This is a genomic window from Lutibacter sp., assembly GCF_046055765.1.
Classification (GTDB): domain Bacteria; phylum Bacteroidota; class Bacteroidia; order Flavobacteriales; family Flavobacteriaceae; genus Lutibacter.
The window spans coordinates 1-57,671 of the sequence record NZ_JASFZF010000024.1; the positions used below are offsets into that span (position 1 = coordinate 1).

The following is a 57,671-nucleotide window of genomic DNA, read 5'->3' on the forward strand; positions in this document are numbered from 1 at the left end:
TTTAATGTTCTAAGAAAAAATCAAATGCTAACATTAAGAAAGAAATACAGTGCTAGAACCACGAACTCTTATCATCGATTTTATAAATATAAAAATAGTGACCCGTCCTGAAATATGTATACACAAAACCACAAGTATATGTATAAAAATGACAAATGAATTAAAATTACATAAAAACAAGTCATTTACAAATATTGACTACACAGAAAAAATTGAGGGAAATACTCTTAGTAAAAACAAATCACTGCCCTTTTATAAAATAAACGAGTAATTGGCCCAAAAAAGATATTAAAGAGGTTTTAAATGCAATTGATATTTATGAAAATTTAGATAGGTTCAATCTATTAAATGAAAAACTCTTTTTAAAAGCTCATCAGAATTTAATGAATAATCTGATTGAAAATGCTGGGGAATATAGAAATCAAGGAGTTGGAATTATAAAAGGTACAAAAGTTGAACATGTAGCTCCTCCGTATGAAAATGTTCCATACTTAATGAAAGACCTTTTTGAGTATTTGAAAAATTCGAATGAAATGGAATTTATTCATACTTTTCTAGATGGAAATGGTAGAGTGGGACGATTATGGCAAACTTTGATTTTAATGGAAAAATATCCAGTATTTGAATATTTACCATTTGAAACACTAATTAGTAAAGATCAAGAGAAATACTACAATGCTTTATCTCAAAGTGATAAATCTGGAAAGTCAACGGAATTTATTGAATATATGTTAGATATTATTGACATCTCAATAAGTGAATTATTAGACTTTAATAATCGAATTCTAAATGAAAAAGACAGACTAGAATATTTTAGTTTACTAAACAAAATAGAGTTTACTAGAAAAGATTATATGGATGTTTTTAAAGATGTTTCTCCTGCAACTGCTAGTAGAGACTTGAAAAAAGGTATAAAATTAAACTTGTTTGAAAAAATTGGTAAAATGAATAAAACGAAGTACAAATTAATAACTGTCAAACTGGAAGTTCCTCTATGAGTAGCTCGCCACCTGTAAACGCATTGAACTTGAACCCCTAACTCATTAGCTAAATCTTTAATATTATCGCACTTGTAACTTAAACGGACAGTCTCTAATTTAAATTCAGTACTGTAATGTCGTTTTTCCATAATTCTAAGATATTTATTTTTAGTTAAACAGTCTTAAAAGAATATCCTAGTAAATGTAGTAAATCCAGATAATTTCTCATTGCAAGATGAGACTAAAATAGGTTATAAACACAAAAAAGAGAAATGTAAAATTTATCTTTGATAACATTTTAATAAAAATAACTACTTATATTAGACACTTCAAAAAAATATCTTTAAAACAAGTCGATTTTTATGCTTAAAGAACCTATAATACGATTTGCCACGATAAAAGATTTACAATATATAGTTGACATTTATAACCAAGCTATTAAAACTAAATCTGCAACGGGTGACATTGAAGTATTTAAAATTGAAGACAGAGTTGAGTGGTTCAAAAAGTTTAATACTAATGAGTATCCTCTTTATATTGCTGAAATAAATAAAAAAGTTGTAGGTTTTTGCACAATATCTCCTTACAGACCAGGAAGAAAAGCAATGCAAAAAGTAGCTGAAATAAGCTATTATGTAGATTATTCTTACCATAAAAAAGGAATTGGCACCTCCTTATTAAAGTTTGCAGTTTTAGATTGTAATAGAATTAATAAGAAAAATTTACTTGCATTTGTTTTAGACATTAACTACTCCACTATAAGACTATTAGAAAAAAATAACTTTAAACAACTTGGCTACTTGCCTAACATTATTGAATTTGATAATAAAAAGTGTGGCCATTTAATTTATGGATTAAGAATATAAGATTCATAACTTATTCATTTAAAGATTAATAGACCTATTAAATAAAAAATAATTATAAAAATAAAAAATTTATGAATATCCAATATAAAACAGTACATTTGCAACTAATATAATTTTTAATATCAATATAATGAGTAAAGGAACAGTAAAATTCTTCAACGAAACAAAAGGATTTGGATTTATCAGCGAAGAAGGTTCAAACAAAGAGCATTTTGTACACATTTCAGGTTTAATCGATGAAATCCGTGAAGGTGATGAAGTTGAATTCGAATTAACAGAAGGTAAAAAAGGCTTAAACGCAGTAAATGTAAAAGTTATTTAATATATACTATTACCTTTTTACAATGTAGAAGCCTATCAATAATTTGATAGGCTTTTTTTTAGTTTAAAATCTACCCTTTTCTATTTATCAATAAAAATGAAAATTTTTAAAAGATATTACATATCATTTCTAATTGTAGCTTTAATTTCAAATTTTACTATTGCACAATCAACTAAAATTATTTCATATAATATTAGATACGCTAACAAAACTGACAAAGAAAATAATTGGGATAACAGAAAAGCTAAAATTATTACACTTCTAAAAAATAACAATCCAGCAATTTTTGGAATTCAAGAAGGATTAAAAACACAAGTTAACTATATTGATAGCTCTCTAGTTAACTATAAATACATTGGTATTGGAAGAGATGGCGAAGATAAAGGTGAATATTCAGCAATATTTTATGATACAACTAAATTTAATTTAAAAATAAGTAATACGTTTTGGCTATCTCAAACACCCGATTCTATTTCAATTGGTTGGGATGCAAACCTTAAACGAATTTGTACTTATGGTCTTTTTGAAAACATAAATACAAATAAAAATTTATGGATTTTTAATACTCATTTTGATCATATTGGAAACATTGCAAGAGAAAATTCAGCAAAATTAATTTTATCAAAAATAAACCAAATAAATACAAGAAACTTCCCTTTAATATTAATGGGTGATTTAAATCTTACTCCAGAAGAGGCTCCTATTCAATTATTCAAATCAAGTTTAGATGACCCTTTAAAAATATCAAAGACAAGTTTAGTTGGACCAAAAGGAACTCTTAATGGTTTTAGTTTGGGAAAAGTTTGGGAAAAAATTGATTATTTTTTCACAAAAAACATAACTATCTTATCATATACTCATATTGATGATTTAAAAAATTGTAACAAACATATTTCAGACCATTTACCAATAATGATTGAAGTAAAATAGCTTATAAATTATAATACCTTTAAACAATTAGTATATTTACTTTAAAATTAAATTGTTTAAATATTGAAACACATAATTAATATCATATATGTAATAAGTCTAATGCTAATTACAACACTAGTACTAACTTCCTGTGGAACTACTTATAAAATTAAAAAAGATTTCAAACTAAAAAATAAAGAGAATTCTCTTTTTAAAGGTTTTATTCTATACAATCCAATCACAAAAAAAGAAATTATAAACTATAACGGTCAAAAGTATTTTACACCTGCTTCAAATACAAAACTGTTTACATTTTATACTGCTTATAAAACACTTGAAGACAGTATCGCTAGTTTAGCTTATTATAAAACAAAAGATTCATTAATAATAAAAGGAACTGCAGATCCTTCATTTTTATATACGAATGAAAGTACTAAAATTATAAATTTTCTAAAAAATGAAAAAGAAAATATTTACTTAGTTGATGCAACTATTGATGATACAAATTATGGAAGTGGTTGGTCTTGGGATGATTATGAATATTACTATATGCCTGAGAAAAATTTATTCCCAATGTATGGAAATATTGTAAAGTTTACTTTTATTGATAGTTTAGTAAACGCAACTCCCTCTTATTTTAAACAAAAAATAAATGTGTTAGATTCTATAACCAATAGAAGAGAGTTTGCAAAAAATAAATTTTACATACAGAAATGGAGCATAAAAGAAAACGAAGTTCCATTTATTACATCTAATCTTCTTATTTCTAATTTATTAAGTAAAATTATTAAAAAAAATATTCCACTAATTCCCGATTCTAAAGCCTATAAATATAAAGTTATAAAAGGAGTGAATTCTGACACATTATACAAACAAATGCTTATTGTAAGTGATAATTTTATTGCTGAACAACTTTTGCTTCAAGTTGGGAAAAAAGTTTCCAACTCATATTCAGTAAAAAAAGCAATTAGTTATTCACTTAATAATTATTTAAAAGGTTTACCTCAAAAACCACGTTGGGTTGATGGTTCTGGTTTATCAAGATATAATTTATTTACTCCAAACGATTTTATATTTTTATTAGATAAAATGTACAATGAAATACCTTTAACTAAACTTTTAAATTACTTTCCTGCTGCAGGAGAATCCGGTACTTTGAAAAATTGGAATGAAATTAAAAAGCCATACATCTACGCTAAAACTGGTTCATTGTCTAACAATTATAATTTAAGTGGCTATCTAATAACTAAAAAAGGTACCATTTTAATTTTTAGCTATATGAATAATCACTTTCAAAAATCAACTTCAACCATTAAAAATGAAATTCGAAAAACTTTAAGTAAAATCTATAAAACTTATTAATTAATATGAATACAATTGGTTTAATTGGTAGAATGAGTTAATCTTCATTAATTTATAATAAATTAATGAAAAAGTACTAGAATTATTTGGTGGTTTCCATACTGGTAAAAGTAGTATGATTTTAGTAAATTTTGCCAAAATTAAAAAATATTAACACAAAAATAATTGGAAATATTAGATAATTTAATGGTAGATTCTGCAAAAAAAATAGAATTAGCTAGTGCAAATCTAATAGTACTTTGTACAAACACCGTGTATTTATGTAGCAACAAAATAATTAATAATATAATATCCCCACTTTTAATACAACTAAAATTCATGCAGAAAAAGCTGTTGAAATAGCATTAAAGAATAATTATCAAGCTTCAACAATCAACTCATCATAAGCTAAAAATACATTTTCTGGTAAGTTTTTTTCTACTTCAGCATGAAACCCTAAATATTGACTTATATGTGTTAAATATGCTTTTTTAGGTTTCAATTCATCTATTAAAGCAAGTGCTTCATCTAAATTTAGATGAGAATGATGTGGCTTAATTCTAACAGCATTTATAATCAGAATGTCTAAATTTTTAAGTTTTAATTTTTCAACTCCAGAAATAGTTTTAACATCCGTTAAATAAGCAATATTATTAAATCTAAACCCAAAAATAGACAATTTTCCGTGTTCAACTTTAACTGGAATTACCTCTAAGCCTCCAATAGTAAAAGGCTTATTTTTAATCTCAATTTGTTTAACACTTGGTGCTCCAGGATATTTATTGTTATCATTTAAAATATAATCAAATCGTTTTGATAAATAGTTTAATACTCTTTTGTGTGCATAAATTGGTACAGCTCCTAATTGAAAACTAAATGGACGTAAATCATCTAATCCTGCGGTATGATCGGCGTGTTCATGCGTAAATAAGGCACCATCAATTTTAGATACATTTGCACGTAACATTTGATATCTAAAATCTGGTCCACAATCAACCACATAACTAAAATTACCCCATTCAATTAATATAGAAACTCTCAAACGCTTATCTCTTTTATCCGTAGATAAACAAACTGGATGAGAGCTATTAATTACAGGAATACCTTGTGAAGTTCCAGTACCTAAAAAAGTAATTTTTATTTTCATATCACCTACAAAATAACAACTAATAATTTAAATACCTTTTAACAATAAATTTCGTTCAAAATTTGAATAAAATAGATGACTTTAGTAATATTTATTATATAATTTTCATTAAAATAGTGAATTTAGCGAAAAAAACATAAAATCTGACTTATATCAACTTTTTGATATGTATAATTTTGTACTTTTACAAACTATTAAAAAAGAATAGAAAATGATTTTAATATTAAAGAAATTTAACCCAAATATTAGATTCTGCAATATTAATCTAACTTTTCAAAATGAATGATAATAAAGTGACTAATTAGTCACTTTATTATCATATTAATTTAATTTGAACAAACTATATAATTATAACAAATATTAAAACCTAAACTATATGAAAATAGGCATATTAAATGAAACTCAAAAAGGCGAAAAGCGAGTTTCAATTTCTCCTACTATTTCTAAACAGCTTATTGATAAAGGATTTGAAGTTATTGTAGAAGAAGATGCAGGACATGCTTCTTCTTTTAAAAATTCTGACTATACTAAAATTGGTGCTGCTGTTGAAAAAAGAGGTGTTGTTTTTAAAGATGCAGATATTTTAGTGAAAATTAATCCTTTTAACGAAGAAGATTTGAAATTAGTGGATAAACACCATATTTTAATGAGTCAGTTATTCCATAAATCGCACCCAGAACTAATTAAAGCAATTGCTGAAATAGGTGCTACTGCTTTTTCAATGGATGCTATTCCTAGAATCTCAAGAGCACAGGATATGGATATTTTAAGTTCACAAAGTAACTTAGCTGGTTATAAAGCGGTTATTTTAGGCGCTTACGAAATGACTAAAATATTCCCTTTAATGATGACTGCTGCTGGAACTATTACTCCATCAAGAGTTTTAATTTATGGTGTTGGAGTAGCTGGTTTACAAGCTATTGCAACAGCAAAAAGATTAGGTGCAGTAGTTGAAGCAACTGATATTAGATTAGAAACCAAAGAACAAACAGAATCTTTAGGAGCTAAATTTATTAGTGTAGATAATACTGGTGAAAAATCTGAAGGAGGTTATGCAAAAGAAGCTTCTGAAGATTATGTAAAACGACAAAAAGAAGCGGTAAATAATTCTTTATTTAAAGCCGATTTAGTAATTACAACCGCAATGGTTCCAGGTAGAAGATCACCTATTTTAATTACTAAAGAACAAGTAGAACAAATGAAAAACGGAGCAGTTATTATTGATTTAGCGGCAGCTCAAGGTGGTAATTGTGAATTAAGTAAATTTAACAAAACTGTAATTGAATACGGTGTGAAAATTATTGGAACCTCCATTGCTCCAGAAAGTGTTTCTACCAATGCTAGTGATTTATACGCTAAAAACATGTTTAATTTTATCATGCATTTAACCGATGAAACTAAATTTAAATGGGAGTTAGATGAAGAAATAACCGATAAAACTCTTATTGTTAAAGAAGGATTAATAAGACAAAACGGAAATACTAAATAGTTATGACAGAATTTATAGATTTTTTAAGTAGCAACCTGCAAATGATATACATTGTTATATTGATGATTTTTGTAGGCGTTGAAATAATTGGCCATGTGCCAGCAGTGTTACACACCCCATTAATGTCTGGTGCAAATGCCATTCATGGAGTTATTATTATTGGGGCAATATTAGTAATGATCGATGCTGATCCAGATAATATCTTATCGATTTCATTAGGTTTTGTAGCTGTATTACTCGGAACTTTAAACGTGGTTGGTGGATTTGTTGTTACCGACCGCATGTTAGAAATGTTTAAAAAGAAAAAATAATGGAATATACATTTAGTCTAGAATTTATATACTTAATCGCATCAATAACTTATATTGTTGGATTAAAAATGTTAGGTCATCCTGAAACCGCACGAAGAGGAAATTTAATAGCAGCTGCAGGTATGTCCTTAGCCATTTTCGGAACTTTATTTTTATATCAAGGGGAAGAAGTACCTTCTAAAATTTATATACTTATAGCAATTGCAATTACAATAGGAACCATTGTTGGATGGCTTATTGCTAAAAAAGTAGATATGACAAAAATGCCTGAATTAGTTTCATTATTTAATGGAATGGGTGGTGCTAGTGCAGCCTTAATAGGTTTAATTGAATTTCATCATAATGTTGGTAATCAATTACACATTGCAACTATAATTGCTGGAATGGTAATTGGTAGCGTTTCTTTTTCTGGTAGTATGATTGCATTAGGAAAACTAAACGGAACTTTAAAAAAACCAATTCGTTTACCAAAATACAATTTGTTAAATAATTTAGTACTTCTTGCAATTATAGCTTTTGGTATTTTTATGGTAATTAGTGGAACTTCAAGCCAATTGCTTATTTATTCATTATTTTTCTCAGCTTTAGCTTATGGAATATTATTAGTAATTCCAATTGGTGGAGCTGATATGCCCGTAGTAATTTCATTATTAAACTCTTTTACAGGGTTAGCAGCAGCATTTGCAGGTTTCTTATATGGAAATATGGTATTATTAACTGGTGGTATTTTAGTGGGTTCAGCTGGAACCATTTTAACTTTCGCCATGTGTACTGCCATGAACAGATCTTTATCTAATGTTATTTTTGGTGCATTTGGAAGTAGTGGTGGTGAAGATGCTGAAGGCCATGAAATTACAGGAAGTATATCAAAAGCATCTGTAAGCGATGTTGCCATTTTAATGAACTATTCTCAAAGAGTAATTATAGTTCCTGGCTATGGTTTGGCAGTTGCACAAGCACAACATGTAATTCATGAATTAGAACAATTATTAGACAGTAAAGGAATTGATGTTAAATATGCCATTCACCCAGTAGCAGGCCGTATGCCTGGTCATATGAATGTTTTATTGGCAGAAACAAATGTTGAATACGATAAATTAGCAGAAATGGATGATGTAAATCCAGAGTTCGCTAGTACAGATGTTGTATTTGTAGTTGGAGCAAATGATGTTGTTAACCCAGCGGCTCATAATGATCCTTCAAGTCCAATTTATGGTATGCCAATTTTAGAAGTTGAAAATGCAAAACATATTATTGTTAATAAACGTAGTATGAAACCTGGCTATGCAGGTATAGAAAATGAATTATTTTACAATCAAAAAACTTCAATGCTATTTGGAGATGCAAAAGAAGTATTAAGTAAATTGGTTGCCGAATTAAAAAGTATGTAAATTTAAAATATATAGCTTTAAAAGAGGATAAATTTAAGTTTATCCTCTTTTTTTGGTTTTAAATTAAACCTTTAGTAACTTTCAAAGTCTAAGTATAAAATATTTCATGTGAAAGACGAAAAATTATTAGTGGCTCAGCTTAAAAACTCCGATACGCAAGAAAAAGCTTTTCGTAATTTAATGTCTATTTATAAAGAACGTTTATATTGGCATATTCGTAAAATTGTATTATCCCATGATGATGCTGATGATGTTCTTCAAAATACTTTTATAAAAATTTTTAAAAATATACATGCTTTCAAAGAAAACAGTAAACTATATTCTTGGATGTATCGAATTGCAACAAACGAAGCAATAACGTTTATTAACAAAAAAGCAGCCAAACAACATGTAGACATTAGTGAATTACAACATAAAATGGCCGCTGATTTATACGAAGATCAATACTATTCTGGTGATGAAATTCAACAGTTATTACAAAAAGCAATTTTCACATTACCTCAAAAACAGCAATTAGTGTTTAATATGAAGTATTTTGATGAAATGAAATATACTGAGATTTCTGAAATTTTAGAAACTTCAGTAGGAGCCTTAAAGGCATCTTATTTTCATGCAGTAAAAAAAATTGAAGAGTTTGTAAAATCACATTAAACCAATAGGCTAAAAAAGTGTCTAATAAATAGTGAAGAAAAAAGATTTACATAAAATAGCACCAAAATTAAGTGAAATTTCACTTAAGAAAACTGGTTTTGAAATTCCTAACAAGTATTTCGATACTATTGAAGATACTGTTTTTACTAAATTGAAAATTGAAAATCTTCAAAAATATTCAACTAAAAAAAGATTTAAAACTCCCGAAAATTACTTTAATTCTGTAGAAGATATTGTGATTGCAAAATTAAAAGCTGAAGCAATTCAGATTGAAAATAAAAGTACATTAGAAGTTCCAAAAGACTACTTTAATTCTATTGACGAAAATGTTTTTACTAAAATAAAATCCGAAGCAAAAATAATTTCATTAAAAAATACTTTAACTAAAATTATTTTCCCAATAACAATTGCAGCCTCACTCCTACTTATAATTACTTTAAATACAAATAAAGATTTAATTTCTTTTGGTTCTTTGGCAACAACAGATATTGAAAATTGGATTGAAAATGGAAACATAGATATTGATGACTTAACTATAGCCTCAATTTACTCAGATATTGAATTAAATAATGATAATTATGCATTATCTATTTCGGATGAAGAAGTAATTGATTATTTAAATAATGAAGACTTGGAATTAATTATTTATGAAAATTAAAATAGTACTAAAATGAAAACAAAACTAGCTGTATTATTCATTTTTATATTTGCCACAAGCATAACTTTTGCGCAGCAAATGAATAGACAAAAAATAAAAGCACTTAAAACTGCCTATTTAACTGAGGCTCTAGATCTTAAACCCAAAGAAGCAGAAAAATTTTGGCCTGTATATAATTTGTATATAGGTAATATACAACAAAACAAAATGCAATTGGAAGGTGGTTTACAACGTAAAATTAAATTTGCTGGTGGTGTTGAAAATCTTTCCGAAAAAGAAGCTCAAAAATTAATTGAAATTTCTATTCAACTTGAAAAGGAAATAACTGCTTCCAAAATAAAATTAATTAAAGAACTTTCAAAAGTTATTTCAGCTAAAAAAATTATTATGCTAAAAAAAGCAGAGAGAGATTTTAATAGGCGAATTCTTCAAGAATATGGAAAACGGAGAAGAATGGACAATTATAAAAAGAGAGCCAACTAGCTCCCTATTTTATTATAAATACATTTTAGTCCTTAATTCTTTTACTTTAGGATCTCCTAAATATTCATCAAATGTTGAATATCTATCTATAACACCTTTTGGAGTAATTTCAATAATTCTATTTGCTACTGTATGAGCAAATTCGTGGTCATGTGTTGTAAATAGCACTGTTCCTTTAAAATTACTTAATGAATTATTAAATGCTTGAATTGATTCTAAATCTAAATGGTTTGTAGGCTCATCTAACATTAAAACGTTTGCTCTCAACATCATCATTCTAGATAACATACAACGTACTTTTTCACCTCCTGAGAGCACATTACATTTTTTTAGTGCTTCTTCACCACTAAAAATCATTTTTCCTAAAAATCCTCTCAAATAAACTTCTTCTCGCTCTTCTTCTGTTTTAGCATATTGACGTAACCAATCTACTAAATTTAAACTTGAATCTATAAAAAACTCTGAATTATCTAAAGGTAAATAAGATTGATTTGTAGTTACTCCCCATTGAAACTTCCCTCCATCTGCTTTTGCGTGTCCATTTAATATTTCATAAAAAGCAGTTACAGCTCTCGAATTTTTAGAAATTAAAGCTACTTTATCTCCTTTATTTAAATTAAAATGAATATTGCTAAACAATACTTCTTCATCAGTTGCTTTAGACAAATGTTCTACATTTAAAATTTGATCACCTGCTTCTCTTTCACGTTCAAAAATAATGGCAGGATATCTACGGCTTGATGGCTTTATTTGATTTACATCTAATTTTTCAATCATTTTTTTACGACTAGTTGCTTGTTTAGATTTTGCAACATTGGCAGAAAAACGACGAATAAATTCTTCTAATTCTTTCTTTTTATCCTCTGCTTTTTTATTTTGTTGCGCACGTTGACGAGCAGCTAACTGACTAGATTCATACCAAAAAGTATAATTTCCTGAGAAATGATTAATCTTTCCAAAATCAATGTCTGAAATATGTGTACAAACAGCATCTAAAAAGTGACGGTCATGAGAAACAACAATTACCGTATTATCATAGTTTGCTAAAAAATTCTCCAACCATCCAATAGTTTCAAAATCAAGATCATTGGTAGGCTCATCCATAATTAGTAAATCTGGATTTCCAAATAAAGCTTGCGCTAACAATACACGTACCTTTGCTTTACCATCTAATTCACTCATTAAAGTATAGTGTATATCTTCTCTAATACCTAAGGATGATAACATCGTTGCAGCATCACTTTCAGCATTCCAACCTCCCATTTCTTCAAATTCTACACCTAATTCTCCAACTTTTATTCCATCATCCTCAGAAAAATCTTCTTTACTATAAATAGCATCCATCTCTTTCTTTATATCAAATAAATGCTTGTTTCCCAAAAGAACAGTATCTAAAACTTGATATTCATCAAAAGCATAGTGATCTTGTGATAAAACAGACATTCGTTTTCCGTGATCTAAATTCACACTCCCTGATGTTGCATCTATTTGACCAGAAATAATTTTTAAAAAAGTTGATTTTCCAGAACCATTGGCGCCAATAATTCCGTAACAATTTCCAATTGTAAATTTTGTATTAACTTCGTCAAACAAAACACGTTTCCCGAATTGAACAGATAAATTTGATACTGAAAGCATTCTTTATTTTATTTTAATTTTTTGCAAAAGTAGTAAATTAGATTTACTAAAAAATATTTAATTTAAAGTTAATTATCACCAATTTTATAATCGCATTTTTATATTTAACATCTCATTAACAAGCTAACAAATAAGTTGTACGTATTTTTGTTTTTATAAATCTCAATGAAATACTTTATTAGTATCATAGTAGCAATAGTAGCCTTTAGTTGTAAAACAGCTAATGAAGACACGGAGATAACGTCATTTGGCGGTGAAATAATTAATCCTAAAACAGATTTTGTACTATTTTTAAAAGAAGGTAGTGTTATCGATACATTATTTTTAGATAGCAATAACCGCTTTATAAATAATTACAAATCGTTAGTTGAAGGTTTATATACTTTTAAGCATGGTACTGAATTTCAATACGTTTACATTCAACCAAAGGATAGTATTTTAGTTAGACTTAATACTTGGGATTTTGACGAATCACTTGTATTTAGTGGAAAAGGAAGCGATAAAAATGAGTTTTTAATAAATTTATTTTTACAAAATGAAAAGGAAGAAAAAAATATGTACCAATATTTTAATTTGAATGAATATGAGTTTCAACATAAAATAGATTCTCTTTCGAATGAACGCATTGAAATTTTTAATAAGTTTTCTTCTGAAAGAATTCAAAAAACCACTGATGGATTTAAAAAATTAACTACTTCAGCAATAAATTTCCCACTCTACAGGCTAAAAGAAATGTATCCTTTTTTTTATAAAAAAGCACATAAACTAAATAAATTTCCTAAGATTTCTAAAGAGTTTTACAATTTTAGAAAAGATATAAGTTTAAATGAAGATAATTTAATTGCATTCTATCCTTATCAAAATTACGTAGTATATTACCTGTATAATTTAAGCTATCAACTCAAAGAAAAAGATTCTACAAAAAATAATTTAACCGTTAATATTTTAAATGCAACAGTAGATCATATTAAATCTGAAAAATTTAAAAACACTTTATTAAAAAGAATTCTAGTTAATGACTTTTTAAAAAGTGAATCAACTTGTAGTATAAATGAAGATGCATTAAATTTATTTATAAACAATTGTACAAATCAAGAATATATCACACAAGTAGAAAAATTAGTGAACGATAGCAAAACTATTAAAAATAAAGAACCTTTACACAATTTCAACATACTTTCTTATAATAACAAAATAGCAACCATAAATGATGTTATAAAACACAAAAATTCTGTAATTTACTTTTGGTCTACTAATTATATGTCTTCAGATTACCTAGTGAAGCGCATTAAGTATTTAGAAACAAATTTTCCTAATATATTATTTATTGGTATTAATATGCAAAATACTTCAGAAGATTTAACCTCTGAACCGAATTTAAAAAATCTAGATATTTCCAAACAATTTAAACTTACAAAAAATAGTGAAGCTCATAAATATTTTACTAGTAACTACCCACGCACAATTATTATTGATAAAAATGGTATTGTTAAAAATGGTTTTACCTATTTAGATTCTAGAAAACTTCACTCTGAATTAACCAAATTAAAATAAATTACTTTTTTTTATGCAGCGTTAAATTTAAGTGTACCTTTGCACGTTTTTAACCGGTTTATAGATGGGCGTCTGTAAATCAATAATTTATACAGAATGTCGACATTTAAAGATTTAGGGCTTAATGCTAATATCATTAAAGCCTTAACCGATTTGGGTTACGAAAACCCTACAGAAATACAAGAAAAAGCAATTCCACAAGTTATTTCTTCAAAAGTAGATTTAAAAGCTTTTGCACAAACAGGAACAGGGAAAACTGCAGCTTTTAGTTTACCTATTTTAGAACAAATTGATACTAATAGCACAAACACACAAGCAATTATTTTATCACCAACACGTGAATTAGCAATACAAATTGCTAAAAATATTGAAGAATTTTCAAAACACATTAAAGGCTTTAGAACTATTGCAGTATATGGCGGGGCTAGCATTGAAGATCAAATTAGAAAACTTAAAAAAGGTGTTCATATTGTTGTTGGTACTCCAGGAAGAACCGTTGATTTAATTAACAGAAAACAATTAAAACTTTCTAACGTTCAATGGCTTGTTTTAGACGAAGCTGATGAAATGTTAAATATGGGTTTTAAAGATGAATTAGATAAAATTCTTGCTGTTACCCCTAAAGAAAAACAAACCTTATTGTTTTCTGCAACATTCCCTAGAGAAGTTGAAAGTATTGCTAAAAACTATATGCACAAACCTGTTGAAATTACTTCAGGTGAAAAAAATAAAGGATCTGACCAGGTTTCACATCAATATTATGTAGTTTCAGAAAGAAATAGATATGCTGCACTCAAAAGAATTGCTGATGTAAATCCAGATATTTATAGCATTGTTTTTTGCAGAACAAGAAGAGAAACACAAGAAGTTGCAGATAAATTAATAAAAGATGGCTACAGTGCTGATGCACTTCATGGGGATTTATCACAAGCGCAACGTGATAGCGTTATGGGTAAATTTCGTAAAAAGCATTTACAACTTTTAGTTGCAACTGATGTTGCTGCACGTGGACTTGATGTTAACGATTTAACACACGTTATTAACCACAAATTACCAGATCAAATAGAATCTTATACTCACAGAAGTGGTAGAACTGGTAGGGCAGGTAAAGTAGGTATTTCAATAGCAATTGTTACAGGAAGAGAAAAAGGAAAATTAAGACCTATTGAAAGGTTAATAGGTAAAAAGTTTGTAAGTACACCTATTCCTACCGGAAAAGAAATTTGTCAAAATCAATTATTAAAATTAATTGATAAAGTTCATGATATTGAAATAAACGAAATTGAAATAAATGAATTTCTACCTTCAATTTATGAAAAATTAGAAGGTTTAGATCGTGAAGAATTAATTAAAAGATTTGTTTCATTAGAATTCAATACTTTTTTATCATACTATCAAAATGCGCCAGATTTAAATGATAGTGATCAAATGAGAGGTCGAGATTCAGACACTAGAGGAAAACGTAGAGATGATGAAAATATGACTCGATTCTTTATAAATATTGGTAGAAAAGATAAATTAAATCCTGCTAGATTAATTGGTTTGATTAATGAGCAAAAAATTGCTAAAAATATTGAAATTGGTCAAATTGAAATATTAGACACTTTTTCGTTTTTTGAATTAGATAAAAACTATAAAGACGAAACAATTACTACTTTCCAAGAAAATGATGTTGATTTTGAAGGAAGAAGCGTAAATGTAGAAATTACAGAAAAAAAGCGTGGAGGAAGAAGCGGCGGAGGAAGAAGTCGTGATAAGAACCGAAAAGATAGTGGAAGAATAGATCATGGAAGCCGAAGAAGAAGCTCCGGCGGAAAACCTGGAAGCGAATTTAGTGGTTTTGGAAGAAAACGTTCAGATAGTAAAAGTGCTTTTGGATCGTCAGATAAAAAAAGCTCTAAAAGAAGAAAGAGATAATAAAAAAGCGGCTTAAAGCCGCTTTTTTTTATAATTGAAATTCGGTAATTGTTTTTGTTATAATTGAAACACAATCTAACAATTGTTCTTTATTCATTACTAAAGGAGGAGCAAAACGGATAATATTTCCATGTGTTGGTTTAGCTAACAATCCATTATCTCTCAGCTTCAAACAAATATTCCAAGCTGTAGAACTATCTTCAGAATCATTAATAACAATTGCATTTAACAAACCTTTTCCTCGTACAAATTTAATTAAACTGTTTGTATCAATAAATTTTTGCAATTCACTTCTGAAGAGTTTTCCTAATATTTCTGAATTTTCAGCTAATTTTTCATCTTTAACAACATCGAGCGCAGCAATTGCAACAGCGCTAGCTAAAGGGTTTCCACCAAAAGTTGAACCATGTTGACCAGGTTTAATCACATTCATAATCTCATCACTAGCAAAAACTGCTGAAACTGGATAAACTCCACCACTTAATGCTTTCCCCAAAATTAAAATATCAGGTTTTACATTTTCGTGATCAACAGCAAGTAATTTTCCTGTTCTTGCAACTCCCGTTTGTACTTCATCTGCAATAAATAAAACATTATACTTTTCGCACAATGCTTTTGCCTTAGCCAAGTAACCTTCAGAAGGCACATAAACTCCAGCCTCGCCTTGAATAGGTTCTACTAAAAACCCTGCTATATTATTGCTAGATTTCAATGCGTTTTCTAAAGCTTCTAAATTATCATATTCAATTTTAATAAACCCCGCAGTAAAAGGACCAAAATTCTTACGTGCATCTTCATCATTTGAAAAACTAATAATTGTTGTAGTTCTACCGTGGAAATTATTTTTACAAACTATTATTTCCGCTTTATTTTCAGCAATACCTTTTTTCTCATAAGCATATTTTCTACACAATTTAATCGCAGTTTCTACAGCTTCAGCACCTGTGTTCATAGGTAATACCTTGTCAAAACCAAAATAACTAGTAACATATTTTTCATATGTGCCTAGCACATCATTATAAAATGCTCGTGATGTTAAAGTTAACGTACTTGCTTGCTCTTGTAAGGCTTTTATAATTTTTGGGTGACAATGCCCTTGATTAACTGCTGAATATGCTGATAAAAAATCGTAATATTTTTTACCTGCAATATCCCAAACATAAACACCTTTACCTTTATTTAAAACAACTGGTAATGGATGGTAATTATGTGCTCCATACTTATCTTCTAATTTAATTGCTTGTTCTGATGAAATTTTTTCTGAAACCATCATTATAAAAATTTTAAAATTGAAATTTAAAATTCCTTCTTTGGGAGAGAAATCATCCTAATATTAATCGCAAATTACAAAATATTTTAAACACATATATACTACTTAAAATAAATTTAAGTATCTAAATTAATTTCTTTATATCTATAATAATTATTTATTACAACTTTTGTTAAGAAAATCACAAAACATTAAAATTAATTGAATAAATTTGTAAATAATTTCAAATAAAATTTAGATAAAAATGAAAAAATCGGTATTAGTTTTAGGATTGGTTGCAATGTTTTTAACAAGTTGCGGCGAAAAGAAAAAAGAAGAAGTAAAAAAAGAAGTTGAAACAAAAGTTGAAACTGTTAAAGAAGAGGTAAAAGAAGTAGCTACCGAAGTTGTTGCTGATAATCTTGAGCTTGGTAAAAAATTATTTACAGAAAAAACTTGTGCTACTTGTCATAACCCTAATATGAAAGTTATTGGCCCTTCAATAAAAGATATCAATAAAGTATATACTGAACAAAATGGAAATATTATAAAATTCTTAAAAGGAGAATCTCCTGCAATTGTTGATACTGACCCTGGTCAAGTTGCTATTATGAAAGCTAACTTAGATGGTTTTGTTAAAGACATGACTGATGATGAATTAGCTGCAATAAATGCTTATATGAAAAGTATAAAATAATTTACATAAACTTATAATTTTGAAAGCATCCTTTTTAGGGTGCTTTTTTTATGCAAAATTGTACATTTGCAAAATGGGTAGAAGAAACAAACCAATTATTTTTGAAAACATCGAAGTAATAGACGCCGGTGCACGTGGGAAAACGGTAGCTAAAGCACCTGATGGACGTGTTATATTTTTAACAAATACCGTTCCTGGTGATATTGTTGATATAAGAACTGGGAAAAAAAGAAAAGCATATTTTGAAGGAACAGCAATAAAGTTTCATAAATATTCTGATAAAAGAGTTGAACCTGTTTGCGAGCATTTTGAACATTGTGGTGGTTGTAAATGGCAATCAATGGCCTATGAACATCAATTAGCTTATAAAGAAAATGAAGTTGTAAATAACTTGATACGCATTGGGCATCTAGAATTACCAAAGGTTACTCCTATTTTAGGTTGTAAAAACATTTATTTTTATAGAAATAAAATGGAGTTCTCATTTTCAAATAGTAGATGGCTTACTTTAGAAGAAATAAATTCTGAAGAAGAAATTGATAATAGAAATGCGTGCGGTTTTCATATTTCAGGAATGTGGGATAAAATTTTAGATATTGAAAAATGTCATTTACAAGAAGAACCTTCAAACCATATTAGAAATTTCATTAAAGATTATGGTATTAAAAATGGTTTAGATTTTTATAACCCAAGAGAGCAAGATGGGTTATTACGCACCATTATGCTTCGTATTTCTTCAACAGGAGAAATTATGGTAGTCATTCAATTTTTTAAAGAAGATAAAGAAAAACGTGAAGGTTTATTGAATGCTTTGGCAGAAAAATTTCCACAAATTACATCACTTCAATATGTAATTAATTGTAAAGGAAATGATACTTTATACGATCAAAATATCATCCTTTTTAAAGGGATAGATCATATTTTTGAAGAAATGGAAGGGTTAAAATTTAAAATTGGACCTAAATCATTTTATCAAACAAACTCAGCACAAGCCTATGAATTATATAAAATTACACGTAATTTTGCTAGTTTGACAGGCAATGAGATAGTTTATGATTTTTATACAGGTACTGGTACAATTGCACAATTTGTTGCTAAAAATGCCAAAAAAGTAATTGGTGTAGAATCTGTTCCTGAAGCAATTGAAGACGCTAAAATAAACGCACAATTAAACAACATTAAAAACGTTGAATTTTATGCAGGTGATATGAAAGATGTGTTTAACAATAATTTTATAAAAAAACACGGACAGCCAGATGTAATTATTACAGATCCACCACGAGATGGTATGCATAAAAATGTAGTTGCAAAACTATTGGAAATTCTGCCAAAAAAAATTGTATATGTAAGTTGTAATTCAGCAACTCAAGCACGTGATTTAGCATTAATGAAAGAACAATATAATATTATTAAAATTCAAGCTGTAGATATGTTTCCACAAACACATCACGTTGAAAATGTTGTTCTTTTAGAATTAAAATAAATAATAATGAAAAAGTATTTTACAATCATTACTATATCTTTATTTACAATTTTAAGTTGTGAAAAAGATGATATTTGTATTGAAGCCACTACACCAAACTTAATAATTCGTTTTTACAATGATGAAGTTCAAACCGATTCTAAAATTGTTGATGACCTAACTGTTTGGGCAGATGGAAAAGATAGCCTTTATGTTAATCAAGCATTAGATTCTATTATAATTCCATTAGATTTAACTCAAAATACAACAACGCTTATTCTAGCAAATAATTTAGTAAATGATACTATTGCATTTAGTTATGATAGAAAAGATATTTTTGTTTCTCGATCTTGTGGATACAAAACTATTTTTGAAAACCTACAAATAGCAAACAATTCCTCAAACTGGATAAAAAATATTGAAATTAACAATTCAACAATAGAAAATGACACAGCGGCACATATTACTATTTTTCATTAGTATTTTAGTTACATTAACTGTTAGTTCTCAAGAAAAGCAAGATACAATTAAAGCTAAAGAAAACTACGGTATTAGAATTGGTTTTGACTTAAGTAAACCTATAAACACTTACTTTGAAACCGAAAATAAAGGGTTTGAAATAATTGGAGATATTAGAGTAGCTCAAAATTATTATGTAGCAGTTGAACTTGGCTCTTTAGATAAAACTACAAACGAAGATTATATTAATTTCACAACAAAAGGTTCATTTATTAAAGCCGGTTTTAATTATAATGCCTATAAAAATTGGGCTGGAATGAATAATGAAATTTATATTGGGCTGCGCTATGGAATAAGCATTTTTGACCAAACTTTAAACAGTTATACTCCTAATGTACAGGGAACATATTTTATAGCCGAAACTTTAGAACCAAACACTGTTTTTAATGATTTAACAGCACAATGGATTGAATTTGTTTTTGGAATGAAGGTAGAAACTTTTAAAAACTTCTATTTAGGTGTAAGCATCAGTTTTAATAATATGATAAGCACAACCAATCCTGAAAATTTCAAAAATCTTCAAGTTCCAGGTTTTAATCGTGTATTTTTAAACAATACTGGTGTAGGTTTTAATTATACCCTAAGCTATCTAATACCAATTATTAAAAAGAATAAATAATTTTTATACTTTTAAAAATTTTCAAATTTATAGCGTATGAAAAATATTCCTAGTGTAGATTTATCAGATTTTTTATCAGAAAATCCATCAAAAAAACAAAAATTTATAAAAGAAATTGGTAAAGCTTATGAAGAAATAGGATTTGTCGCTTTAAAAGGTCATTTTTTAACTGATACCCTTTCTAAGAAATTATATTCCAAAATAAAACACTTTTTCGAATTACCAAATAATGTTAAAGAGTCCTATGAAATTGAAGGTATTGGTGGGCAAAGAGGATATACATCCTTTGGAAAAGAAAGTGCCAAGGGAAGATTAGAAGGTGATTTAAAAGAGTTTTGGCATTTTGGCCAAGAAGTTGTCGAAAATGAAAAATTAAAAGCTGAGTATCCACAGAATGTTAAAGTAAAAGAGGTCCCTAATTTTAATAAAATTGGAATAGAAACCTTTCAAATGCTAGAAAAAACAGCAATTTATGTATTACGAGCACTAGCACTTTATATTGGTTTAGAAGAATTTTACTTTGATAAGTTTGTAACCAATGGAAATAGTATTTTGCGACCAATCCATTACCCTCCAATTCATGGTGAGCCAAAAGGAGCTGTAAGAGCAGCTGCTCACGGTGATATAAATTTAATCACACTTTTAATGGGTGCATCTGCATCAGGATTGGAAGTGCAAAATAAAAAAGGAGATTGGATACCCGTTACTGCATTACCTGAACAATTAGTTATTAACGTTGGTGATATGTTGGAGCGATTAACAAATAATAAATTACGTTCAACAATTCATCGTGTAGTAAACCCGCCAAGAGAAGATTGGAAAAAGCCACGTTATTCTATTCCTTTTTTTACACACCCAATTAGTGAAATGTCACTAAATTGCTTATCTGAATGCATTAGCGATTCACAACCTAAAATGTATGATGATATAACCGCAGGAGAGTTTTTAAATGAACGATTAAGAGAATTAGGTCTTATAAAATGATTACAAATAAAATAGTTTCAATATTTACATTTGGTATTTTTTTAATTATAGTAGGCGTAATAGCTAAAGTTATAAATTGGCCGCAAGCAAATTTATTATTTGCAATTGGACTTGTTTTTGAATTGTTAGCTGCTTTACTTTTTATTTGGAAAAAGATTAAAAATTAACATATTATTCCCTATTTTTGTAGTTCCTTTTTAATTTCAAATGAGTAAAAAAAAATTAAATAGTTTAGAAAATTTGGGTGGTTTTGTTTTTTCAACAAATAATAGTTTTGAATACAATACTGAAGAAAATCAGGAAACTCTATTACCAAATAAGCAATTTTTAGAAGCTTTATTTTCAAATAAAGGAAGAGGTGGAAAAACAGTAACTGTAATTACAGGTTTTGTAGGAAATGAAGCTGATTTAAAAATTCTCGGAAAATTATTGAAAACCAAATGTGGAGTTGGAGGAAGTGTAAAAGACAACGAAATTATAATTCAAGGAAAATATAGAGATAAAATAATGGAAATCCTTAAAAAAGAAGGATATAACGTAAAACGCGTAGGCGGATAAAATTATGACAAAAATAGCAGCATCAGAATTAATTCTGAATCCCGATGGTAGTATCTACCACTTAAATTTAAAACCCGAACATATAGCAACGGATATCATTTTTGTAGGAGATCAAAATAGAGTCCCTAAAATTACTAAACACTTTGATTCAATAGAATTTGATATTCAAAAAAGAGAATTTAGGACTATTACAGGTACATTTAAAGGTAAACGTATTACAATAATATCAACAGGAATTGGACCTGACAATATTGATATTGTAATGAATGAAATTGATGCGCTTGTAAATATCGATTTTGAAACCAGAACAGCAAAAAAAGAATTTACACAGTTAAATATTGTTAGAATTGGTACTTCTGGATCTTTACAAGATTATATTCCTGTGAATAGCTTTGTTTTAGCAAAATATGGAATTGGATTTGACGGCGTTTTACATTCGTACGATTGTAAGGATATTTTAAATCCCGAATTTGAAGATGCTTTTATAAAACATACCAATTGGAGTCCAAGAAAAGCTAGACCTTATGTAGTTCAAAACAGTAGTGAACTTGAAAATAAATTAAAAAGTGACAGCATATTTTTAGGTGTAACTGCAACTGCTGTTGGGTTTTATGGCCCTCAAGGCCGTATACTTAGACTTGCTATTCAAGATCCTGAATTAAATCATAAAATTGATAATTTTGTTTATAATGATGTGAAAATCACTAATTTAGAAATGGAAACTTCTGCCATTTATGGATTGTCAAAATTATTAGGACACAATGCTTGTTCAATGAATTGTATTATTGCAAACAGAGCCACTGGAGATTTTAGTGAAAATCCTGGAAAAGCGGTTGAAGAATTAATAGTTTATACATTAGATAAATTGACTTCATAAAATAAATGTTATATTTACTACGTTATAAATTTAAATAAACCCCAAACTATAATGAAAAAATTAACTTTAAATATCTTATTAATAGCTATAACTTTAATTTTATTTAGCTCTTGTGTATCAACAAAAAAAGGTTGTGGTCTAACAAGTGATGCTCATAAAATTGAACAATCAACTACTACTGAAGCTATTATTTTAGCAGAAGTATAGTTTAGAAAAACTAACATATAATTATTAAAATCCGCCTTTTAGCGGATTTTTTTTAACAAAAAAATAAGAAGTTTACTATTTTAATTAACTTAAATTTAAAGTTTAATAATTAATTCAAACTTTATTTTTATGAAACTTCTTAAAATACTTTTTAGTGTTTTCTTTTTATTTATTACTTTTTCAGGTACGTCACAAAATAATAGTCCTTATTTCACATTAAACCCAACTTTAACACCTAATGCACAATACATAATTTTTAGTTATGGTGGTGATTTATGGAAAGTTGCAACAAATGGGGGGAATGCCTATAGAATTACTGCTATGCAAGGAACCGAAACAAATCCTAGTGTTTCTCCTAATGGAAAGTGGCTCGCATTTTCAAGCAATCAATTTGGAAATAATGATGTATATGTTACACCCATAAATGGTGGTGAAATTAAGCAACTCACTTTTAATGAAAGCTCAGATAATGTTTCTTCATGGAGTTGGGATAATACAAAAATTTATTTTGAATCTTCAAGAGATAATAATATCACAACATATAGTATTAATTTAAATGGAGGGACACCAAAACGCCTATTTAATCATTTTTTTAATACCATACACAATGTAGTTGAAAACCCCATAAATAATGAAATTTATTTTAATGAATCTTGGGAAAGCAGCATTTTTGCACATCGAAAAAGATATAAAGGAGATTATAATCCAGATATTAAATCTTACAACTTAAAAACAAAAGAATATAAAGAACATACGGATTACATTGGAAAAGATTTTGGGGTAACATTTGATAAAAAGGGAATACTTTATTTTATATCTGATGAGGGAAATGATGAGTATAATCTGTACACGCTTAAAAATGGAAAAAAAATACAGTTAACTAATTTTTCAACTTCAATTATGTGGCCAAAAGTTAGTGCCAATGGGGAGAAAATTGTTTTTAGAAAAAATTATCAAGTTCATGTGTATGATGTTAAAAGTGGAAAAACTACAACTCCAACCATTCATATTTTTACTAATAACACTTTAAATAAAGAACAATCATATTCTTCAAAAGGTGAAATTACATTTTTTGATGTTTCGCCAGATGAGAAGAAATTAGCTTTTGTATCAAGAGGTAAATTATTTGTTTCAGATAGTAAAGGAAAATTTGTTCAAGAAATTGAAACGAATAATAATGAGGCGGTTCAAGAAGTTAAATGGTTAAAAAATAATAAAACAGTTATTTATTCACAATCTATTAATGGTTATTACAATTGGTTTATTATTAATGCTGATGGTTCTTCAAAAGAGAAGCAATTAACAAAAAACACCATGAACAATCGTCAACTAACATTAAATAGCGATCGATCAAAAGGGGTATATTTAAGTGGTAGAAATAATATTTGCTTCATTGATTTATCAACCTTTAAAAGCGCAATTATTGTAAAAGATGAACTTTGGGGATTTTATAATTCCAATCCTTATTTCTCTCCAGATGATAATTATATAGTTTACAATGCATATCGCGATTTTGAAACAGATATTTTTGTGTATAATATCACTTCAAAAGAAATTAAAAACTTAACAAATACTAAAGTTTCAGAGTCCTCTCCTATTTGGTCTCCAAATGGTAAGTACATCTATTTTGCTTCAGACAAAATAAACCCTAGCTACCCGTTTGGTACTAGTAATAGCAAAATATATCAAATGGGGTTGGATAAATATAATGCGCCATTTAAAATAAATAAATACACAAATTTGTTTAAAAATGAAGAAAATATTGATACGGTTAATAAAGATGAAGAAAAAGAAACTTCTAGAGAAAAACCTACTGTGAAAATCAATTCAACAAATATTATGGAACGTTTAACAGCTATAAGTCCTAGATTTGGTGAGCAAGAAAACCCTTCAATTATTCAAAAAGATAAAAAAACGTATATCTTATACATTTCAAATCATCATGAAGGAAAATCTCAATTATGGAAAACAACCATGGAACCTTTTGAAAAAAATAAAAATGAAAGTGTAACTGACAAAACTATTAGAGATTATCAAATAATAACATCTAAAAAAGGAAATTATATCTTAATAGACGGAACAATAAATACTTTAGATATTAGCGATAACAAATTAAAAGAAATTACTATAAATCATTCATTTAATAAATCTCTTTCAAAAGAATTTAAACAGATGTATTATGAAGCATGGGCTGGAATGGAAGAAAATTATTATGATGAAAATTTCCATGGACAAAACTGGCAAAAACTTAGAGATAGGTATGCTAAATATTTACCTTTTGTAAATAGCAGAGCTAATTTAAGATTAATATTTAACGATATGTTAGGCGAACTAAACACCTCTCATTTTGGGTTTAATTCAAACGGAGATGAAGAAGCTATTTATTATGGAACCAAAACCTTAGCAACAGGTATTTTATTTGATAATGATAATTCATATACCGTTAACAGAATTATAAAACAAAGTCCGGTTGATTATTTTGACATTAATCTTAGAAAAGGTGATAAATTAATTGCTGTTAACGGAAACAAAATTGATCCAAAAATTAACCGAGAAAAATATTTTTCATTTCCAAAATTTAAAGATGAATTAACGCTAACTTTTGAAAGAAATGGAAGTGAATTTAGTGTTAACATTCACCCTTCTTCAAAAAATGAAGTAAGAGATTTAAGATATGATGAATGGCAAGATAAAAATCAGAATTATATAGATTCAAAATCTAACAATCGAATTGCCTATGTTCACATGAAAAATATGAGTAGTGGAGAACTAACAAAATTTAAAGAAGATTTAGTAAGTAATGAAGCCAATAAAGAAGGTTTAATTTTAGATTTGCGCTATAATCGTGGAGGAAATGTTCATGACGAAGTATTAAAATTTTTAAGTCAAAAAACATATTTAAACTGGAAATATAGAGAAGGAAAATTAACTGGGCAATCTAATTTTAACTATGGAAATAAACCAATTGTATTGCTAATTAATGAACAAACACTTTCAGATGCTGAAGTGACTGCTGCAGGATTTAAAGAACTTAGTTTAGGAACAATTATTGGAACAGAAACATACCGATGGATTATTTTCACTTCAGGAAAAAGTTTAGTTGATGGTTCATTTTACAGATTACCCTCTTGGGGTTGTTACACCTTAAATGGAAAAGATTTGGAAGCTGAAGGTGTTAGCCCAGATGTGTATGTTCGTAAAAATTTTAAAGACCGGCTTGATGGTAAACAGCCTCAATTAAACAAGGCTATTGAATTAATTATGAAAGAATTGAATAAGTAATATTTATACTTTTATATCAAATGAAAGCATGTATATTTGCAACGTTTAAAAAATAAGAAAATGGATAACGGATTATACGCAAAATTTAACACCACAAAAGGTGCAATAGTAATAAACTTAGAGTTTAAAAAAACTCCGGGAACAGTTGGTAACTTTGTTGCCTTAGCTGAGGGAAATTTAGAAAACAATTCTAAACCACAAGGAACGCCTTATTATGATGGGTTAAAATTTCATAGAGTAATTGCTGATTTTATGGTTCAAGGTGGTTGCCCATTAGGAACTGGAACTGGTTCTCCTGGTTATAGTTTTGATGATGAATTTCACCCAGAATTAAAGCATAATACTCCTGGAATTTTATCAATGGCAAACTCAGGACCAGCTTCAAACGGTAGTCAGTTCTTTATTACACATGTTGCAACTCCTTGGTTAGACAATAAACATACTGTTTTTGGAAATGTTGTAGAAGGGCTAGATATTGTAAATGCTATTGCTCAAAATGACATTCTTGAAACTCTTGAAATTATTAGAGTTGGAGAACAAGCTGAAAAATTTAATGCTGTAGAAGCATTTAGAGTTTTTGAAGGTTCTAGAGAAAAAAGAGAAACAGAAGCAAAAGCTGCACAAAAAGAACAACTAGATAAAGTTGCTGCAGGATATGAAGAAACTCCAAGTGGTTTACGTTATAAAATTTTACAAGAAGGTACTGGTGCAAAAGCTGAGAAAGGAAAAACCGTTTCTGTACATTATAAAGGTCAGTTATTAGATGGTACTGTTTTTGATTCTTCATACGAACGCAAACAACCTATTGATTTTAAATTAGGTATTGGACAAGTAATCTCTGGTTGGGATGAAGGAATTCAATTATTAAAAATTGGTGATAAAGCTCGTTTTGTAATACCTTCTAATTTAGCATACGGAAGTCAAGGTGCTGGTGGGGTTATTCCTTCAGATGCAACATTAATTTTTGATGTTGAGTTGATGGGTATAAAATAAATTTACTTTATATATAGTTTTAAAAAAGCATTGATTTTAAAATCAATGCTTTTCTTTTTTTGTACTTTTGATTTTATAGAAACATTAAAAACTATTAAACCAATCCATCTGACTATGAAATTAAAGTATTTTATACTCACATTACTAACAATAATAATCTATAGTTGCTCAAATAATACACACTCACCCGAATTTATTAAAAAGGCTTCAGGAAAATATTTATACAATTCTGATGAAATAATTAAAGCTTATTTTAAAGAAAATGAATTGTATTTAGAGTGGCGTGGTGCTAAAAGTATTAAACCATTAAAAATTGATAAAACTACTTTTTTTGTAAAAGAAATGAATGAAAAAATTCAATTTTTAACAAACCCTTCAAATAATCAAGAATATATAGTTTTAGTACCTAAAAAAGAAAGTAAAGAAACCGTTTTCAACTATAAAAAGCTTACTAATAATGAATATATTCCTAGTGAGTATTTAAAAAACAATGAATTTAAGAAAGCTTTAGAAGGTTATTTAGCAATACAACAGAAAGATTCTTTAGATCAAGCAATTAACGAAGTTAATTTTAATAGGTTTGGATATCAAGAATTAAGAAAAAAAAATTATGAAAAGGCAATTCAATATTTTGAAATAAATGTTGCATTGTATCCAAACAGTTCAAATGTATATGACAGCTATGCTGATGCTTTTATGAGAAGTGGAGACACTGCAAAAGCAATTTTAAATTATAAAAAATCATTAGCTTTAGATTCCGGTAATAAAAGAGCCAAAAAAAATATAGAAAAATTAGCAAAATCTACTAGTAAAAATTAAAACATATTTTATATGAAAACATTACAACAATGGTTTGATGAATATGCAGAAAGTCATCAACATAAAACAAATCAATCTATTCATTATATTTGTGTCCCAACTATTTTTTTTAGTATCGTTGGTATGTTAATGAGTATTCCTTCAAATTTAATAACACAAAATATAAGTATTAATAATCCCTTTTTAGAAAACTGGGCAACTCCCGTTTTAATTTTACTATTATTATTTTATTTACGCTTATCATTTTCAACATTTGTAAGGATGTTGACATTTTCAATAATTTGCTTAGTTGGAAATTACTATTTATCTAATTTAGTTCCTCTATTTTATACATCATTAGTACTATTTATTTTAGCATGGATAGGTCAGTTTTATGGACATAAATTAGAAGGGAAAAAACCTTCATTTTTTAAAGATTTACAATTTTTATTAATAGGTCCTGCATGGGTTTTTGAAAAGCTTTCAAAAAAGTAATTTTCAATATTTTTTAAATGAAACATATTACAGAATTAATTCTACTCTTATTTTTTAATACACTATTTTCTCAACAAGTAGAATATGAAGTACATACAACTTCAATAAATTCTAAGGATGCTGAGTTTGGTATTACTTATTTAAACGGAAATACTGTACTATTTGCATCTTCAAAAAAAAATAATAATGATAAAAATTTTAAAAAAGATCGGCGAAAAAATAATCGTCAACTTTATTTAGAGATTTATAAAGCAATAATTAATAATGATGGAGATTTAATTCAAGCTAACCAATTCTCAAGTGAAAATAATAATAAATTTTTTGAATCTGATATTTCATTTACTCCAGACAGAAAAATAATTTATTTTACTTGGAATAATTTTTACAATACACTTACAAGAAAAGATTCAGCTAAATGGAGAACTTTACAACTAATGAGAGCTTCGATTGATGATAATTTTGAATTATCAAATATTACACACTTACCTTTTAATAGTAAAGAATATTCCGTACGAAGCCCAGAAATTAGCAAAGATGGTAGTCAATTATTTTTTGTGTCAGATATGCCTAATGGTTATGGAAAGAACGATATATATGTTGTTGATATTAAAAATGACACGTTATACAGTACTCCAAAAAATTTAGGGAAAAACATCAATACAAATCAGGATGAATTATACCCTTTTGCAGATAGAAATAACGTATTATATTTCTCTTCTTACGGTCATAAAGGAAAAGGTCGTTTAGATATTTTTAAAAGTACTTTTGAAAAAGGAATATATAATAAAGTTGAAAATTTACAAAGCCCATTTAACAGTTCTTATGATGATTTTGCTTTTGTAATTAATGATTTAAAAAATACAGGTTATTTCACCTCTAATCGTAAAGGTGGAAAAGGCGGTGTAGATATTTATGCTTTCAAACTAAAGAATAAAGAGTGCTTTCAAAAAATTAAAGGTTTTATAATTGATAAAAATACAGGACAACCTTTAAATAATGCAAAAGTCTCTTTATTAAGCAATAATGCATTATTGGAATCGAAAATTATTAGTAATGGAAATAGCTACTCATTTAGTCTGAAATGTGAAGAAAATTATACAATTTTAGCTGAAAAAGAAAACTTCACACCCACCAAAGTCGAATTTACAACTACAAAAAAAATAAATGATTCACTTACAAAAAACATACAGTTACTTCCAATTGAATGCAATCAAATAGTAGCTGGGTTACTTTCTAATAAAAATACAGGACAACCTTTAAATAATGTAAAAGTCTCTTTATTAAGCAATAATACATTATTGGAATCAAAAATTATTAGTAATGGAAATAGCTACTCATTTAGTCTGAAATGTAAAGAAAATTATACAATTTTAGCTGAAAAAGAAAATTTTGAAACTTCTAACATAGAAATTGCAACTAACTCTATTAATAATCATAAAATCGATAAATTAATTTTATTAATTCCAATAAAATGTCTGCAAAAAATAAGTGGAACTATTTTAGACAATAAAACAAAAAATCCAATTCCAAATTCAATAGTTACAATTTTTAAAGATGATTTAATAATTAATACATTAAAAACGGCAGTTAACGCAAATTATAGTTTTGCAATAGACTGCAACAACTATTATAAAATTGTTGCATCTGCAGTAAACTACGAAAATACTACTGTTTTTATTAAAACCTCAAACATACCTAATGAATCTACGAATAAACTACTCCATTTAAAATCAAATGTTAAGTTTGTAACTTCTAGAGGTAAAAAAATGATTAAAACCAACATTATTTATTTTGATTTAGATGATGATGCCATTCGAAAAGATGCAGCTATAGAATTAAATAAAGTTATAAATTTATTAAAAAATAACCCCTCTATAAAAATTGAAATTGCTTCACATACCGATAGTAGAGCTCCAGATAATTATAATTTAAATTTATCCGAAAAAAGAGCTAACTCAGTCTTAAACTATATAATTTTAAAAGGAATAAACTCAAACAGGTTAACTAGTAAAGGCTATGGAGAAACCCAATTAATAAATAAATGCTCAAATGGTGTTAAATGTACAGAAGTTCAACACCAAATGAACAGAAGAACTGAATTTGTAATCATTGATGAATAAAACTATAAAACCAGAAGTTACTTTTGAAGACTTTTCTAAAATAGATGTTCGAATAGGAACTATTATTGAAGTAAATGATTTTCCAAAAGCTCGTAAACCATCATACCAACTCACCATAGATTTTGGCATGCTTGGTATAAAAAAATCGAGTGCTCAAATTACTGAGTTATACACTAAATCTGAATTATTAAATAAACAAATTACTGCCATTGTGAACTTTAAAAAAAAGCAAATTGCTAATTTTTTTAGTGAATGTTTAATACTTGGTATCGAAAACAAGCAAGGAAAAATTGTTTTATTGCAAAGTTCAACAGTAAATTTAAAAAACGGTAAGCAAATAAGTTAATTACATTGTTTTAGCAAAAAACACTGCATTCATTAATAATTTGTTTGTCCCATACCAAAAACCTCTGAAGTTTGTATTATCCGTAAAAACCACTACTCTACCTCTTCCAAAACGTTTTACCTGAAATGGAACCGTATTTTTTAAAACGGCTAAATTTGGTTTTGAAATATAACCACTTAAAAGTGGATTATTTGTGTATTTAATTGGGTTGTTATAACTACTACTATCTTCTTTAATAAATATATTGGTTCTTCTAAACATTGACAGCTTATCATACTGATATCCAAAATTTATTGGATGAGATCTATCTAATTTTGCTTCAAAAATAGCACCACCAATTGTTTGGGCTCCAGAAAAATCTTTTTTCTGTTCAAAAGAAATATTTTTAGCTAGTATTTTTTTAGGTTTTTTAAATGTTAACTTAATAAATTCATTACTTGACAACCATTTAACAGCATTTTTATAACCTATTATTGTTCCACCACTTTGTACCCAGCTTTTCAATTTTTCAAGTGTTGCAGTACTCAATTTTAAGTTAGAACTTGGTAAAATAATAGTGGTATATTTTGAAATATTTACTCTGCTAAAATTTTCTACATCTAACTTTGTGATATTCATCTCATAACGTTGATCGAACAAATGCCAAATTTCACCCGCATCATACGAAGAAACTCCTCGTCCAACAATCATTGCAACTTTAGGATTGGCTATAATTTTAAATTCACGACTTCCTAAATCAATTCCTTCAGTTAAACCAGTAGTAACACCTGTAATTGTCACATTAGAATTTTTGGAAACATTGGTTAAAAAAGTATACAATTCATCAATATTTAAATTTTGATTTTGCACAGAAATTAAAATAGTTCCATAATCATAATTTTTTCCATTAAGTGAAAATTGCTTCAATCCAACTTTGGCTCTAATACCTTTTTGAATAATTTTTTTTAAAGCCTTTGGTGTATAATATTCATGCCATTCCATTAAATAAGCATAGGTACTTTTGGTCACTTCCGGTACTTTTGGCACTTGTAAATTTTTAACTAATTCACCAACTGCTGCTGTTGCTTTTAATTTTGCATAATTTAAATCGAATGCTAAAGGAAATGTCCATGCTGAAATATCATAAAATAAGCTGTCTGTAAAAGATGTTCGCTTATCGAACATTGCTTTAATCAGTTTGTAGTTTTTTTGATGTATTGGAATTATATAACTATTATTTTTATTAAATCTCTTTCCTTTTGATGTTACAGTTGTCTTTAAATCATAAAATTTAATTTTATGTCTTTTTAAAATTTCTGCTAAATGATAGGTTTTCATTTTATCTTTTTCATCACCAAAAACAATTGCTTTTATTGGGTCTTTTTGTGATTCTTTGGAAACATTCTTATAAAAATTACGTTGATAACTCAACAATTTTACGCGCATTGCATTTGCAGCTTCTAATGTTGAAAGTGTAGCTGTAAATTGATTTTTAATGGTATAAGGAAATGTCAAAACACCATTAATTGTTTCTTGCGCATGTCCTCTTGAACTTGCTTGTTCAAACAAAATTCCAACGGCACCATTGATGTCTGGATAGGTAGATCCTTTTCCATAATAAAAATCATCATACGCTTCTTCCGTAAAGTATAATGAGCCTATTTTATTGAATGCTTTTGCATGATATGTAGCAATTTCCTTTGTTAATTCTTGATTTTTTAATGGTGTTAAAGGATTTACTCTTGATTGTATTCCTGGTTGAAAAAAGAAAGTTGAGTTCCTTCCCATTTCATGATGATCAGTTAAAATATTTGGCATCCAATTCCTATAAGTCTCAATTCTAGCACGTGATTCAGGCAATTGAACCGGCAACCAATCTCTATTCATATCAAACCAATAATGATTTGTTCTTCCTCCTGGCCAAACTTCATGAAATTCTCTATCGTTTGGATCCGTATTGTTATGAGCACTTTTATTTGTATTTGCCCAATAAGAAAAACGCTGCAAACCATCAGGATTTAAAGTTGGATCTAATAAAATAACTGTATTTTTTAATACCAACTCAATTTCTGAACCTTCAGCAGCAGCTAAATAATAGGCATAAACTATTGCTGAGTTTGCTGCACTTGGTTCATTTCCATGCACAGAATATCCTTGATACAAAACAATTGGCATTTCATTTACATTTAACTGTGAACTCTCATTAGTTTCTGTTAATTTTAAGTGATTTAATCTAATATTTTCTATATTTCTATGATTTTCAGGGGCGGTTATTGTAAGCAAAATTAAAGGTCTGTTTTCAAAAGTTCTTCCACGATTTTCCAGTGTAATTCTATCGGAATTTTTGGCTAAAACTTCCATATATTCTACTAATTTATCGTGAGAGACATGCCATTCTCCAATAGTATAACCCAAAATACTTTCTGGAGTAGGTATATTTTTGTTATAAGTTATATTTTGAGGTAGATAATAGGAAAAATCTAATTTATTTTGTGCCTGAAATGTAATTGATGTAATTAATAAAATTACTATAGAAAGATTTTTCATTGAATGGTTGTTTTCACAAATATATTAATTTACTTTAATTTAATATGTAATAATTATGCAACAAAAAAAAGGTGCTTTAAACAACTTTCTACTTTCAAAATATTAGTCTAAAGCTTTAAAAATTCTTTATCTTCAACATCTAAATATCTTCTACTACCTAAATAATTCTCACTACACCAAGTATCAAAAATATCCAATTCTGAATTCATTGAGTTTATACGAACTCTTTTTGAAGAATGAATAAATTCTTGTCTATCATTTCCAAGCCAAATACCAACATGAGTAACGCGTTGTTTTTTATCTTTAGTAGCTTTTGATCCAAAGAACATTAAATCTCCTTTTTTTAAGCCTTCTAGTTTTAGATTTTCATCCACTATTTTTCCAGCTAAAATTTGTTGTGATGCATCTCTTGGAGTTACAAAACCGTTCATTAAATAAACTGTTTTTACAAAACCGCTACAATCCATTCCTTTTGTAGAAGTTCCTCCCCACAAGTAAGGAGAACCTAATAAACTTTTTGCATAACTCTCTATTAATTCTTTTGAAGGTTTTAAATGAATCAACCATTTTGAATAACGTTCTGCCTCCTCTTTTTTAACAAAACCATTTCTTCCATCAGGAAACTCCACTTTAAAGCTGCTTTCTAATTCCTCAATTATTTTCACTTTCCCTCCTAAAACCATATCGGTTAATACCATACTAAAACCTTCATCTTGATATGAATTTCCTATATTTTTTATGTAAATTAAACGTTCAGAATCTTTCCAATTTTTAAATTTATTCTCATTTAAAAAAGTAATCCCTCCATTATCTACCCAAGCAATATATTTTTCAGGAGTTTGAACCAAAGTGAAAGATCCATGCTTTTTCAAAACTTTTAATTCAGTTCCTAAAATAACTTGGGTAACTAATTCTGCAGAATGCTTTCCCTTACTTCTTAAATTAGAAACAGAGTTATTAGCCAAAGCATATACAAATTCTCCAACAGAACTATCTGGTAAAACTACTACCCGATCTTCAAAATTTATGTTGTTATCTGCTAAATTTTCTTTTAATTCTTCCAAAGCAACAGCATTATCGGTTTCTCCTTCTAAAACTAAAATATTTTCTTCACTTTTAAATGAAATATCATAAATAGCAACTCTTTTATCGGGTGCATATTTAAATTGAATACTATCATTTAAGCGTTGAAATAATTCTATTGAACTTTTATCAATAGTACAAGAATAAAAAAGTATAATTACTAAAACATATTTTATAATTCTCATTTTTTTATTTTTTTACTTCACTTTAAATACTTATTGCAATATATTCAATTTTTACGAAATTCTAATTAGTACTTAATTTTAAAATGCACACCTCTTTCCTAAAACTATTGTAAAAGCAAAAAGGGATTTTAATAAATTAAAATCCCTTTTCTAAATAGTAGTACCAGCCATAGTACTACTGCTATTTTATAAACTTGCCAAACTTGCTTTTAAAGTTTCAACCTTTGATAAAGCATCTGCTTCCTTCTGTCGCTCAATATTAATTACCTGTTCTGGTGCATTATTCACAAAACGTTCATTACTTAATTTTTTTTGAACAGACTTTAAAAAACCTTCAGTATATTTTAATTCTTCTTCTAATTTCAATTTTTCAGCCTCAACGTCAATAGCATCTCCCATTGGAATAAAATACTCATTAGATTTTACCCTAAAACTCAATGCTCCATCAACTTTATTAGAAACATAATTTATAGATGATAAGTTTCCTAGTTTTTCAACAACAGCATCAAAATCTTTATTCACCTTATCATTATTCAATACTGAAAATTCAATTTTATTTTTAAATGCTATATTTTTTTCTTTTCTAATATTTCTAATTCCTGAAATTACTTCAGAAGCAAATTTAAAATCGTTTATCAACGAATTATTTACTTCTTTAATTTTTGGATATTCTGATATTATTAGAGCTTCTTCAGGGGTTCTTTCAGCTATTTCTTGCCAAATTTCTTCAGAAATAAATGGCATATACGGATGTAATACTTTTAAATTATTTTCTAAGAAACTAATTACAGCGTTATACGTTTTTACATCAATTGGTTGTTGATAAGCTGGTTTTACCATTTCTAAAAACCACGAAGAAAAATCATCCCAAACTAACTTATAAATACTCATTAAAGCCTCACTTATACGGTATTGCTCAAAAGATTTTTCAAGTTCTTGAAGCGTTTGCTGAAATTTAGCTTCATACCAAGCAATCGCAATTTTAGCAGATTGTGGTTGTTCAATTTCTTCTGAAACCTCCCAACCTTTGATTAAACGAAAAGCATTCCAAATTTTATTTGAAAAATTTCGCCCTTGAGCACATAAATCTTCATCAAATAATAAATCGTTTCCAGCGGCTGAACATAATAACATTCCAACACGAACACCATCTGCACCATATTTTTCCATTAACTCAATTGGATCTGGTGAATTTCCTAATGATTTTGACATTTTTCTACCTTTACTATCACGTACAATTCCTGTAAAATATACATTTGTAAAAGGTTTTTCTTGTCTAAATTCATAACCTGCAAAAATCATACGAGCAACCCAAAAGAAAATAATATCTGGTCCAGTTACCAAATCGTTGGTTGGATAATAATATTCAATTTCTTTATTATCTGGGTTTCTAATTCCGTCAAAAACTGAAATTGGCCATAACCAAGATGAAAACCAAGTATCTAACGCATCAGGATCTTGAGTTAAATCCTTTGTTGTTAATTGTTGATTATTGGTTTTAATTCTAGCTTTCTGAAGAGCTTGCTCAATGGTTGAAGCAATTACAAAATCGTTTACACCATTTCCATAAAAATAAGCTGGTATTTGATGTCCCCACCACAATTGACGAGAAATATTCCAATCTCTAATGTTTTCTAACCAATGACGATATGTACTATTATAATGTTTTGGAAAAAAATGAATTTCTTCATCTTCTAACACTGCTTTTAAAGCTGGTTTTACAATGGTATCCATTTTTAAAAACCACTGTGCTGAAATTTTTGGTTCAATAACTTCTTTTGTTCTTTCAGAAGTTCCAACCTTATGCATATATTGTTCAACCTTTACTAAACAACCTAAACTATCAAGTTCTTTTGTAATTTCTTTACGAACCACAAATCTATCTTTTCCTTCATAATGTAAACCAAAAGAATTTAATGTAGCATCATCATTAAAAATATCAATAACTTCAAGATTATGTTTTTCTCCTAAAGTTTTATCATTTTGATCGTGAGCTGGTGTTACTTTTAAACATCCTGTACCGAACTCAATATCAACATATTCATCTTCAATAATTGGAATTATTCTATTTGCAATTGGCACAATTGCTCTTTTTCCTTTTAAATGTGTAAAACGCTCATCATTTGGATTGATACAAATTGCTGAATCTCCTAAAATTGTTTCAGGTCGTGTAGTTGCAATAGTTAGCATATCTTCACTTCCTTCAATTTTATAATTTACATAATATAAATTCCCTTGTTTTTCTTCAAATATTACTTCTTCATCAGACAACGTAGTTTTAGCTGCTGGATCCCAATTTACCATTCTATAACCACGGTAAATTAATCCTTTATTATATAAATCAATAAAAACTTTACTAACTGCTTCACTTAAATCAGCATCCATCGTAAACTTTGTACGTTCCCAATCACAAGATGCACCCAATTTTTTTAATTGCTCTAAAATAATTCCACCATGCTCATCTGTCCAATCCCACGCATGTTTTAAAAACTCATCACGAGTTAAATCGGATTTTTCAATTCCTTGTTCTTTTAATTTTGCAACAACTTTTGCTTCGGTGGCAATAGATGCGTGATCAGTTCCAGGAACCCAACATGCATTGAAACCCTTTAGCCTTGCTCTTCTAATTAATACATCCTGAATAGTATTGTTTAACATATGCCCCATATGTAAAACACCTGTTACATTTGGTGGTGGAATTACAATTGTATATGGCTCCTTTTCATTTGGAATTGAATGAAAATAGTTATTTTTCATCCAGTAATCATACCATTTATTCTCAATATCTTGAGGATTGTATTTTGTTGCTAAACTCATCTTGGTCTAATATTTGTAATACAGTTGGCAAATGTACAATTATAAGAGATAACATAAAATATTTTGAAAGCAAAAATAAATAACTAACTTTACACCTTAAATACCCAAATTATGAAAAAAATAATGACATTACTATTTATTGGTTTTTTAACATTCACAATAAATGCACAAGAAAAAAAAGTTGTTCAAAAAGTACAAGACCCCAATGCTCCTGTATTTAAATTTGATACTGAACTAATTGACTATGGTAAAATTGATTGGAATTCTAACGGAGTTAGAGTTTTTAAATTTACAAATACTGGAAAATCACCTCTAGTAATTAGTTCTATTAAATCAAGCTGTGGATGTACTGTTCCAAAAAAGCCAACAGAACCAATTATGCCAGGAGAAGAAGGTAAAATTGAGGTTAAATATGCAACAAATAGACAAGGTGGATTTTCTAAAATGATTACTGTAAATTCTAATGCTTCTGAACCAGTAAAAAGGTTACGAATTAAAGGTATTGTAATTAAACCTGAATCTGCTATTAAAAAAAATAAACCAACAATGTCAGCTAATTAGACATTAACTAAATAAAAAAAAAGACTTTCAAATTTGAAAGTCTTTTTTTTTATTAGAACATATTTTTTAAGTTAAATTGATATTGATAATCTTTACCATTTCTTTCAATCACTAAACTTATTTTTTTATTCTCTTTCTGATAAAATTTTTCTACAATCTCTTCAAGTTTTAAATTATAAGTATATTGTCCGTTTATCTTTATTACAATATCATTTACCATTAAACCAGATTTAAAAGCAGGAGAATCCTCCCTTAGTTTAAATATTTTATAGGTAGGCTTAAAACTATATTTATAATTATAACTTAAAATAACTCTATTTTGCTGAGTAGTTTCATCATTACTAGACAAAGCAAGGTTTGTAAAATTATGTTCTCTAACCAATAATTTACCATTATAAACCAATTCTATTCCACTCATATTATATCTAAAAGGTTCTTTAAATGAACTTCCTTTTTTCAACGTAATTTTATTTTTTTTATAATCAAATATCACAGTAAATCTTTTAAGAATATTAGCTCCAATACTTCCATTTCTTCCTTTAAATTGAAGTGCATAAACAATAGAAATTGAATCTGGATACGATACTGTTGGTTTATTCAATTTGAACTTACCTAATATCAACCCATCTATAAAAGCTCTTTCACCATAAATTTCACCACTTAAACCTTCTCCTAAATAATCTCTAAAAAACTTTTTAGGTGCTATTATATCTGGATGCGTATTGTTAAACAACCACATTGCATCACTTCCTCCGGAATCAATTAATAATTTAACTGGAGTAATTTTATTTGAGAAAGTAGTTAGCTTAACACCTACATTTATATAAGGCTTTAATTTATGAAACTCCAAATTAAAAATTTCACACTTTTTACATTTTTTATATTGGTAAGTATCAGAATTATAAAATATTATCTTTTTTAATCCATAATTAATTTTTACAACAAAATCCTTTAATAATTTATAACCTATAATCCCATGAATAGTAATTCCAAGTTTAGATGACAAATCAAAACTATCATCAAAAACAACATACAAATTTTGATTTGTACTCATTATATGATCTAAACTAAAAATATTACCTTTAGATAAAATAGCATCTATAGCGTCCTCACTACCCAATCCTTTTAATTTAATTTTTTGAACATTTCTAAGTTCTAAAGAATCTTTGTTATTTATATTAAATAAAATTGTTGTTCCTACACCAGAATCAAGGATAAAATTCAATTTCTTTCCATTTACTTTAATTGGAAATACAACTAAATTATTTATTAATTTAAATGAAATTGACTGCTTGTTAGCATTACTAAGTAATCTAAAATTGTTCTGAGAAAAACTAACGTTAGTACAAGTTAAAACAATTATAAAAAATATTATATTTTTAAATATTTTATTCAATTTACCAATATATTTTAAGTGTAAACTACAAAAAAGGTTAATCAACGCACAACTTTTATGAAAACTTTAACCAATAACATTTATAGAAAAAACATCAAATTTTAAATTTAATTTCGCAATTTTGTAGTATTATTTATAAAACATAATATAATGCCTAAGATATCCATTAAAGGTAAAAGTATGCCTGAATCACCAATTAGAAAACTGGTTCCTTTTGCTGAAAACGCAAAAAAGAAAGGAATTAAAGTATTTCATTTAAATATTGGACAACCAGATATAAAAACACCCAGTGTAGCCCTTGAAGCTATTAAAAATAATACTGTTGAAGTATTAGCTTATAGCAGATCTGAAGGGTCTGACGAATACCGTCAGAAACTTGCAAACTACTATAATAAACACAATATAAATGTTACTTCAGATGAAATTATTATAACAACCGGAGGTTCTGAAGCTTTATTATTTGCAATGGGAAGCGTTTGTGATCCTGGTGATGAAATTATTATCCCTGAACCTTTTTATGCAAATTATAATGGTTTCTCAACGGCTTCTGGTGTAAAAATTATTCCAGTAATTTCTAAAATTGAAGAAAATTTTGCACTACCACCAATCGATGAATTTGAAAAATTAATTACTCCAAAAACCAAAGCAATACTAATTTGTAATCCTGGAAATCCAACAGGTTATTTATATTCAAAAGAAGAAATTGAAAAACTAGCTGCAATTGTAAAAAAACACGATTTATTTTTAATTGCTGATGAAGTGTACAGAGAATTTGTTTATGATAATATTCAACATCAATCTGTTTTAAATAACTTTGGATTAGAAGAGTATGCTATTATAATTGATTCAGTATCAAAAAGATATAGTATGTGTGGTGCACGTATTGGTTGTTTAGTTTCAAAAAATAAAAATGTAATAAGTACCGCTTTAAAATTTGCACAAGCACGTTTAAGTCCACCAACATTTGCACAAATAGCAAGTGAAGCAGCTTTAGAAACTCCGCAATCTTATTTTGATGAAGTAATAATTGAATATAAAGAAAGAAGAGATATTTTAATGACCGAATTAAACAAAATTGAAGGAGTTAAAGTTGCTTCTCCAAAAGGTGCTTTTTATTGTGTTGTTGAACTTCCTATTGATAATGCTGATAAATTTGCACAATGGTTATTAGAAGACTTTAATTTAAACAATGAAACAGTTATGGTTGCTCCTGCTGCTGGATTTTATTCATCAAAAGGTTTTGGAACAAAGCAAATTAGAATTGCGTACGTTCTAAAAAAAGAAGATTTAATTACTTCTGTTCATATTTTAAAAAGAGCAATTAAAAAATATAATTCAATATAATTTGAATATTCAACAAAACATATCTTTAAAACAATACAACACGTTTGGTATTCATGTAAATGCCAAACGTTTTGTTTCTGTAAATTCTTTGCAAGAGTTAAAAAAATTAGTTAAAGAAGAAAAAGATATTTTTTTATTAGGTGGAGGAAGTAATATGTTACTAACTTCTGATATTAAAAAACTAGTAATTCATTTAAATTTAAAAGGAATTATTGTTTCTGAATCTAATGATAATGATAAAACAGTTTTTGTAACTGCTGAAGCAGGTGAAAACTGGCACGAATTTGTACTTTGGTGCATCTCACAAAATTATGGAGGTTTAGAAAATTTATCACTAATTCCTGGTAATGTTGGAACTTCACCAATTCAAAATATTGGTGCTTATGGTGTTGAAATTAAAGATACTTTTCATCAATTAGAAGCATTGGAAATTGAAACAGGAAACCTAAAAATATTTAATAGTGAAGATTGTAATTTTGGGTATCGAAATTCTATTTTTAAAAATGAACTAAAAGGAAAATATATTATTAGTAATGTAACTTTTAAACTTACAAAAGATAATCACAAAATAAATACTTCTTACGGAGCGATTAAAGAATTGCTTCAAACTAATAAAACACCTACAATTAAAGATATTTCTGATGCTATAATTGCAATTAGACAACGTAAATTACCTGATCCTAAGAAGATTGGAAATAGTGGTAGTTTTTTTAAAAACCCAATAATTACAACTAATTCCTTTAAATTATTACAAGAAAAATATCCTGAAATTCCACATTATATTGTCTCTAAAAGTGAAATTAAAATACCTGCTGGCTGGCTAATTGAACAATGTGGCTTTAAAGGAAAACGATTTGGTGATGCTGGTGTACACACAAAACAAGCGCTAGTTTTAGTAAATTATAACAATGCAAGTGGTGAAGAAGTTTATAGTTTAGCAAAGCAAATTCAGCAAAAAGTAAAAGAAATTTTTAATATTGATTTAGATATTGAAGTGAATATAATTTAAACTGTTACTTCGAGCAATTTACAATTATTAGCTTCTATAATTACTTCTGTAGCAATAGCGGGTACTAATATGGTTTCCCCAAACTCAATTAATTCTGTATTATTAAAAATAGTAACTGTTGCATTTCCTTCAATACACATAAAAACCACAAACGAATCAGTTTGAGAATAATCAAGTGTAATTTTACCTAAAACTGGAATAAAATTGGTATTAAAATAATTACAATTAACTATTGTATTTAAAGTGTTTTTATTGGTTTTGTAATTCCTAACCAAATCTATTTTCTCACTAAAGTTTAGTGCATCAATAGCTAATTCAGTATGTAATTCTCTTGTATTACCATTTTCGTCAACTCTATCAAAATCGTAAATTCTATAGGTAATATCAGATGTTTGCTGAATTTCAGCTAAAACAATACCTGCTCCAATTGCGTGTACAGTTCCAGTTTCAATAAAAAAAGCGTCACCTTTTTTAACATAAACATCATTTAAAACAGAAAGTATATTTTTATCCTCTAAAAGTTGCACATATTCTTCCGTAGAAATAGTTTTATTAAACCCTACTATTAGCCTTGAATTTTCTTCAGCTTGCAAAACAAACCACATTTCAGTTTTTCCAAAAGAATTATGGCGTTTTTTTGAAAGAACGTTATTTGGATGTACTTGAACTGATAAGTCTTGTTTTGCATCAATAAACTTAATTAATAATGGGAAATTATTTCCAAAATTAGCATAGTTATTCCTTCCTATTAAATCCCATTTATAACTCTCAACTAATTTTCTTAAAGAAGTACCTTTTAAAAATCTGTTAGAAACTATAGAAACTGACTCATTAACGTCTGATATTTCCCAACTTTCACCAATATTTTTTAACGAAGATTTTTTATTGAATTGAGTTACTAATTTAGTTCCTCCCCAAATTCTTTCTTTTAATATTGGTTTAAATTTTAAAGGGTAATTAAGCATTAATCTATAAATTCTTTAAGTGACGTAATCACATAATCAATTTCAGCAAGTGTATTAAATTTACTAAATGAAAATCGTATTGATGTTTTAGAAGCATCATTTTCTGTTAAAATTTCATTTAAAACATGAGAACCTTTATTACTACCACTTTGACAAGCACTTCCTCCTGATACCGCAATACCTTTAATATCTAGATTAAAAAGTAACATTGGATATTCCTTTGGAAACCTAACATTTAAAATAATAAAACTACTCTTTGTTTCACTTTCTGAAAAACCATTAAATTGAATTCCTTCAAAGTTATTCTTCAACTCTTGAATAAAATAATTTTTAATTTTTTGAATATTAGCTGATTCTTCTTTTAAATTAGCGCAAGCAATTTCTAATGCTTTTTCCATTCCCAAAATACTATGAATATTTTCTGTTCCAGCTCTTGCACCACGTTCCTGTTCTCCGCCATGCAATATTGGTTGAATACCAAAACCTTTTTTAATATAAGCAAAGCCAACACCTTTTGGCCCATGATATTTATGAGCGCTAGACACAAAGAAGTCTATTGGAATTTGCTTAATATCGATGTTAAAATGTCCAATTCCTTGCACTGCATCTGAATGAAATAATGCAGCATTCTCAATACATAAATCGGAAACTTTTTTAATATCTAACAAATTCCCAATTTCATTATTCACATACATTAAACTTACTAATTTCTTTTCATTTGAATTTTGTACTAGGTGCTCCAAATGGTTATAATCTACAGCTCCATTTTCATCTAAATCTACCCAATTTACAGTGATACCAAATTCTTTAACAAGGCTATCAATAGTATGTAAAATTGCATGATGTTCAATTTTTGAAGAAATAATTGTAGTAACGTCTAAATTTGTTACCGCATTTCTCAAAATTAAATTATCAGCTTCACTTGCTCCTGCAGTGAAAATTATTTCATTTGAAGCAGCATTAAATTGCTTTGCTATATTTTTTCTAGCTGTTTCAACCAAAGATTTTGATTTTCTTCCAATTTTATGTGATGAAGAAGGATTCCCATAAAAATTAGTCATTGTATGGGTTACAACATCAATTACTTCTGGTAAAATTGGTGTTGTTGCGGCGTTATCTAAATATATATTTTCCATTAATAACAAAAGTAATTAAAATAGTTGGTTTCATTTAACGTTGAATTACTTAAAACTCTTATTTTTGCCTTGTAAATTTTATATAAATGAAAAAAATAATTACACTTTTTATAGCTATTACACTTTTATCTTGCAACGATGGTAACTTTGATGTGCCTGCATTTGAATTTACCGATACAGTAAATAGTTGTGGAGAATATGTATTGTACATTGCAAATAGTAATAGTACTGAAGTTTTAGCTTTAAATTTAACTACTACCCAAATTAACAGCACTGCTGGAGAAAAATCTTATGCAATAACGCCATCTATGGTTAATTACAGAATTTTTGAAGAAGGTATTGGAAGCAATTATTTTTGTGAAGACATACCACCTTCAAGTCCAAAAGTAGTTAAGGAATTAATTGCTGAAAGTGGAAACATTAATATCACTACGGTTGAAATTGAATCAAATGGAAGTGTAATAGGTTATGAATACACAATAACAATTTCGGATTTATTATTTAATGATAATGATGAACGGATTTTATTTGAAAGTTTAAATTTTGGAGTTTTTATAGTTAACCTTTAGCATTTTGGTAAATATAAACTTCTGTTGCTCCTAAACCATATTTTTTAAAAGAAGCCTCATACCATTTAACATTATAATTTTTAAACAAATATTCTAATTCTAATTTTAAAACGCCTTCACCTTTACCGTGAATAAAAACCACTTTAGGAATTCTATTTTTAATAGCGAATTCTAATTTATACTTTGCTTCACTAATTTGCAAATTTAACATATCATAATTATCCATTCCTTTTGAAGAGCTTGTTAATTGACCAATGTGTAAATCAACTTCCATAGGAGGAAGTTTATCGTTCTTATGTGCTGTTTTAAATTTGGGAACATTCTTTTTGGGAGTTGTATGATTTATTTTTTCTAATAAATTTTCATTGGAAATATCGCTAAATTTAGAAAGCTCTTTTTGATTTTCTCTAATAACTACCAGCTCTTTTGGTGAAAAATCAAAAGAAAAACCATCCGTTGTTTCAATTACAATTTTATTCGTGTATACTTCAATTACTTTACCTTTTAAAACATCATCAAGTACGGCAACATTATCTCCTATCTTAAAGTTCATTTTATTAACTTTTAATTAATTTTACAGTAATACTAAGGCAAAGTTAAAACAATATATTTGTTGAAAAGAAAATAGATGATACAAACTGTCTCAATAAATACAAAACATTTTTTAATGATGCATTTAAAGATTTGAAAGTTGATAAAGACCGAATAAAATTACTTCAATCTATTACTTTATATATTTCAATTGAATTAAAGAAAATAGAACAATAAATCTAAATTATATTGCTGGAGAAATTCATTTTATTTTTGATTTGATTAAAAAAATAATATAATATTTTTGTACATTCGCTTTTATCAATTTTAACCAAAACTATAAAATCAAAAAAATGGATCAAAATCAACCAAAAAACTATCTAGTTGGATCAATTTTAGCAACTATTTTTTGTTGTCAACCATTTGGTATTGTTAGTATCGTTTATGCATCTCAAGTAAATTCTAAATTTGCAGCTGGAGATTATGAAGGAGCGCAAAAAGCTTCAAAAAAAGCTAAAAGTTGGCTGATGTGGGCAGTAATTTCAGGCTTAGTTGTTGGAGTTGTTTTTTTACTTATTTACGGTTCAATATTCGCTGCTTTAATATCTGAAGGTAAATTTTAATGAAATTAAAATATATAGGAATACTACTTCTTGGAACGGGATTAGCATTCCTATATTTTTTTGTAAATCCAAGTAATGTTAATTTTTTTCCTAAATGTCCATTATACGTTACAACGGGAATTTATTGTCCTGGCTGCGGAAGTCAAAGAGCAACACACCAACTCCTTCAATTAAATATTTTAGGTATTTTACAACAAAATATTTTATACTTTTTAGGATTACTATTTTTAACATATCACGGAATTGTAACGCTCTTAAATTACACACTTAAAAAAAATATTTATAATTATATTTATCATCCTAAAACACCTATTATAATTTTAATAATAGTAATTATATTTTGGATACTTAGAAATATTCCTTACTATCCTTTTAATATGCTGGCGCCCAATTAATTTTCACTAATATGACTTTACTAATTACTGCAATTGCACCCGTATTTATAGTAATAATTTATATTTATGTTAAAGATAAATGGGAAAAAGAATCTAAACGCATTCTTTTTTATAATTTCTTATTTGGCGCAATAGGAAGTATCTTAATAAGTACCATATTATACGTAGTTTACGATTTGTATTTTCCTGAAGCTAATAAATTTAGTGTTTTAGATCAATTTATTAAAGCCTTTTTTGTAGTTGCTTTAATTGAAGAATTTAGTAAATATGTAATTGTACGCTATTATGCACAACCAAAAAAGGATTTTAATGAACCCTTTGATGGTATTATGTATGCCGTAATGGTATCTATGGGTTTTGCCATGGTTGAAAATATTTCCTATGTTTTTAAAGGTGGTTTAGAAGTAGCTTTTTTAAGAGCAATAACTACTATACCAGCTCATGCAACATTTGGTATTATTATGGGTTATTTTATGGGAATTTCAAAATTCTCTAAACATAAAGTAACATGGAATTTAATTGGATTGCTTCTAGCCATTTTATTTCATGGAACTTATGATTTTTTCTTATTTATCAACTTTATTCCGGGTATTTCAATTGGTGCATTTATTTCGTTAATAATTGGAATTATATTATCTAAAAAAGCAATAAAAATCCACCAAGAAAATTCTAATTTTAAATTGTGACCTGCACATTTCAAAATACTATTTAGAGTATGGTATTATTTTTATTCACAAAATTTTTAATAACAAATAATTGAATAATAACCAGTACCGAAAAGAATACAAAACTAAAAGTAAAAGTATTTGAAAAATGAATACTCTCAAAAACATTTATTGATAGAATATTTTCAAATAGATTAAATGAGGATAGTTTATCTAGAAAAGAAAAATCTAGCTTAAATAACATCCTATTATCCATCGGTTTTACTGTTAAAATATAACTACTTATAGCTATAAATACAATCGTAATTAATATCCAAGTTGTTTTGGAAATTAAAGGCTTATAAACTTTTACCAAAGAAAGTTCATGTTCTAACTTAACAGAAGTCATTACGTTATTTAGAAAATCATCAGATGGCGTTTCAATCTGCGTTTCCTTAATAATATATCTTGTAAAATCATCTAACTTTTTATCATCCTTCATATCAAATCAATTGTATTTGGTTCAATAACATGTTTTAAAATAGTTGCTAACTTTTTTCGAGATCTAAATAATTTGATTTTAATATTATCTATCGATAAATTTACAACTTTTGAAATTTCTTTTACTGGTAACTCTTCAAAATAGTACAATGTTAAAATAATGCGTTCATCTTCATTTAATTCAAAAAGTGCATCATTAATTATCTTTTTTCGTTCTTTATCATGTAAATGATCTAATGCATCTTTAACATTTCCAAAATCGCCTTCTTTAAAATTATCAATATTTTCTGAATTAGCAAACCGCTTATTTCTCTTTACTATATCTAAACTCGTATAATACGCAATCTTATAAACCCAAGTAGAAAATTTTGACTCACCTTTAAATTTTTCTAAATTTTTAAACGCCTTTACAAAAGTATCTTGTGCAACCTCTTCAGCTTCTTCTTTATTTTTAACAATTCTAATAGCTATTGTGTACACCATCTGTTTATACTTTTCAACTAAAAAAGCATAAGCATTTATATTTCCATTTAAGGTTTGTTTAATATAGTACTCGTCTGGTTTGGTGCTCATTTTTATATATGACGACAGTTCAACTAATGTGGTTACAATTTAATATATTTAAATTAATTTTATTTTTTTGTAACCGAATGAAACTATTTTTCGTCATACCAAATGAAACACATTAAAAACTTAAAATTTAGATTATGGAAGTAGCATTTGTATTTGTATCATTATTTATCATCATTTTTGGAATCTTTTATTTACACTATTCAACAAGAAATAGAGAACGATTAGCATTAATTGAAAAAGGAGCTGATGCAAGTATTTTCTTTAGTACAAAAACTCAAAAAAAATCTTCCGTTCCTATCTGGAAAATTTTAATTCTGAACCTTTCAGTTTTATTAATGGGTATTGGTTTAGGTATATTTTTAGCTATATTTTTACAAGGTTATTTGTCATTTCAAAATCAACAAATTGCTTATCCCGCTTCAATATTTTTAATGGCCGGAGTTGGATTATTTGTAGGGTTTACACTCTCAAAAAAATTAGTAGAGAAAGAATAATACACTCATTCTATCCTATAAAAAAAGCACCCAAAAGGGTGCTTTTTTTATACTTCTAGCAAATTTATTTTATTTCATTAAAATTTGTTTCCATTTTTATATAATCTAAAAATTCTCTTCTAGTTTCTTGAATTTTAAATGCACCACCAAATTCAGAAGTTACCGTACTACTAACAATATCACGTACTCCTCTAGAATTTACACATAAATGCTTCGCATCTATAACGCAAGCAACATCATCTGTTCCTAATGCTTCCTGCAAAGCCTGAACTACTTGCATAGTCAATCGTTCTTGTACCTGTGGACGCTTAGCATAATAATCTACAATTCTATTCATTTTTGATAATCCAATAACATTACCCTTTGAAATATATGCCACATGAGCTCTTCCAACAATTGGTAATAAATGATGCTCACAAGTTGAATAAACAGTGATATTTTTTTCAACCAACATTTCTCCATATTTATAATTATTATCAAAAGTTGATAATTTGGGTCTATTCTTAGGGTTTAAACCACTAAAAATTTCATTAACATACGCTTTAGCAACTCTTCTTGGTGTTCCCTTTATACTATCATCTTCTAAATCCATTCCTAATGTATCTAGAATATCTCGAACGCTATTTTCTATTCTATCCAATTTTTCTTGGTCAGAAATTTCAAAAGCATCAGCTCTTAATGGTGTTTTAGCAGAAGTACCTATATGGTCATCTCCTATATCATCTGTATTGTTTACCATTCCTTTTTTACCTTCAAACATTATCAATTATTTAGTGTGCAAATTTACGACTTAGTTTTTAAAATAAAGTGCTGATTTTAAGTAATTCTTCTAAATTACACACTTTTTGTTCACCAGAATTCATATTTTTTACTGTAAAATTGTTATTTTTAATTTCATCTGAACCAACAATTACTACGTACGATATTTCTCTCCTATTTGCATAATTAAATTGCTTTTTCATTTTAGTATTATCTGGATATAATTCCGATTTAATATTATTTTTTCTTAATGTAATTAAAGCATTCATACAATAAGCAGCCTCATTTTCTCCCAAATTAACAAACATTACTTTTGGTGTTGGTAATTCAACTGTATCAAATAAATTTAACTCTTCTAATACTAAATAAATACGATCTAAACCAAAAGAAATACCTACTCCACTTACATTTTTCAAACCAAATATACCTGTTAAATCATCGTATCTTCCACCACCACCAATAGAACCCATTTTTACACCTTTTGGTGCTGAAACTTCATAAATTGCACCAGTATAATAGTTTAATCCACGGGCTAAAGTTACATCTAACTCTAAATTAGCCGATTGTAAACCTAGTTTTTCAATATTATTTACAACAAACCTTAAATCTTCAACGCCTTGCGTTCCTTCTTCAGATTTAGTTAACATACTTTGTAACTGATTTAACTTTTCCTGATTACTTCCATTAAAACTAAATAATGGTTGTACTTTTTTAATTGCCTCTTCTGAAATCCCTTTGGCTAACATTTCTTTAGTGACACCTTCTTCTCCTATCTTGTCTAGTTTATCTAATGCAACTGTAAAATCTATTAACTTATCTTTCTCTCCAATAATTTCAGAAATACCCGCCAATATTTTACGATTATTCAATTTGATAGTCGTTCCTATTAATTTTAACTTACTAAAAACAGCATCGTACAATTGTACAAACTCCACTTCTTGCCACAACCCTTTGCTTCCAACAACATCAGCATCACATTGATAAAATTCTCTAAAACGTCCTTTTTGTGGTCTATCTGCACGCCAAACTGGTTGCATTTGATAACGTTTAAAAGGAAATACAATATCGTTTTGGTGTTGCACTACATAACGTGCAAACGGCACTGTTAAATCATAACGTAATGCTTTTTCTGAAATTTTTGAAGTTACTTTTAAACTATCTTTAGTTGATAACAAAACATCTTCTACTTTATTTAAGTAATTTCCAGAATTTAATATTTTAAAAATAAGTCGATCACCCTCTTCGCCATATTTCCCCATTAAGGTTGAAGAATTTTCAAATGAAGGTGTTTCAATTGGCTGAAACCCATACACTTCAAAAACTTGTTTAATTATTGAAAATATATAGTTTCTTTTTGCTACTTCAGTAGGTGAAAAATCACGAGTTCCTTTTGGTATGCTTGGTTTTTGTGCCATTTTTAAAAATTAGTTTGCAAATATCCGAAATTTTAAAAACTATTTAAAGTTTTTAACTTATTGATTTGTTTTTTTAAAAATTAAATTCGCTTTTTCTAAATCTTCGGGAGTATCAATACCAATAGCTAATTGACTAGTTTCAACCATTTTCACTTTTAAACCATTCGCTAAAAAACGTAAATTTTCTAATTTTTCAGTAGCCTCTAACCTATTTATTGGTAAAGTTGTAAACTTTAATAACGCTTCTTTTCTAAAAGCATAAATTCCTATATGTTTAAAATAAATTGCCGGTGATTTTTCTCTTGGGTATGGAATTGGTGAACGCGAAAAATACATTGCAAAATTATTTTCATCAGTTACAACCTTCACATTATTGGGGTTGCTAATTTCATCTTCCTCTTTAATTTCTAGCATTAAAGAAGCAATATCAATTTGCTTATTTTTATCTGATTTAAAAACATTTAACAAATTAAATAAAGAATCAGTTTGTGAAAAAGGTTCATCGCCTTGAACATTTACAACAATATCTACGTCTAATTTTTCTACAGCTTCAGCAATTCTATCACTTCCAGATTCGTGTGTTTTAGTACTCATTATAGCTTTACCACCCCTCTTAATAATTTCATTAAAAATAATAGCATTATCTGTTACAACATATACTTCATCAAATAAATTAGAAGATTTTGTAGCTTCATAAGTTCTAACAATAACCGGTTTTCCTGCTAAATCTTTCATTAACTTACCTGGAAATCTACTAGCTTCAAAACGAGCAGGAATCATTGCAATTATTTTCATTTTTTTTATTTTAAATGTGACCTTTTAAGTCTACTTATACTAGCATTTAATTCAAATCCTAACAATAGAATAATAGAGTTTAACCAAACAAAAAGCATTAAAATTAATAAAGTACCTATGGAACCATATAATTTATTATAGGTTGCAAATTTTAACACATAAAGAGCAAATAACTTAAACATTAGCAAAGTTAGTAAAGTTGTTAGTATTGAACCTGCAGTGAAAAACGAATCATACTTAACTTCTTTGGTGCCATACTTATACAGAAAAGAAACAGATACAAATATTAAAATTAAAAAAAACAAAAAACGTCCTTTTTCTATCCAAAAAACATCGTCATCTAACCAGCCTTTTGCCATTAAATTTTCAATTCCAATTTGAAAATAAACTATGATGGCAACTGTAAGCACTAAAACAAATGATAAAATTATTGCCATTCCCATTGAAATAAAATACTGTCGAATTACACTTCTCATTTCATGCACATGGTAAGAATATTCAAATCCTCCCAAAACAGCATTTACACCATTAGTCATTAAAAAAATAGATGCTAGAAAACCAAAAGAAAGTAAACCCCCATATTGATTATTTGCAATATCTACAATAACTTCATGAACAGATTGAGCTGTATTTGGTGGTAATAATTGCTCAATCATAAATAAAAAATCTTGCTGAAAACCTTCAATTGGCACAAAAGGAATTAAAGTAAGAATAAATAGTAAAAAAGGAAATAGCGCCATAAAAAAGCTAAAAGCAATTCCGCCTGCACGAGATGTTAATGCACCTTTTACAATTCCAATCACATACATTTCAATAACATCGTACAAAGACATTCCTCGCAAACCTGGGATTTTAATCCTTTTTATTAAGCGAACAAGCCAATTTAAGATTGGAATTTTATCTAAACTATTTTCAATTTCTTTTGTCATTCAACAACTTTTAAACTTAAATCCATATTATAAACTGAATGTGTTAAAGCCCCTGAAGATATATAATTTACTCCACAATCGGCATATTTTTTTGCAGTTTCTAAGGTAATTCCACCTGAAGATTCTGTTTGACATGTATTGCCTATCAAAGCTACAGCCTTTCGTGTATTTTCATAATTAAAATTATCAATTAAAATTCTGTGAATCCCTTTCGATTTTAAAATCTCTTTTATTTCTTCTATACTTCTTGCTTCCACAATAATTTTTAAATCTAATTTATTTTCATTTAAATAATGCTTAGTTTTTTCAATTGCATTTGTAATTCCGCCAGCAAAATCTATATGATTATCTTTTAACATGATCATATCATACAATGCAAATCTATGATTTTCTCCTCCACCAATTTTTACAGCCCATTTTTCAATAACTCTAATACCTGGCGTGGTTTTTCTAGTATCTAAAATTTTAGTTTTTGTATCTTTTAATAATTTAGAAAATTTACTAGTTTTTGTTGCAATGGCACTCATCCGCTGCATAGCATTTAACACCAAGCGCTCAGCTTTTAAAATAGACTGTGAGCTTCCAAAAACGTAAAAAACTATATCACCATACTTTACCTCAGCTCCATCTTCAATTAATGTTTCTACACTTAAATTTACATCAACATAGTTAAATATTCTTTTAGCAAATTCAACTCCAGCAATAATTCCATCCTCTTTAACTAACAATTTTGCTTTTCCTTGCGCCTCTTCTGGTATACAAGCAAGTGAACTATGATCACCACCTCCAACATCCTCTCTAACAGCGTTTGAAATTATAATATCTAATTCCTTTTCAAATTGCTTTTTACTAATCATTATATGCACATTTTAAAACAAAAATAACTTTTTTATTTTCAAAAAATTCATCTTTAATTCTTTTTATATTTACCAAATGAAAATTAAATTACTTGCCATTGGTAAAACCGATGCTAAAAATTTACAATCTTTAATTGAAACTTATCAAAATAGGTTAAAGCATTATATTAATTTTGAGTTGGAAATTATTCCAGATATTAAAAATGTAAAGAGTTTAAGTGAAGTACAACAAAAAGAAAAAGAAGGAGAACTCATTTTAAAAAAATTAACTACAACTGATATTTTAATTTTGTTAGATGAAAAAGGAAAAGAATTTCGTTCCATAGAATTTTCAAAATACCTTCAAAAAAAAATGAACTCAGGCATTAAACAATTAGTAGTTGTAATTGGCGGACCGTATGGTTTTTCTGAAGCTGTTTATAAAAAATCTCAAGGAAAAATATCCTTATCTAAAATGACGTTTTCGCATCAAATGATACGTTTATTTGTTGTTGAACAATTATACAGAGCATTTACTATTTTAAAAAATGAACCATATCATCATGAATAAATTAAAACTTGTTTTTGCAACCAACAATCAAAATAAATTAAAAGAAGTACAAGCAATGCTTACCAATTTTGAAATTGTTAGTTTAGCAGATATTAACTGTTTTGAAGAAATTCCTGAAACAGCAAAAACTTTAGAAGGAAATGCAAAAATTAAGGCTAATTTTATCACTCAAAAATATGGGTTAAATTGTTTTGCAGATGATACCGGATTAGAAGTTAAAGCTTTAAATAATGAACCTGGCGTGTATTCTGCCCGTTATGCAGGAAAAGAAAATAATGCTGAAAATAATATGAAAAAATTGCTACATGAACTTGGTGAAAATTCAAATAGAACAGCTCAATTTCGAACATCCATTGCACTGAATGTTGAAGGTAAACAATATATTTTTGAAGGAATTTGCAAAGGAACTATTTTGGAAGAAAAAAAAGGAGATAGTGGTTTTGGTTATGACCCAATTTTTTTACCTGCTGGCTATAATAAATCATTTGCTGAAATGGATTTAAATGAAAAAGGAGAAATTAGCCACAGAGGAAAGGCTATTCATAAATTAGTCACATTTTTAAATGAATACACTTGGTAAACCCAATTAAATCATATAAAACTACGTTTATACTTTTAATAATAACACTTGTACTTATTGTTATTATTAATATAAGTTTAGGCTCTATTTCTATACCTCTAAAACAAATTTTTCTATCTTTTTTTAATGGAGAAGTTGAAAAAGAATCTTGGAAAAATATTATCCTAAATTATCGTTTACCAAAAGCAATTACAGCTATTATTGTAGGATCAGGATTGTCTATTAGCGGATTATTAATGCAAACCTTATTTAGAAATCCGTTGGCTGGTCCTTTTGTTTTAGGGATAAGTTCTGGTGCAAGTTTAGGTGTCGCAATTTTAATTTTAGGAGCCTCTTTTTTAGGAGCTAATATTACTACCTATGCTTTTACAAATTGGGGGCAAGCTACAGCAGCAAGTTTAGGTTCATTTTTAGTACTTTCAGCAGTAATGATAGCCGCCTTAAAAGTTCGAAACACCATGTCTATCTTAATTATTGGATTAATGTTTGGAAGTTTAACAGCAGCAGTTATTAGTGTACTTGCTTATTTTAGTAGCGCCAGTCAATTACAACAATATTTATTTTGGAGTTTTGGAAGTTTAGGAAACCTTAGCTGGAATGAAATTAGTGCACTTTTAATAACTTTTTTTATTGGAATTTCATTAGTTATTTTTATAGTAAAACCACTAAACAGTTTACTTTTAGGTGAAAACTATGCTAAAAGTATGGGGGTAAACGTAAAATTAACACGAAATATTACACTTATTTCAACCAGTTTACTTACAGGTGTTATCACTGCTTTTTCAGGACCAATAGCTTTTATAGGGTTGGCTGTTCCGCATTTAACAAAATTATTGTTTAATACATCAAATCATAAAATTTTATTACCTGCAGTAGCAATTAGTGGGGCTATTATTATGTTAATTTGTGATAGTATTGCTCAATTACCAACTAGTGAATTTACCCTACCAATTAACGCCATAACATCTCTTTTTGGCGCTCCAATTATAATTTGGTTATTGGTTAGAAAAAGAAAAATTTATTATTAATGATATTAACCACTAAACATATTATTAAAACCACAAATTTAAGTATTGGATATACTTCTAAAAAAGAAGTAAAAACAATTGCTTCTAATTTGAATATAAATTTAAATGCCGGAAACTTGGTTTGTTTATTAGGTGAAAATGGCATAGGAAAATCAACTTTATTAAGAACCTTAACCAACGTACAGCCAAGTTTAAACGGTGAAATCTTTATAAATTCAAACAAATTAGAAAATCTTAATAATAATAACTTAGCTAAAATGCTTAGCCTTGTACTTACCGAAAGATTACCCGATAGTAGTTTAACCGTTTTTGAATTAGTTGCATTAGGTAGACAACCTTATACCAACTGGATTGGATATTTAACCACCAAAGATTTACATATTATAGAAGCGGCTTTTGAAAAAACAAACACTAAACATTTAATGAATTCTAAATGTTATGAATTAAGTGATGGACAATTACAAAAAGTTTTAATTGCCAGAGCACTCACTCAAAATACACCAATAATAGTATTAGATGAACCAACTGCTCATTTAGATTTACACCACACCATTAATACCTTTTCTCTCCTTAAAAATTTGGCTTCAGAATTTAACAAAACTATTATTGTTTCAACGCACGAAGTAAACCTAGCTCTCCAATTAGCTGATGAATTGTGGCTAATGACTCCTTCTAAATTTATCGCTGGAAAAACTTCAGAATTAATTAAAAATAACGATTTAAATCTACTTTTTAATTCTAATTTAATTGGCTATAACAAAAATTTAAACCAATTTATCATTACCAAATCTTAATTTTATTTTTAATATATTTGAGTACTTGGTAAAATACTCTAAATGAAAAATTTACTCATAATATGTATTTTATTACTTATACTAAGTTGTGGAAGTAATAATTCTATAATAAATAAAACCAATGAAAATTCATTAATTACAGGAGCAACAGCAACTAAATATGCTAATACTATAACTACCAACGAATTAAAAATCCTCTTATATCAATTTGCTTCAACAGAATTTGAAGGAAGAGAAACTGGTGAAATTGGACAAAAAAAAGCAGCTGAGTACCTTAAAAATTATTACATTAGGCATAACATTGCTTCACCTTTTGGAGGAAGTGATTATTTCCAAAGTATACCTACCGAACACTTAAAACCAAATTTAAATCCTTCTGAAAACGTTATTGCTTTTATTGAAGGTAAAGAAAACCCAGAAGAAATAATTATCATTTCAGCACATTATGATCATCTTGGAATGCATAATGGAGAAATTTATTATGGAGCAGATGATGATGGATCAGGAAATGTTGCTATACTAGAAATTTCTGAAGCTTTTCAAGAAGCTGTTTTAGCTGGTAATAGACCTAAACGTTCTATTCTATTTTTACATGTTACTGGTGAAGAAAAAGGTTTACTTGGCTCTAAATACTATACTAATTTCCCGATTTTTCCATTAGAAAATACGGTTGCCAATTTAAATATTGATATGATTGGTCGTGTTGATAAAGTACATACAAATAATCCTAATTTTATATATTTAATTGGATCTGATAAACTAAGTACAGAATTACATAAGTTATCTGAAGATATTAACGCGCAGTTTACAAAATTGGATTTAGATTATACGTATAATAAAGAAGATGATCCTAATCGCTTTTACTACAGATCAGACCACTACAATTTTGCAAAAAATAACATTCCAATAATCTTTTATTTTAACGGTACACATAATGATTACCATAAAATTACTGATACACCCGATAAAATTAATTATGAAATACTTGCTAAACGAGCCAAATTAGTTTTTTATACTACCTGGGAAATTGCAAATAGAGAAAACAGGATTGAAGTTGATAAATAAATTGGCTAATGAATAATTTTAAACATTAATTCTTTTAAAATATCTCCACTTGGCAGCGCATTTGCTCCTACTCCTTTACTTCTTACATCTGCTTCACGCAAAAAAGCAATTACCTGTGACACTTTTCTCATTGGATAATTTTTAGCAGCGGTTATATAATCTGAAACAAAAAACGGGTTCACTTTTAAAGCTCTAGCTACACTACTTTTAGATTTATCTTGTAGGGTATGATAAATAAGTAATTGAGTAAAAAGGCTATTTAATAAAGATATAGTTACAACCAAAGGATTTGCTTTTTGGTTTTGGGCAAAATAGTTAATAATTTGATTCACTTTAAAAACATTACGTTCACCAACAGCTTTTCGTAATTCAAAGTTATTGTAGTCTTTACTAATTCCAATATTTTCTTCAATGTCTTTTGCTGAAATTGTAGATCCAATAGGTAAAACAACCATTAACTTATCAAGCTCATTACTTATTTTACTTAAATCATTGCCTAAAAATTCAACCAACATTGAAGCTGCTTTATTCTCAATTTTATATTTCTTCCCCAATAAAACTCTTCTAATCCATTCTGCAATTTGGTTTTCATACAATTTCTTACTGTCGTAAATTAAACCTGTTTTTTGAAGGGATTTATATAATTTTTTACGTTTATCAATAGTTTTATATTTATAACAA

Annotated in this window: 58 protein-coding genes and 2 pseudogenes (1 of these 60 running past the window's edge); 41 read left to right on the top strand and 19 right to left on the bottom strand. The window is 27.8% G+C overall.

All coding sequences use genetic code 11. From position 1 onward, the window contains the following. Window positions 1-208: 208 nt before the first annotated feature. Window positions 209-998: pseudogene (locus tag QM495_RS02290) on the top strand (Fic family protein); the annotation flags it as partial. A 35-nt stretch (window positions 999-1,033) separates the two neighbouring features. Here QM495_RS02290 and QM495_RS02295 read toward each other — a convergent pair. Next, window positions 1,034-1,129, bottom strand: a pseudogene (locus tag QM495_RS02295) (hypothetical protein); the annotation flags it as partial. Between the two features lie 213 nt (window positions 1,130-1,342). Between QM495_RS02295 and QM495_RS02300 the strand changes: the two are divergent. From QM495_RS02300 to QM495_RS02315, 4 genes are all read left to right on the top strand, one after another. Next, window positions 1,343-1,846 (top strand): N-acetyltransferase family protein, encoded by a 504-nt coding sequence (locus tag QM495_RS02300; RefSeq protein WP_408670489.1) that lies wholly within the window; start codon window positions 1,343-1,345, stop codon window positions 1,844-1,846. Window positions 1,847-1,976: 130 nt separating this feature from the next. Further along, a complete protein-coding gene (locus QM495_RS02305) occupies window positions 1,977-2,168 on the top strand; it encodes a cold-shock protein (protein ID WP_291801079.1) in 192 nt (63 codons plus the stop codon). Window positions 2,169-2,264: 96 nt separating this feature from the next. Then, window positions 2,265-3,098, top strand: coding sequence for an endonuclease/exonuclease/phosphatase family protein (locus QM495_RS02310; RefSeq protein WP_408670490.1), 834 nt, complete (start codon window positions 2,265-2,267; stop codon window positions 3,096-3,098). A gap of 102 nt (window positions 3,099-3,200) precedes the next feature. Beyond that, entirely contained in the window at window positions 3,201-4,442 is a 1,242-nt protein-coding gene (locus QM495_RS02315; protein ID WP_408670491.1) for a D-alanyl-D-alanine carboxypeptidase, read from the top strand. Window positions 4,443-4,800: 358 nt separating this feature from the next. Here QM495_RS02315 and QM495_RS02320 read toward each other — a convergent pair whose 3' ends face one another. Further along, a complete protein-coding gene (locus tag QM495_RS02320; RefSeq protein WP_408670613.1) occupies window positions 4,801-5,562 on the bottom strand; it encodes an MBL fold metallo-hydrolase in 762 nt (253 codons plus the stop codon). A gap of 382 nt (window positions 5,563-5,944) precedes the next feature. On the opposite strand from QM495_RS02320, the gene QM495_RS02325 reads away from it, so the two are divergent. The 6 genes from QM495_RS02325 to QM495_RS02350 all read left to right on the top strand — a co-directional run bounded on the left by QM495_RS02325 (window position 5,945) and on the right by QM495_RS02350 (window position 10,551). Beyond that, entirely contained in the window at window positions 5,945-7,057 is a 1,113-nt protein-coding gene (locus QM495_RS02325; protein ID WP_408670492.1) for an NAD(P) transhydrogenase subunit alpha, read from the top strand. Window positions 7,058-7,059: 2 nt separating this feature from the next. Continuing rightward, a complete protein-coding gene (locus QM495_RS02330; protein WP_408670493.1) occupies window positions 7,060-7,368 on the top strand; it encodes an NAD(P) transhydrogenase subunit alpha in 309 nt (102 codons plus the stop codon). Continuing rightward, a complete protein-coding gene (locus QM495_RS02335) occupies window positions 7,368-8,759 on the top strand; it encodes an NAD(P)(+) transhydrogenase (Re/Si-specific) subunit beta (RefSeq protein ID WP_408670494.1) in 1,392 nt (463 codons plus the stop codon). Before QM495_RS02330 ends, QM495_RS02335 begins: the two co-directional genes overlap by 1 nt. A gap of 108 nt (window positions 8,760-8,867) precedes the next feature. Beyond that, window positions 8,868-9,410, top strand: coding sequence for an RNA polymerase sigma factor (locus QM495_RS02340; RefSeq protein WP_408670495.1), 543 nt, complete (start codon window positions 8,868-8,870; stop codon window positions 9,408-9,410). A 31-nt stretch (window positions 9,411-9,441) separates the two neighbouring features. Beyond that, window positions 9,442-10,068, top strand: coding sequence for a hypothetical protein (locus QM495_RS02345; RefSeq protein WP_408670496.1), 627 nt, complete (start codon window positions 9,442-9,444; stop codon window positions 10,066-10,068). 12 nt (window positions 10,069-10,080) lie between these two features. Further along, window positions 10,081-10,551: a sensor of ECF-type sigma factor gene (locus QM495_RS02350; protein ID WP_408670497.1), complete on the top strand. Its 471-nt coding sequence runs from the start codon at window positions 10,081-10,083 to the stop codon at window positions 10,549-10,551. 12 nt (window positions 10,552-10,563) lie between these two features. Here the strand turns inward: QM495_RS02350 and QM495_RS02355 are convergent, their stop codons facing one another. Next, a complete protein-coding gene (locus tag QM495_RS02355) occupies window positions 10,564-12,189 on the bottom strand; it encodes an ABC-F family ATP-binding cassette domain-containing protein (protein ID WP_408670498.1) in 1,626 nt (541 codons plus the stop codon). A 165-nt stretch (window positions 12,190-12,354) separates the two neighbouring features. Here QM495_RS02355 and QM495_RS02360 point away from each other — a divergent pair, with 165 nt between their 5' ends. Both QM495_RS02360 and QM495_RS02365 read left to right on the top strand, forming a co-directional pair. Next, window positions 12,355-13,743 (top strand): hypothetical protein, encoded by a 1,389-nt coding sequence (locus QM495_RS02360; protein ID WP_408670499.1) that lies wholly within the window; start codon window positions 12,355-12,357, stop codon window positions 13,741-13,743. 96 nt (window positions 13,744-13,839) lie between these two features. After that, a complete protein-coding gene (locus tag QM495_RS02365; RefSeq protein WP_408670500.1) occupies window positions 13,840-15,660 on the top strand; it encodes a DEAD/DEAH box helicase in 1,821 nt (606 codons plus the stop codon). A 28-nt stretch (window positions 15,661-15,688) separates the two neighbouring features. Here QM495_RS02365 and rocD read toward each other — a convergent pair whose 3' ends face one another. Further along, a complete protein-coding gene (rocD, locus tag QM495_RS02370) occupies window positions 15,689-16,933 on the bottom strand; it encodes an ornithine--oxo-acid transaminase (RefSeq protein ID WP_408670501.1) in 1,245 nt (414 codons plus the stop codon). Window positions 16,934-17,174: 241 nt separating this feature from the next. Between rocD and QM495_RS02375 the strand changes: the two genes are divergently transcribed. The 15 genes from QM495_RS02375 to QM495_RS02445 all read left to right on the top strand — a co-directional run bounded on the left by QM495_RS02375 (window position 17,175) and on the right by QM495_RS02445 (window position 30,866). Further along, window positions 17,175-17,606 (top strand): c-type cytochrome, encoded by a 432-nt coding sequence (locus QM495_RS02375; protein ID WP_408670502.1) that lies wholly within the window; start codon window positions 17,175-17,177, stop codon window positions 17,604-17,606. A 73-nt stretch (window positions 17,607-17,679) separates the two neighbouring features. Next, entirely contained in the window at window positions 17,680-19,089 is a 1,410-nt protein-coding gene (gene rlmD / locus QM495_RS02380; RefSeq protein WP_408670503.1) for a 23S rRNA (uracil(1939)-C(5))-methyltransferase RlmD, read from the top strand. Between the two features lie 6 nt (window positions 19,090-19,095). Next, window positions 19,096-19,548 carry a DUF6452 family protein gene (locus QM495_RS02385; protein ID WP_408670504.1) on the top strand — a complete coding sequence of 151 codons (453 nt, stop codon included), beginning with the start codon at window positions 19,096-19,098 and terminating at the stop codon, window positions 19,546-19,548. Further along, window positions 19,514-20,206 carry a DUF6048 family protein gene (locus QM495_RS02390; RefSeq protein ID WP_408670505.1) on the top strand — a complete coding sequence of 231 codons (693 nt, stop codon included), beginning with the start codon at window positions 19,514-19,516 and terminating at the stop codon, window positions 20,204-20,206. The genes QM495_RS02385 and QM495_RS02390 overlap by 35 nt, the downstream gene beginning before the upstream one ends. A 36-nt stretch (window positions 20,207-20,242) precedes the next feature. Continuing rightward, window positions 20,243-21,190 (top strand): isopenicillin N synthase family dioxygenase, encoded by a 948-nt coding sequence (locus QM495_RS02395; protein WP_408670506.1) that lies wholly within the window; start codon window positions 20,243-20,245, stop codon window positions 21,188-21,190. Further along, a complete protein-coding gene (locus QM495_RS02400) occupies window positions 21,187-21,357 on the top strand; it encodes a hypothetical protein (RefSeq protein ID WP_408670507.1) in 171 nt (56 codons plus the stop codon). The genes QM495_RS02395 and QM495_RS02400 overlap by 4 nt, the downstream gene beginning before the upstream one ends. A gap of 40 nt (window positions 21,358-21,397) precedes the next feature. Further along, window positions 21,398-21,748 (top strand): translation initiation factor, encoded by a 351-nt coding sequence (locus QM495_RS02405; RefSeq protein WP_408670508.1) that lies wholly within the window; start codon window positions 21,398-21,400, stop codon window positions 21,746-21,748. 4 nt (window positions 21,749-21,752) lie between these two features. Next, window positions 21,753-22,625: a nucleoside phosphorylase gene (locus QM495_RS02410; protein WP_408670509.1), complete on the top strand. Its 873-nt coding sequence runs from the start codon at window positions 21,753-21,755 to the stop codon at window positions 22,623-22,625. 51 nt (window positions 22,626-22,676) lie between these two features. Next, window positions 22,677-22,832 carry a hypothetical protein gene (locus tag QM495_RS02415; protein WP_408670510.1) on the top strand — a complete coding sequence of 52 codons (156 nt, stop codon included), beginning with the start codon at window positions 22,677-22,679 and terminating at the stop codon, window positions 22,830-22,832. A gap of 129 nt (window positions 22,833-22,961) precedes the next feature. Beyond that, window positions 22,962-26,114, top strand: coding sequence for a S41 family peptidase (locus QM495_RS02420; protein ID WP_408670511.1), 3,153 nt, complete (start codon window positions 22,962-22,964; stop codon window positions 26,112-26,114). Between the two features lie 60 nt (window positions 26,115-26,174). Beyond that, window positions 26,175-27,107, top strand: a complete 933-nt coding sequence (locus QM495_RS02425; protein WP_408670512.1) for a peptidylprolyl isomerase — start codon at window positions 26,175-26,177, stop codon at window positions 27,105-27,107. Window positions 27,108-27,221: 114 nt separating this feature from the next. Further along, window positions 27,222-27,926: a tetratricopeptide repeat protein gene (locus QM495_RS02430; protein ID WP_408670513.1), complete on the top strand. Its 705-nt coding sequence runs from the start codon at window positions 27,222-27,224 to the stop codon at window positions 27,924-27,926. A 12-nt stretch (window positions 27,927-27,938) separates the two neighbouring features. Beyond that, on the top strand, window positions 27,939-28,400 hold the full coding sequence (locus tag QM495_RS02435; protein WP_408670514.1) for a DUF962 domain-containing protein: 462 nt from the start codon (window positions 27,939-27,941) through the stop codon (window positions 28,398-28,400). Between the two features lie 17 nt (window positions 28,401-28,417). Beyond that, on the top strand, window positions 28,418-30,520 hold the full coding sequence (locus QM495_RS02440; protein WP_408670515.1) for an OmpA family protein: 2,103 nt from the start codon (window positions 28,418-28,420) through the stop codon (window positions 30,518-30,520). Continuing rightward, a complete protein-coding gene (locus QM495_RS02445; RefSeq protein ID WP_408670516.1) occupies window positions 30,513-30,866 on the top strand; it encodes a tRNA-binding protein in 354 nt (117 codons plus the stop codon). Before QM495_RS02440 ends, QM495_RS02445 begins: the two co-directional genes overlap by 8 nt. Here QM495_RS02445 and QM495_RS02450 read toward each other — a convergent pair whose 3' ends face one another. The 3 genes from QM495_RS02450 to QM495_RS02460 form a co-directional block, all read right to left on the bottom strand. Then, complete coding sequence (locus QM495_RS02450) at window positions 30,867-33,392, bottom strand: M14 family metallopeptidase (protein ID WP_408670517.1); 2,526 nt, start codon at window positions 33,390-33,392, stop codon at window positions 30,867-30,869. 107 nt (window positions 33,393-33,499) lie between these two features. Continuing rightward, window positions 33,500-34,660 (bottom strand): NlpC/P60 family protein, encoded by a 1,161-nt coding sequence (locus tag QM495_RS02455; protein ID WP_408670518.1) that lies wholly within the window; start codon window positions 34,658-34,660, stop codon window positions 33,500-33,502. A 186-nt stretch (window positions 34,661-34,846) separates the two neighbouring features. Further along, window positions 34,847-37,477, bottom strand: coding sequence for a valine--tRNA ligase (locus tag QM495_RS02460; RefSeq protein WP_408670519.1), 2,631 nt, complete (start codon window positions 37,475-37,477; stop codon window positions 34,847-34,849). A 111-nt stretch (window positions 37,478-37,588) separates the two neighbouring features. On the opposite strand from QM495_RS02460, the gene QM495_RS02465 reads away from it, so the two are divergent. Then, window positions 37,589-38,038 (top strand): DUF1573 domain-containing protein, encoded by a 450-nt coding sequence (locus tag QM495_RS02465; RefSeq protein WP_408670520.1) that lies wholly within the window; start codon window positions 37,589-37,591, stop codon window positions 38,036-38,038. A 52-nt stretch (window positions 38,039-38,090) separates the two neighbouring features. Here the strand turns inward: QM495_RS02465 and QM495_RS02470 are convergent, their stop codons facing one another. Then, window positions 38,091-39,263, bottom strand: a complete 1,173-nt coding sequence (locus QM495_RS02470; protein WP_408670521.1) for a PDZ domain-containing protein — start codon at window positions 39,261-39,263, stop codon at window positions 38,091-38,093. A 321-nt stretch (window positions 39,264-39,584) separates the two neighbouring features. On the opposite strand from QM495_RS02470, the gene QM495_RS02475 reads away from it, so the two are divergent. After that, window positions 39,585-40,778 carry a pyridoxal phosphate-dependent aminotransferase gene (locus QM495_RS02475; protein WP_408670522.1) on the top strand — a complete coding sequence of 398 codons (1,194 nt, stop codon included), beginning with the start codon at window positions 39,585-39,587 and terminating at the stop codon, window positions 40,776-40,778. Window position 40,779: 1 nt separating this feature from the next. Beyond that, a complete protein-coding gene (gene murB, locus QM495_RS02480) occupies window positions 40,780-41,787 on the top strand; it encodes a UDP-N-acetylmuramate dehydrogenase (protein ID WP_408670523.1) in 1,008 nt (335 codons plus the stop codon). Here the strand turns inward: murB and QM495_RS02485 are convergent. Both QM495_RS02485 and QM495_RS02490 read right to left on the bottom strand, forming a co-directional pair. Further along, on the bottom strand, window positions 41,784-42,752 hold the full coding sequence (locus QM495_RS02485) for a type I phosphomannose isomerase catalytic subunit (protein ID WP_408670524.1): 969 nt from the start codon (window positions 42,750-42,752) through the stop codon (window positions 41,784-41,786). The two genes, murB and QM495_RS02485, sit on opposite strands and share 4 nt — an antisense overlap. Next, complete coding sequence (locus QM495_RS02490) at window positions 42,752-43,888, bottom strand: cysteine desulfurase family protein (RefSeq protein WP_408670525.1); 1,137 nt, start codon at window positions 43,886-43,888, stop codon at window positions 42,752-42,754. The genes QM495_RS02485 and QM495_RS02490 overlap by 1 nt, the downstream gene beginning before the upstream one ends. A gap of 86 nt (window positions 43,889-43,974) precedes the next feature. Between QM495_RS02490 and QM495_RS02495 the strand changes: the two genes are divergently transcribed. Continuing rightward, window positions 43,975-44,457: a hypothetical protein gene (locus QM495_RS02495; protein WP_408670526.1), complete on the top strand. Its 483-nt coding sequence runs from the start codon at window positions 43,975-43,977 to the stop codon at window positions 44,455-44,457. Here QM495_RS02495 and QM495_RS02500 read toward each other — a convergent pair. Next, a complete protein-coding gene (locus QM495_RS02500) occupies window positions 44,447-45,010 on the bottom strand; it encodes a DNA mismatch repair protein MutS (protein WP_408670527.1) in 564 nt (187 codons plus the stop codon). The two genes, QM495_RS02495 and QM495_RS02500, sit on opposite strands and share 11 nt — an antisense overlap. 331 nt (window positions 45,011-45,341) lie before the next feature. On the opposite strand from QM495_RS02500, the gene QM495_RS02505 reads away from it, so the two are divergent. Genes QM495_RS02505 through QM495_RS02515 form a run of 3 tightly spaced genes read left to right on the top strand, consistent with a single transcriptional unit; the run spans window position 45,342 to window position 46,692 of the window. Next, complete coding sequence (locus tag QM495_RS02505; RefSeq protein WP_408670528.1) at window positions 45,342-45,611, top strand: CD225/dispanin family protein; 270 nt, start codon at window positions 45,342-45,344, stop codon at window positions 45,609-45,611. Next, complete coding sequence (locus QM495_RS02510) at window positions 45,611-46,006, top strand: DUF2752 domain-containing protein (protein ID WP_408670529.1); 396 nt, start codon at window positions 45,611-45,613, stop codon at window positions 46,004-46,006. Before QM495_RS02505 ends, QM495_RS02510 begins: the two co-directional genes overlap by 1 nt. 11 nt (window positions 46,007-46,017) lie before the next feature. After that, window positions 46,018-46,692: a PrsW family intramembrane metalloprotease gene (locus tag QM495_RS02515; protein WP_408670530.1), complete on the top strand. Its 675-nt coding sequence runs from the start codon at window positions 46,018-46,020 to the stop codon at window positions 46,690-46,692. Between the two features lie 22 nt (window positions 46,693-46,714). On the opposite strand, the gene QM495_RS02520 is transcribed toward QM495_RS02515, so the two are convergent. After that, entirely contained in the window at window positions 46,715-47,152 is a 438-nt protein-coding gene (locus tag QM495_RS02520; protein WP_408670531.1) for a hypothetical protein, read from the bottom strand. Next, window positions 47,149-47,724, bottom strand: a complete 576-nt coding sequence (locus QM495_RS02525) for an RNA polymerase sigma factor (protein WP_408670532.1) — start codon at window positions 47,722-47,724, stop codon at window positions 47,149-47,151. Before QM495_RS02525 ends, QM495_RS02520 begins: the two co-directional genes overlap by 4 nt. A gap of 134 nt (window positions 47,725-47,858) precedes the next feature. Between QM495_RS02525 and QM495_RS02530 the strand changes: the two genes are divergently transcribed. Then, the gene (locus QM495_RS02530; RefSeq protein ID WP_408670533.1) at window positions 47,859-48,218 is read left to right on the top strand and encodes a DUF6249 domain-containing protein; all 360 of its coding nucleotides are present in this window, start codon (window positions 47,859-47,861) and stop codon (window positions 48,216-48,218) included. A gap of 64 nt (window positions 48,219-48,282) precedes the next feature. Here the strand turns inward: QM495_RS02530 and folE are convergent, their stop codons facing one another. The 5 genes from folE to nadC are packed head-to-tail and all read right to left on the bottom strand — an operon-like array spanning window position 48,283 to window position 52,973. Beyond that, on the bottom strand, window positions 48,283-48,978 hold the full coding sequence (folE, locus tag QM495_RS02535) for a GTP cyclohydrolase I FolE (protein ID WP_408670534.1): 696 nt from the start codon (window positions 48,976-48,978) through the stop codon (window positions 48,283-48,285). A gap of 37 nt (window positions 48,979-49,015) precedes the next feature. Continuing rightward, window positions 49,016-50,392 carry a histidine--tRNA ligase gene (gene hisS / locus QM495_RS02540; protein ID WP_408670535.1) on the bottom strand — a complete coding sequence of 459 codons (1,377 nt, stop codon included), beginning with the start codon at window positions 50,390-50,392 and terminating at the stop codon, window positions 49,016-49,018. Between the two features lie 57 nt (window positions 50,393-50,449). Further along, on the bottom strand, window positions 50,450-51,187 hold the full coding sequence (kdsB, locus tag QM495_RS02545) for a 3-deoxy-manno-octulosonate cytidylyltransferase (protein ID WP_408670536.1): 738 nt from the start codon (window positions 51,185-51,187) through the stop codon (window positions 50,450-50,452). Between the two features lie 5 nt (window positions 51,188-51,192). Further along, a complete protein-coding gene (locus QM495_RS02550; RefSeq protein ID WP_408670537.1) occupies window positions 51,193-52,116 on the bottom strand; it encodes a YihY/virulence factor BrkB family protein in 924 nt (307 codons plus the stop codon). Next, entirely contained in the window at window positions 52,113-52,973 is an 861-nt protein-coding gene (gene nadC, locus QM495_RS02555; RefSeq protein ID WP_408670538.1) for a carboxylating nicotinate-nucleotide diphosphorylase, read from the bottom strand. Before nadC ends, QM495_RS02550 begins: the two co-directional genes overlap by 4 nt. A gap of 76 nt (window positions 52,974-53,049) precedes the next feature. Here nadC and rlmH point away from each other — a divergent pair, with 76 nt between their 5' ends. From rlmH to QM495_RS02580, 5 genes are read left to right on the top strand one after another with little or no spacing between them, the layout of a single operon-like run. Continuing rightward, a complete protein-coding gene (gene rlmH, locus QM495_RS02560; RefSeq protein ID WP_408670539.1) occupies window positions 53,050-53,523 on the top strand; it encodes a 23S rRNA (pseudouridine(1915)-N(3))-methyltransferase RlmH in 474 nt (157 codons plus the stop codon). Further along, window positions 53,516-54,103, top strand: coding sequence for a non-canonical purine NTP diphosphatase (locus tag QM495_RS02565; RefSeq protein WP_408670540.1), 588 nt, complete (start codon window positions 53,516-53,518; stop codon window positions 54,101-54,103). The genes rlmH and QM495_RS02565 overlap by 8 nt, the downstream gene beginning before the upstream one ends. Next, entirely contained in the window at window positions 54,097-55,131 is a 1,035-nt protein-coding gene (locus tag QM495_RS02570) for a FecCD family ABC transporter permease (protein WP_408670541.1), read from the top strand. The genes QM495_RS02565 and QM495_RS02570 overlap by 7 nt, the downstream gene beginning before the upstream one ends. Next, window positions 55,131-55,925 carry an ABC transporter ATP-binding protein gene (locus QM495_RS02575; RefSeq protein WP_408670542.1) on the top strand — a complete coding sequence of 265 codons (795 nt, stop codon included), beginning with the start codon at window positions 55,131-55,133 and terminating at the stop codon, window positions 55,923-55,925. Before QM495_RS02570 ends, QM495_RS02575 begins: the two co-directional genes overlap by 1 nt. Before the next feature lie 42 nt (window positions 55,926-55,967). Then, window positions 55,968-56,990 carry a M28 family metallopeptidase gene (locus QM495_RS02580; protein WP_408670543.1) on the top strand — a complete coding sequence of 341 codons (1,023 nt, stop codon included), beginning with the start codon at window positions 55,968-55,970 and terminating at the stop codon, window positions 56,988-56,990. A gap of 5 nt (window positions 56,991-56,995) precedes the next feature. Here the strand turns inward: QM495_RS02580 and holA are convergent, their stop codons facing one another. Next, window positions 56,996-57,671 carry the 3' portion of a DNA polymerase III subunit delta gene (gene holA / locus QM495_RS02585; RefSeq protein ID WP_408670544.1) on the bottom strand. Its footprint extends 329 nt past the window's final position, so 676 of the gene's 1,005 nt are visible here — the last part of the coding sequence; its start codon lies off the right edge, out of view — the gene reads right to left on this strand; the stop codon is at window positions 56,996-56,998.

Excerpts from the sequence above, each read along its gene's own strand:
- QM495_RS02485 (WP_408670524.1), bottom strand. The coding sequence starts at position 42,752 with ATGCTTAATTACCCTTTAAAATTTAAACCAATATTAAAAGAAAGAATT.
- QM495_RS02335 (WP_408670494.1), top strand. The coding sequence starts at position 7,368 with ATGGAATATACATTTAGTCTAGAATTTATATACTTAATCGCATCAATA.
- QM495_RS02465 (WP_408670520.1), top strand. The coding sequence starts at position 37,589 with ATGAAAAAAATAATGACATTACTATTTATTGGTTTTTTAACATTCACA.
- rlmD (WP_408670503.1), top strand. The coding sequence starts at position 17,680 with ATGGGTAGAAGAAACAAACCAATTATTTTTGAAAACATCGAAGTAATA.
- folE (WP_408670534.1), bottom strand. The coding sequence starts at position 48,978 with ATGTTTGAAGGTAAAAAAGGAATGGTAAACAATACAGATGATATAGGA.
- QM495_RS02425 (WP_408670512.1), top strand. The coding sequence starts at position 26,175 with ATGGATAACGGATTATACGCAAAATTTAACACCACAAAAGGTGCAATA.
- QM495_RS02520 (WP_408670531.1), bottom strand. The coding sequence starts at position 47,152 with ATGAAGGATGATAAAAAGTTAGATGATTTTACAAGATATATTATTAAG.
- kdsB (WP_408670536.1), bottom strand. The coding sequence starts at position 51,187 with ATGAAAATAATTGCAATGATTCCTGCTCGTTTTGAAGCTAGTAGATTT.
- QM495_RS02355 (WP_408670498.1), bottom strand. The coding sequence starts at position 12,189 with ATGCTTTCAGTATCAAATTTATCTGTTCAATTCGGGAAACGTGTTTTG.
- QM495_RS02430 (WP_408670513.1), top strand. The coding sequence starts at position 27,222 with ATGAAATTAAAGTATTTTATACTCACATTACTAACAATAATAATCTAT.
- QM495_RS02580 (WP_408670543.1), top strand. The coding sequence starts at position 55,968 with ATGAAAAATTTACTCATAATATGTATTTTATTACTTATACTAAGTTGT.
- QM495_RS02565 (WP_408670540.1), top strand. The coding sequence starts at position 53,516 with ATGAATAAATTAAAACTTGTTTTTGCAACCAACAATCAAAATAAATTA.
- QM495_RS02400 (WP_408670507.1), top strand. The coding sequence starts at position 21,187 with ATGATTACAAATAAAATAGTTTCAATATTTACATTTGGTATTTTTTTA.
- QM495_RS02420 (WP_408670511.1), top strand. The coding sequence starts at position 22,962 with ATGAAACTTCTTAAAATACTTTTTAGTGTTTTCTTTTTATTTATTACT.
- QM495_RS02455 (WP_408670518.1), bottom strand. The coding sequence starts at position 34,660 with ATGAGAATTATAAAATATGTTTTAGTAATTATACTTTTTTATTCTTGT.
- QM495_RS02360 (WP_408670499.1), top strand. The coding sequence starts at position 12,355 with ATGAAATACTTTATTAGTATCATAGTAGCAATAGTAGCCTTTAGTTGT.
- QM495_RS02515 (WP_408670530.1), top strand. The coding sequence starts at position 46,018 with ATGACTTTACTAATTACTGCAATTGCACCCGTATTTATAGTAATAATT.
- QM495_RS02390 (WP_408670505.1), top strand. The coding sequence starts at position 19,514 with ATGACACAGCGGCACATATTACTATTTTTCATTAGTATTTTAGTTACA.
- QM495_RS02300 (WP_408670489.1), top strand. The coding sequence starts at position 1,343 with ATGCTTAAAGAACCTATAATACGATTTGCCACGATAAAAGATTTACAA.
- QM495_RS02550 (WP_408670537.1), bottom strand. The coding sequence starts at position 52,116 with ATGACAAAAGAAATTGAAAATAGTTTAGATAAAATTCCAATCTTAAAT.
- rocD (WP_408670501.1), bottom strand. The coding sequence starts at position 16,933 with ATGATGGTTTCAGAAAAAATTTCATCAGAACAAGCAATTAAATTAGAA.
- QM495_RS02305 (WP_291801079.1), top strand. The coding sequence starts at position 1,977 with ATGAGTAAAGGAACAGTAAAATTCTTCAACGAAACAAAAGGATTTGGA.
- QM495_RS02350 (WP_408670497.1), top strand. The coding sequence starts at position 10,081 with ATGAAAACAAAACTAGCTGTATTATTCATTTTTATATTTGCCACAAGC.
- QM495_RS02450 (WP_408670517.1), bottom strand. The coding sequence starts at position 33,392 with ATGAAAAATCTTTCTATAGTAATTTTATTAATTACATCAATTACATTT.
- QM495_RS02530 (WP_408670533.1), top strand. The coding sequence starts at position 47,859 with ATGGAAGTAGCATTTGTATTTGTATCATTATTTATCATCATTTTTGGA.
- QM495_RS02365 (WP_408670500.1), top strand. The coding sequence starts at position 13,840 with ATGTCGACATTTAAAGATTTAGGGCTTAATGCTAATATCATTAAAGCC.
- QM495_RS02405 (WP_408670508.1), top strand. The coding sequence starts at position 21,398 with ATGAGTAAAAAAAAATTAAATAGTTTAGAAAATTTGGGTGGTTTTGTT.
- QM495_RS02495 (WP_408670526.1), top strand. The coding sequence starts at position 43,975 with ATGAAAAAAATAATTACACTTTTTATAGCTATTACACTTTTATCTTGC.
- QM495_RS02395 (WP_408670506.1), top strand. The coding sequence starts at position 20,243 with ATGAAAAATATTCCTAGTGTAGATTTATCAGATTTTTTATCAGAAAAT.
- QM495_RS02415 (WP_408670510.1), top strand. The coding sequence starts at position 22,677 with ATGAAAAAATTAACTTTAAATATCTTATTAATAGCTATAACTTTAATT.
- QM495_RS02385 (WP_408670504.1), top strand. The coding sequence starts at position 19,096 with ATGAAAAAGTATTTTACAATCATTACTATATCTTTATTTACAATTTTA.
- rlmH (WP_408670539.1), top strand. The coding sequence starts at position 53,050 with ATGAAAATTAAATTACTTGCCATTGGTAAAACCGATGCTAAAAATTTA.
- QM495_RS02505 (WP_408670528.1), top strand. The coding sequence starts at position 45,342 with ATGGATCAAAATCAACCAAAAAACTATCTAGTTGGATCAATTTTAGCA.
- QM495_RS02315 (WP_408670491.1), top strand. The coding sequence starts at position 3,201 with ATGCTAATTACAACACTAGTACTAACTTCCTGTGGAACTACTTATAAA.
- QM495_RS02575 (WP_408670542.1), top strand. The coding sequence starts at position 55,131 with ATGATATTAACCACTAAACATATTATTAAAACCACAAATTTAAGTATT.
- QM495_RS02445 (WP_408670516.1), top strand. The coding sequence starts at position 30,513 with ATGAATAAAACTATAAAACCAGAAGTTACTTTTGAAGACTTTTCTAAA.
- hisS (WP_408670535.1), bottom strand. The coding sequence starts at position 50,392 with ATGGCACAAAAACCAAGCATACCAAAAGGAACTCGTGATTTTTCACCT.
- QM495_RS02310 (WP_408670490.1), top strand. The coding sequence starts at position 2,265 with ATGAAAATTTTTAAAAGATATTACATATCATTTCTAATTGTAGCTTTA.
- QM495_RS02375 (WP_408670502.1), top strand. The coding sequence starts at position 17,175 with ATGAAAAAATCGGTATTAGTTTTAGGATTGGTTGCAATGTTTTTAACA.
- QM495_RS02510 (WP_408670529.1), top strand. The coding sequence starts at position 45,611 with ATGAAATTAAAATATATAGGAATACTACTTCTTGGAACGGGATTAGCA.
- QM495_RS02525 (WP_408670532.1), bottom strand. The coding sequence starts at position 47,724 with ATGAGCACCAAACCAGACGAGTACTATATTAAACAAACCTTAAATGGA.
- nadC (WP_408670538.1), bottom strand. The coding sequence starts at position 52,973 with ATGATTAGTAAAAAGCAATTTGAAAAGGAATTAGATATTATAATTTCA.
- QM495_RS02440 (WP_408670515.1), top strand. The coding sequence starts at position 28,418 with ATGAAACATATTACAGAATTAATTCTACTCTTATTTTTTAATACACTA.
- QM495_RS02330 (WP_408670493.1), top strand. The coding sequence starts at position 7,060 with ATGACAGAATTTATAGATTTTTTAAGTAGCAACCTGCAAATGATATAC.
- QM495_RS02500 (WP_408670527.1), bottom strand. The coding sequence starts at position 45,010 with ATGAACTTTAAGATAGGAGATAATGTTGCCGTACTTGATGATGTTTTA.
- QM495_RS02460 (WP_408670519.1), bottom strand. The coding sequence starts at position 37,477 with ATGAGTTTAGCAACAAAATACAATCCTCAAGATATTGAGAATAAATGG.
- QM495_RS02410 (WP_408670509.1), top strand. The coding sequence starts at position 21,753 with ATGACAAAAATAGCAGCATCAGAATTAATTCTGAATCCCGATGGTAGT.
- QM495_RS02490 (WP_408670525.1), bottom strand. The coding sequence starts at position 43,888 with ATGGAAAATATATATTTAGATAACGCCGCAACAACACCAATTTTACCA.
- QM495_RS02325 (WP_408670492.1), top strand. The coding sequence starts at position 5,945 with ATGAAAATAGGCATATTAAATGAAACTCAAAAAGGCGAAAAGCGAGTT.
- QM495_RS02435 (WP_408670514.1), top strand. The coding sequence starts at position 27,939 with ATGAAAACATTACAACAATGGTTTGATGAATATGCAGAAAGTCATCAA.
- QM495_RS02475 (WP_408670522.1), top strand. The coding sequence starts at position 39,585 with ATGCCTAAGATATCCATTAAAGGTAAAAGTATGCCTGAATCACCAATT.